At 71.4% G+C, this 57671-nt stretch carries 48 protein-coding genes (1 of these 48 running past the window's edge); 30 read left to right on the top strand and 18 right to left on the bottom strand.

Annotated features, from left to right (window positions below):
- On the bottom strand, positions 1-582 hold the start of the coding sequence (locus tag ACZ6MA_RS22655) for an aldehyde dehydrogenase family protein (protein WP_469435727.1). The gene continues 744 nt to the left of window position 1, outside the view; the window shows 582 of its 1326 coding nt (coding positions 1-582); the start codon lies at positions 580-582; its stop codon lies off the left edge, out of view.
- 261 nt (positions 583-843) lie between these two features.
- Between ACZ6MA_RS22655 and ACZ6MA_RS22650 the strand changes: the two genes are divergently transcribed.
- The 10 genes from ACZ6MA_RS22650 (at position 844) to ACZ6MA_RS22605 (ending at position 22553) form a co-directional block, all read left to right on the top strand.
- Complete coding sequence (locus ACZ6MA_RS22650) at positions 844-1791, top strand: ATP-grasp domain-containing protein (protein ID WP_469435726.1); 948 nt, start codon at positions 844-846, stop codon at positions 1789-1791.
- Positions 1788-2651: an ATP-grasp domain-containing protein gene (locus ACZ6MA_RS22645; RefSeq protein ID WP_469435725.1), complete on the top strand. Its 864-nt coding sequence runs from the start codon at positions 1788-1790 to the stop codon at positions 2649-2651. Before ACZ6MA_RS22650 ends, ACZ6MA_RS22645 begins: the two co-directional genes overlap by 4 nt.
- 304 nt (positions 2652-2955) lie before the next feature.
- On the top strand, positions 2956-7494 hold the full coding sequence (locus tag ACZ6MA_RS22640) for an acyltransferase domain-containing protein (protein ID WP_469435724.1): 4539 nt from the start codon (positions 2956-2958) through the stop codon (positions 7492-7494).
- Between the two features lies 1 nt (position 7495).
- On the top strand, positions 7496-10849 hold the full coding sequence (locus ACZ6MA_RS22635; protein ID WP_469435723.1) for a type I polyketide synthase: 3354 nt from the start codon (positions 7496-7498) through the stop codon (positions 10847-10849).
- The gene (locus ACZ6MA_RS22630; protein WP_469435722.1) at positions 10846-19188 is read left to right on the top strand and encodes a hybrid non-ribosomal peptide synthetase/type I polyketide synthase; all 8343 of its coding nucleotides are present in this window, start codon (positions 10846-10848) and stop codon (positions 19186-19188) included. Before ACZ6MA_RS22635 ends, ACZ6MA_RS22630 begins: the two co-directional genes overlap by 4 nt.
- Before the next feature lie 148 nt (positions 19189-19336).
- Positions 19337-19900, top strand: a complete 564-nt coding sequence (locus ACZ6MA_RS22625) for a carboxymuconolactone decarboxylase family protein (RefSeq protein WP_469435721.1) — start codon at positions 19337-19339, stop codon at positions 19898-19900.
- A 175-nt stretch (positions 19901-20075) separates the two neighbouring features.
- A complete protein-coding gene (locus tag ACZ6MA_RS22620; protein ID WP_469435720.1) occupies positions 20076-21140 on the top strand; it encodes a hypothetical protein in 1065 nt (354 codons plus the stop codon).
- Positions 21141-21301: 161 nt separating this feature from the next.
- Entirely contained in the window at positions 21302-21859 is a 558-nt protein-coding gene (locus ACZ6MA_RS22615) for a glycoside hydrolase family 25 protein (RefSeq protein ID WP_469435719.1), read from the top strand.
- Between the two features lie 100 nt (positions 21860-21959).
- Positions 21960-22136 carry a hypothetical protein gene (locus ACZ6MA_RS22610; protein WP_469435718.1) on the top strand — a complete coding sequence of 59 codons (177 nt, stop codon included), beginning with the start codon at positions 21960-21962 and terminating at the stop codon, positions 22134-22136.
- A 102-nt stretch (positions 22137-22238) separates the two neighbouring features.
- Positions 22239-22553: a hypothetical protein gene (locus ACZ6MA_RS22605; RefSeq protein ID WP_469435717.1), complete on the top strand. Its 315-nt coding sequence runs from the start codon at positions 22239-22241 to the stop codon at positions 22551-22553.
- A gap of 57 nt (positions 22554-22610) precedes the next feature.
- Here the strand turns inward: ACZ6MA_RS22605 and ACZ6MA_RS22600 are convergent, their stop codons facing one another.
- The gene (locus ACZ6MA_RS22600) at positions 22611-23483 is read right to left on the bottom strand and encodes an undecaprenyl-diphosphate phosphatase (protein WP_469435716.1); all 873 of its coding nucleotides are present in this window, start codon (positions 23481-23483) and stop codon (positions 22611-22613) included.
- Positions 23484-23752: 269 nt separating this feature from the next.
- Here ACZ6MA_RS22600 and ACZ6MA_RS22595 point away from each other — a divergent pair, with 269 nt between their 5' ends.
- The gene (locus ACZ6MA_RS22595; protein WP_469435715.1) at positions 23753-25051 is read left to right on the top strand and encodes a helix-turn-helix transcriptional regulator; all 1299 of its coding nucleotides are present in this window, start codon (positions 23753-23755) and stop codon (positions 25049-25051) included.
- A gap of 240 nt (positions 25052-25291) precedes the next feature.
- Here ACZ6MA_RS22595 and ACZ6MA_RS22590 read toward each other — a convergent pair whose 3' ends face one another.
- The 9 genes from ACZ6MA_RS22590 to ACZ6MA_RS22550 form a co-directional block, all read right to left on the bottom strand.
- Positions 25292-26224: an NADP-dependent oxidoreductase gene (locus ACZ6MA_RS22590; protein WP_469435714.1), complete on the bottom strand. Its 933-nt coding sequence runs from the start codon at positions 26222-26224 to the stop codon at positions 25292-25294.
- Between the two features lie 8 nt (positions 26225-26232).
- The gene (locus ACZ6MA_RS22585) at positions 26233-26628 is read right to left on the bottom strand and encodes a nuclear transport factor 2 family protein (protein WP_469435713.1); all 396 of its coding nucleotides are present in this window, start codon (positions 26626-26628) and stop codon (positions 26233-26235) included.
- A gap of 191 nt (positions 26629-26819) precedes the next feature.
- Positions 26820-27845, bottom strand: a complete 1026-nt coding sequence (locus tag ACZ6MA_RS22580; protein ID WP_469435712.1) for a methyltransferase — start codon at positions 27843-27845, stop codon at positions 26820-26822.
- A gap of 59 nt (positions 27846-27904) precedes the next feature.
- Positions 27905-29059, bottom strand: coding sequence for an acyl-CoA dehydrogenase family protein (locus ACZ6MA_RS22575; protein ID WP_469435711.1), 1155 nt, complete (start codon positions 29057-29059; stop codon positions 27905-27907).
- Between the two features lie 43 nt (positions 29060-29102).
- Positions 29103-31022: a flavin-containing monooxygenase gene (locus tag ACZ6MA_RS22570; protein WP_469435710.1), complete on the bottom strand. Its 1920-nt coding sequence runs from the start codon at positions 31020-31022 to the stop codon at positions 29103-29105.
- A gap of 22 nt (positions 31023-31044) precedes the next feature.
- A complete protein-coding gene (locus ACZ6MA_RS22565) occupies positions 31045-31539 on the bottom strand; it encodes a flavin reductase family protein (protein ID WP_469435709.1) in 495 nt (164 codons plus the stop codon).
- Between the two features lie 11 nt (positions 31540-31550).
- Positions 31551-31808 (bottom strand): acyl carrier protein, encoded by a 258-nt coding sequence (locus tag ACZ6MA_RS22560; RefSeq protein ID WP_469435708.1) that lies wholly within the window; start codon positions 31806-31808, stop codon positions 31551-31553.
- A gap of 2 nt (positions 31809-31810) precedes the next feature.
- Complete coding sequence (locus tag ACZ6MA_RS22555) at positions 31811-33076, bottom strand: ketosynthase chain-length factor (RefSeq protein WP_469435707.1); 1266 nt, start codon at positions 33074-33076, stop codon at positions 31811-31813.
- Positions 33073-34341 carry a beta-ketoacyl-[acyl-carrier-protein] synthase family protein gene (locus ACZ6MA_RS22550; RefSeq protein ID WP_469435706.1) on the bottom strand — a complete coding sequence of 423 codons (1269 nt, stop codon included), beginning with the start codon at positions 34339-34341 and terminating at the stop codon, positions 33073-33075. The genes ACZ6MA_RS22555 and ACZ6MA_RS22550 overlap by 4 nt, the downstream gene beginning before the upstream one ends.
- A gap of 395 nt (positions 34342-34736) precedes the next feature.
- On the opposite strand from ACZ6MA_RS22550, the gene ACZ6MA_RS22545 reads away from it, so the two are divergent.
- From ACZ6MA_RS22545 to ACZ6MA_RS22525, 5 genes are all read left to right on the top strand, one after another.
- The gene (locus ACZ6MA_RS22545) at positions 34737-35882 is read left to right on the top strand and encodes an acyl-CoA dehydrogenase family protein (protein WP_469435705.1); all 1146 of its coding nucleotides are present in this window, start codon (positions 34737-34739) and stop codon (positions 35880-35882) included.
- A gap of 55 nt (positions 35883-35937) precedes the next feature.
- On the top strand, positions 35938-37653 hold the full coding sequence (gene accD, locus ACZ6MA_RS22540; RefSeq protein WP_469435704.1) for an acetyl-CoA carboxylase, carboxyltransferase subunit beta: 1716 nt from the start codon (positions 35938-35940) through the stop codon (positions 37651-37653).
- A gap of 246 nt (positions 37654-37899) precedes the next feature.
- Positions 37900-38892 carry a DUF6081 family protein gene (locus tag ACZ6MA_RS22535; RefSeq protein WP_469435703.1) on the top strand — a complete coding sequence of 331 codons (993 nt, stop codon included), beginning with the start codon at positions 37900-37902 and terminating at the stop codon, positions 38890-38892.
- Complete coding sequence (locus tag ACZ6MA_RS22530; protein WP_469435702.1) at positions 38889-39323, top strand: lipocalin-like domain-containing protein; 435 nt, start codon at positions 38889-38891, stop codon at positions 39321-39323. Before ACZ6MA_RS22535 ends, ACZ6MA_RS22530 begins: the two co-directional genes overlap by 4 nt.
- Positions 39320-40246 carry an alpha/beta hydrolase gene (locus ACZ6MA_RS22525; RefSeq protein WP_469435701.1) on the top strand — a complete coding sequence of 309 codons (927 nt, stop codon included), beginning with the start codon at positions 39320-39322 and terminating at the stop codon, positions 40244-40246. Before ACZ6MA_RS22530 ends, ACZ6MA_RS22525 begins: the two co-directional genes overlap by 4 nt.
- 122 nt (positions 40247-40368) lie before the next feature.
- Here the strand turns inward: ACZ6MA_RS22525 and ACZ6MA_RS22520 are convergent, their stop codons facing one another.
- Positions 40369-40947 carry a flavodoxin family protein gene (locus ACZ6MA_RS22520; protein WP_469435700.1) on the bottom strand — a complete coding sequence of 193 codons (579 nt, stop codon included), beginning with the start codon at positions 40945-40947 and terminating at the stop codon, positions 40369-40371.
- A gap of 531 nt (positions 40948-41478) precedes the next feature.
- Between ACZ6MA_RS22520 and ACZ6MA_RS22515 the strand changes: the two genes are divergently transcribed.
- Positions 41479-42246 (top strand): AfsR/SARP family transcriptional regulator, encoded by a 768-nt coding sequence (locus tag ACZ6MA_RS22515; protein ID WP_469435699.1) that lies wholly within the window; start codon positions 41479-41481, stop codon positions 42244-42246.
- A gap of 114 nt (positions 42247-42360) precedes the next feature.
- Here ACZ6MA_RS22515 and ACZ6MA_RS22510 read toward each other — a convergent pair whose 3' ends face one another.
- Complete coding sequence (locus ACZ6MA_RS22510) at positions 42361-43155, bottom strand: cyclase family protein (RefSeq protein ID WP_469435698.1); 795 nt, start codon at positions 43153-43155, stop codon at positions 42361-42363.
- Between the two features lie 247 nt (positions 43156-43402).
- On the opposite strand from ACZ6MA_RS22510, the gene ACZ6MA_RS22505 reads away from it, so the two are divergent.
- Both ACZ6MA_RS22505 and ACZ6MA_RS22500 read left to right on the top strand, forming a co-directional pair.
- The gene (locus ACZ6MA_RS22505; RefSeq protein ID WP_469435697.1) at positions 43403-44956 is read left to right on the top strand and encodes an FAD-binding oxidoreductase; all 1554 of its coding nucleotides are present in this window, start codon (positions 43403-43405) and stop codon (positions 44954-44956) included.
- Positions 44957-45172: 216 nt separating this feature from the next.
- Positions 45173-46129, top strand: a complete 957-nt coding sequence (locus tag ACZ6MA_RS22500) for an aromatase/cyclase (protein WP_469435696.1) — start codon at positions 45173-45175, stop codon at positions 46127-46129.
- A gap of 94 nt (positions 46130-46223) precedes the next feature.
- Here the strand turns inward: ACZ6MA_RS22500 and ACZ6MA_RS22495 are convergent, their stop codons facing one another.
- Positions 46224-46688: a nuclear transport factor 2 family protein gene (locus ACZ6MA_RS22495; RefSeq protein ID WP_469435695.1), complete on the bottom strand. Its 465-nt coding sequence runs from the start codon at positions 46686-46688 to the stop codon at positions 46224-46226.
- 247 nt (positions 46689-46935) lie between these two features.
- On the opposite strand from ACZ6MA_RS22495, the gene ACZ6MA_RS22490 reads away from it, so the two are divergent.
- From ACZ6MA_RS22490 to ACZ6MA_RS22460, 7 genes are all read left to right on the top strand, one after another.
- Positions 46936-47721: an SDR family NAD(P)-dependent oxidoreductase gene (locus ACZ6MA_RS22490; RefSeq protein WP_469435694.1), complete on the top strand. Its 786-nt coding sequence runs from the start codon at positions 46936-46938 to the stop codon at positions 47719-47721.
- 48 nt (positions 47722-47769) lie between these two features.
- Positions 47770-48537 carry an SDR family oxidoreductase gene (locus tag ACZ6MA_RS22485; RefSeq protein WP_469435693.1) on the top strand — a complete coding sequence of 256 codons (768 nt, stop codon included), beginning with the start codon at positions 47770-47772 and terminating at the stop codon, positions 48535-48537.
- Positions 48538-48804: 267 nt separating this feature from the next.
- Positions 48805-49662: a metallophosphoesterase family protein gene (locus tag ACZ6MA_RS22480; RefSeq protein WP_469435692.1), complete on the top strand. Its 858-nt coding sequence runs from the start codon at positions 48805-48807 to the stop codon at positions 49660-49662.
- A complete protein-coding gene (locus ACZ6MA_RS22475; RefSeq protein WP_469435691.1) occupies positions 49659-50324 on the top strand; it encodes a 4'-phosphopantetheinyl transferase family protein in 666 nt (221 codons plus the stop codon). Before ACZ6MA_RS22480 ends, ACZ6MA_RS22475 begins: the two co-directional genes overlap by 4 nt.
- A gap of 86 nt (positions 50325-50410) precedes the next feature.
- Positions 50411-50740 (top strand): hypothetical protein, encoded by a 330-nt coding sequence (locus ACZ6MA_RS22470; RefSeq protein WP_469435690.1) that lies wholly within the window; start codon positions 50411-50413, stop codon positions 50738-50740.
- Positions 50737-51339 carry a hypothetical protein gene (locus ACZ6MA_RS22465; RefSeq protein ID WP_469435689.1) on the top strand — a complete coding sequence of 201 codons (603 nt, stop codon included), beginning with the start codon at positions 50737-50739 and terminating at the stop codon, positions 51337-51339. Before ACZ6MA_RS22470 ends, ACZ6MA_RS22465 begins: the two co-directional genes overlap by 4 nt.
- A gap of 152 nt (positions 51340-51491) precedes the next feature.
- Entirely contained in the window at positions 51492-51860 is a 369-nt protein-coding gene (locus ACZ6MA_RS22460) for a nuclear transport factor 2 family protein (RefSeq protein WP_469435688.1), read from the top strand.
- 100 nt (positions 51861-51960) lie between these two features.
- Here the strand turns inward: ACZ6MA_RS22460 and ACZ6MA_RS22455 are convergent, their stop codons facing one another.
- The 3 genes from ACZ6MA_RS22455 to ACZ6MA_RS22445 all read right to left on the bottom strand — a co-directional run bounded on the left by ACZ6MA_RS22455 (position 51961) and on the right by ACZ6MA_RS22445 (position 53437).
- A complete protein-coding gene (locus ACZ6MA_RS22455) occupies positions 51961-52305 on the bottom strand; it encodes a DUF1036 domain-containing protein (RefSeq protein WP_469435687.1) in 345 nt (114 codons plus the stop codon).
- 10 nt (positions 52306-52315) lie between these two features.
- The gene (locus tag ACZ6MA_RS22450; protein ID WP_469435686.1) at positions 52316-52543 is read right to left on the bottom strand and encodes a hypothetical protein; all 228 of its coding nucleotides are present in this window, start codon (positions 52541-52543) and stop codon (positions 52316-52318) included.
- A 174-nt stretch (positions 52544-52717) separates the two neighbouring features.
- Positions 52718-53437, bottom strand: a complete 720-nt coding sequence (locus ACZ6MA_RS22445) for a TVP38/TMEM64 family protein (protein ID WP_469435685.1) — start codon at positions 53435-53437, stop codon at positions 52718-52720.
- A 224-nt stretch (positions 53438-53661) separates the two neighbouring features.
- On the opposite strand from ACZ6MA_RS22445, the gene ACZ6MA_RS22440 reads away from it, so the two are divergent.
- Positions 53662-53877 carry a hypothetical protein gene (locus ACZ6MA_RS22440; RefSeq protein ID WP_469435684.1) on the top strand — a complete coding sequence of 72 codons (216 nt, stop codon included), beginning with the start codon at positions 53662-53664 and terminating at the stop codon, positions 53875-53877.
- A gap of 134 nt (positions 53878-54011) precedes the next feature.
- Positions 54012-54857 carry a spermidine synthase gene (locus ACZ6MA_RS22435; protein WP_469435683.1) on the top strand — a complete coding sequence of 282 codons (846 nt, stop codon included), beginning with the start codon at positions 54012-54014 and terminating at the stop codon, positions 54855-54857.
- Between the two features lie 78 nt (positions 54858-54935).
- Here ACZ6MA_RS22435 and ACZ6MA_RS22430 read toward each other — a convergent pair whose 3' ends face one another.
- Complete coding sequence (locus tag ACZ6MA_RS22430) at positions 54936-55964, bottom strand: DUF8017 domain-containing protein (RefSeq protein ID WP_469435682.1); 1029 nt, start codon at positions 55962-55964, stop codon at positions 54936-54938.
- An 83-nt stretch (positions 55965-56047) separates the two neighbouring features.
- On the opposite strand from ACZ6MA_RS22430, the gene ACZ6MA_RS22425 reads away from it, so the two are divergent.
- Both ACZ6MA_RS22425 and ACZ6MA_RS22420 read left to right on the top strand, forming a co-directional pair.
- The gene (locus ACZ6MA_RS22425; RefSeq protein WP_469435681.1) at positions 56048-56500 is read left to right on the top strand and encodes a DUF4442 domain-containing protein; all 453 of its coding nucleotides are present in this window, start codon (positions 56048-56050) and stop codon (positions 56498-56500) included.
- 287 nt (positions 56501-56787) lie between these two features.
- Positions 56788-57474 (top strand): DedA family protein, encoded by a 687-nt coding sequence (locus tag ACZ6MA_RS22420; RefSeq protein WP_469435680.1) that lies wholly within the window; start codon positions 56788-56790, stop codon positions 57472-57474.
- Positions 57475-57671 lie beyond the last annotated feature (197 nt).

Genomic DNA, 57671 nt, shown 5'->3' with positions numbered 1-57671 from the left:
GCCGGTGTAGAAGATGTGGTCGAAACGCTGCTCCAGCAGCGCCGTGGTCTCCGGCACGCCGCCTTCCACCACGGCCACCGCCCGGGCGTCGAGGTACTCCGGCAGATACCGGGCCAGGGCCGCCGACGTGGCGGGGGCCAGCTCGCTGGGCTTGGCCACCACGCAGTCGCCCGAGGCGAGCGCCCCCACGACGGGAGCCAGCAGCAACTGCGCCGGGTAGTTCCACGGCGCGATGACGAGGACGACGCCCAGCGGGTCGAGGACCGTCCACGCCGAGGCGTCCGCACCCAGGTGGTCCGGCACGGCGGCGGGCTCGGGGCGCAGCCAGTCCGCCAGGTGCTCCAGCGTGTGGTCGATCTCGCGCACGGTGAAGTCGATCTCGGTCCGGTATGCCTCGGCCCGGCCCTTGCCCAGGTCCGCGTGGAGCGCCGCGGCGAAGTCCGCACCCCGCTCGGTGAGCATGGTGCGCAGGGCGTGGAGCTGCCCGGTGCGCCAGGCCAGGGGCTTGGTGGCGCCGGTGCGGAAGAAGGCGCGCAGCCGGGTGACGGCCTCGGCGGGCTGCTCGGACTCGTGGGGGTGCATGGTGTCCTCGGTTTCCTTGCCGGTCGAATGTTTCAGCTGCTGAAGCAATAATACATGTAAATAGCAATGATTGAAGTTATCAAGCTTGTGGGGGGCGCGCGGGGCCTGTGGGGGTGCCGAGGCCGGTGCGAGAGGGCCCGGTGGGCGGCCCGGCGAAATACCGACAGCCCGGAAGCCGCCGTCCGTACGCCCATGACATCCTGAGCCGTCACAGTTCCGCCGGAACGAATCGGTGGACGCCCGGGATTCGAGGATGCACCAATGAGACTCTGCTTCCTGGTGGAGGAGCAGTACCGGCACGACGGCATGCCGGTGGACGTGATCCGCCAACTGACCGCGTGGGGTCACCGGGTGGACGTGGTGCGGCCCGGCGGCTCCCTGATGAGGCTCTCCGAGACCGTGCGGGCGGGCGACCACGACGCCTGGGTCCTCAAGACGGTGTCCGGCGGCCCGGGGCTGACCCTGCTGGAAGCCGCCGCCCACATCGGGCTGGCCACGGTGAACGACGCCCGGGCGATCCGCGGGGTGCGGGACAAGGCGATGGCCGCCGTCATCGCCGAACGCCACGGCCTGCCCGTCCCGGTGACCTACGCGGCCGCCCGGCCGGAGGAGTTCGCGGCGATACCCGCGGCCGCGTACCCGCTGGTGGTCAAGCCCGCCGACGGCAGCTCGGGCCGGGCGGTCCGGCTGGTGCCGACCCCGGCGGACCTGGTGGCCCCCGGCCGGGAGAGTGCCGGCGAGGGCATGCTGATAGCCCAGCCGTATGTGCCCAACACGGGCGTGGACCTCAAGGTGTACTGCGTCGACGGCGAGTTCTTCGCGACCGAGCGCCGCTCCCCGCTGCACCCCGACCGGCCGGCCCGTGAGCGCCGGGTGCCGCTGACCGCCGAGGTGGCGGCGATCGCCGCCGAGGTCGGGGCCGCCTTCGGCCTCTCCCTGTACGGGCTGGACATCGTCCTCGGCCCGGAGGGCCCGGTGGTCGTGGACGTCAATGACTTCCCGAGCTTCCGTCAGGTGCCGGACGCGGTGGCCCGGGTGGCGTGGGCCATCCTGCGGCTGGCCGGCGCCGGTGGGCAGGGGTCCGGGGAGGCCCTCGGCCCGTACGCCTCTTCGTACGCTTCCTCCCCTTACGGGCCGTCCGTCCCGGGCCTCCCCGCCGCTCCGGCCGCGTCGGCGCCGGCCTCCGCCCCGGCCGGTGGCACCGCGTGAAGATCTGTCTGCTGACGCCCGCTCCGGATCACCCGCTGCTGGCCGCGACCACCGCGCTCCTGACGCCCCGCCACCGGGTCGAGACCTGGGACCCCGGCGCGGACGGAGTCCCGTCCGCCCGGCCGGCCGGACCGCCCGCGCTCGCGGACGTCTACTTGATGAAGACACGCACACCCCGGGCCCTGGCCCTCGCCCGCGGTCTGGAGGCGAACGGGGCCCCCGTCCTGAACTCGGCGGCGGCGACCGAGCTGTGCCAGGACCGCACGGCCATGGCGGACCTGGCCCTGGGTGCGGGGCTGCCCTTCGTCCCCACCCGCACCGTGTCCTTTCTCGGGGAGCTGGCCGGGGCGGACGGCTGCCCGGACGCCCCCGTGGTGATCAAGAGCCGGCGCAGCCGGCGCCACGATCTGGTGGCCCGGGTCGACGACGCCGCGGGGCTGCGGTCGCTGGCCGCCGAGTGGTACGACGAGCCGGTGGTCATCCAGCGGTTCACCCCGAACGACGGCTGGGACCACAAGCTCTGGGTGATCGGGGACGAGGTGTTCGCCGAACTCCGCCGGTCGGAACTGGCCGCGCCCGTCGCCGCCCGCACCCGCCCGCTGCCGGTCCGCGACCTGCCCGCCGACTGGCTCGACGTGGTGCGGCGCGTCGGCGAGGTCTTCGCGCTGGACGTCTACGGCGTCGACCTCCTCGATGTGGCGGGAGCGCCGCTGATCGTCGACATCAACGCCTTTCCCGGCATCCGGGGGCAGGCCGGCGCGCCCGAGGCGCTGGCGGATCTGGCGCTGCGCACGGCGGCCGGCCGGCACCGCCCCCGCACCCTCGCCGTCACCGACACGGGAAGCCGCGTCGGCCCGTAGCCGCCGCATCCCGCTCCCGGATCCCGCCGTGGTCGGCGGGCCGGCCGTGGCCCTCGTCGTCGCGGGGGTAAGCGGGGGCAACCGGAATCGATGGCGCTGATTCGTATTCGGCACCTCCGGATGTGAAGTCGTCCCAGACGGAAGTACTCCGTATTTCCGGCTCCCTTTCCCAAGGGATGGCTTTGCCGCTGCTTTACTTTATTTACATGGCCTTCATGTTAGGTTGCCTGCGTCGGCGGAGTTGGTGTGCGCCGAAGTGCACGCATGGGGGATGCGAAATGATCATGATTCCGGTTCGGTGCCCGTGAGTGGCGCCACGGAGAGCGACTGTCGAGATATACGCTCGGTCGCAGGATTATGTGCTTGGTTACGCGAGGAATTATCCGTCCTGCTCGAATGCCCCGTCGAGGGCATTCGCGATCATGAGACGTTCGCGCGCTACGGCGTCGACTCGCTGCGGGCCACCGCGCTGGCCTCGAAACTCTCCGACGCCCTGGGCAGGAGCGTGCCGGTGGCGCTGCTGTGGGCCTACCCGTCCCTCGCCGCACTCGCGGCCCATCTCGTCGGGTCGCCCGCCGGGGGAGCGGGCGGCCGGCGCCGCGGCCCCGGGGGCCCCGGCGGCGGGCCGGGGGCCGTCGGGCACGAACCCATCGCGGTTGTCGGAATGGCCTGCCGGTTCCCGCTGGCCGACAGTCCGGCGGAATTCTGGGACCTCCTGCTTTCCGGCACGGACGCGGTGGCGGGCGTACCGCCCGGCCGCTGGAGCCCCGCCGATTTCGTGGCCGCGGATCCGTTGGCGCCCGCGAAAATGATGACCGATCGTGCGGGATACCTCCGGGGCCGCCTCGATGAATTCGACCCGCTTTTCTTCGGGATATCACCGCGCGAGGCCGCGGAAATGGATCCGCAGCAGCGTCTCTTCCTGGAAGTCGCCTGGGAAGCCCTCGAAGACGCGGGTATGGCACAGGAATCCCTGGCGGGCAGCCGTACCGGGGTGTTCGCCGGAGTGATCTGGCACGACTACGCCGATCTCGCCGCACCGGCGCTGCACGGCATCGTGTCCCACTCCGCCACCGGCCGCGCGCTCAACATGGTGGCGAATCGTCTCTCCTATGTGCTGGGCCTGCGCGGCCCCAGCGTCGCCGTCGACACCGCCTGCTCCGCCTCGCTCTACGCACTGCACCTCGCCTGCCAGAGCCTGTGGCTCGGCGAGTCGTCCGCGGCCCTGGCGGGCGGGGTGAACCTCCTGATCAGCCCGGGTACCAGTGTGGCGCTCAGCAAGTTCGGCGGGCTGTCCCCGGACGGCCGCTGCAAGTCCTTCGACGCCCGCGCCGACGGCTACGGCCGGGGCGAGGGATGCGGGGTCGTGGTCCTCAAGAGACTCTCCCGCGCGCTGGCCGACGGTGACGCCATCTGGTGCCTCGTCCCGGGCAGCGCGGCGAACAACGACGGCCTCAGCAATGGACTCACGGCTCCCAATCCCCTCGCCCAGGAGGAAGTGCTCCGGGACGCCTATCAGCGGGCCGGCGTGCGCCCCGGCGACGTGCAATTCATCGAAACCCACGGCACGGGCACCGCGCTCGGCGACCCGATCGAGGCCGCCGCGCTGAGCGCCGTACTGTCCGAAGGGCGGCCAGCGGACGCACCGTTGATTCTCGGGGCCGTGAAGACCAATATCGGCCATCTCGAAGGCGCCGCGGGGATCGCGGGATTCATCAAGACCGCGCTCGCCCTGCGCCACCGCCGCATTCCACGGAACCTGCATTTCGAACGGCCCAACCCGCACATCGACTTCGAGGGCCTGGGGCTGCGCGTGCCGGGCGACGCGGAGCCGTGGCCCGAGGGCCGCGCCCCGCTCGCGGGCGTCAGCTCCTTCGGCTGGGGCGGCACCAACGTCCACGTGGTCATGGAAGGCTGGCGGGAACCCGCGCCGATGCCCGCGACCGCGACCGGCCGGCCGCGGGACGCGGCGGCGGCCGCGTCGCCGCCCCGGACGGTCTTCGTCTGCTCTCCCCACGGCCAGCAGTGGGCCGGCATGGGCCGGCGGCTCTTCCGCACCGAACCCGTCTTCCGTGACGCCGTGGAGCGCTGCGACGCCGCGCTCCTGCCCCACACGGGCTGGTCGGTCGTCGACGTCCTCTTCCCCGGCGGAGGGGTGGGCCCCGACCGTACCGGGGACGAGGGCCCCACGGATTCCCTGGGCGGCTACGACGCGAGTGCCCGTACCGGTGCCACGGACCGCCTCGACCGGGTCGAGGTGGCCCAGCCCGTGCTGTTCGCCGTCCAGCTCGGCATCGCCGCCTGGCTCGAGGCCGCGGGAGTGCGCCCCGCCGCCGTGGTCGGCACCTGCTTCTCCGAGATCACCGCGGCCGTGATCGCCGGGATCCTCGACCTCGCCGACGGCGCGCGGCTCGTCCACCACTACAGCGCCGCCCAACGCCGGGTCGCGGGCCGGGGCGATGCGATGGCCGTCGTCGAACTGCCCGCCGAGGACCTCGCGGAGTACGCGGGGGCCCACGGGCTGAGCGTCGCCGGTCTGTACGGACCACGCTCGACCGCCCTCGCCGGCCCCGACGACGCCCTGCGCACCGCGCTGGCCGCGTGGAAGTCCCAGGGCGTCCTGTGCGGCATGGTGCGCATCGACGCGGCCGTGCACAGCCCGGCCATGGACCCCGTCCTCGCCGAACTGGAGAGCGGCACGGCGGGCATCACCCCGCGCCCCGGCAGGATTCCCCTGGTCTCCGCCGTCACCGGCGCGCCCGTCGAGTGGCGCGAGATCGGCCCCGGCTACTTCGCCCGCGGCCTGCGGCAGCCGGTACGGCTCACGGACGCCGTGGCACACCTCGCCGCCACGGGCCACGGCCCGTTCGTCGAGATCAGCGCCCACCCCGTCCTGCTGCACGCCCTGCGGCAGCACGTCACGGCCATCGGCACGATGCGCCGGGGGAACGACGACCGCGAGGGCCTCGACGACGCGCTGCGGGAACTGGCACGGGCGGGCGTGCCCGTGATGTCGCAGGACGCCACCGGGCGGCGCCCCGAGCTGTTCACGCTCTCCGCCGCGACACCGGAGGCACTGCGCGAACTGGCCCGCCGCACGGCCGCCCCGCCCGCCCCGGCCGCGCTGCGCGACCTCGCGCACACGGCCGCCCGCCGCACCCGGCACCCCTGGCGCCTCGCGGTCGTCGCCCACGACACCGACGAACTCACCACGGCGCTGAGCGCCTTCGCCGACGGCGAGGAGCCCGCCGCACTGCACGCCTCGCCCGCAGCCGTCGTCGACCCGCCCAAGGTGGCCTTCGTCTTCCCCGGCCAGGGCTCGCAGTGGCTCGGCATGGGCCGCGAACTCGCCGCCACCGAGGCTAAGTTCCACGCCGCCCTGCGGGAGTGCGACGAAGCCGTCGGCGCGTACGCCGGATGGTCCGTCCTGGAGGAACTCGCCGCCGACGAGCACACCTCGCGGCTGGCCCGCATCGACGTGGTGCAGCCGATGCTCTTCTCCGTCGAGGTCGCGCTCGCCGCGCTCTGGCGCTCCTGGGGCGTCGAGCCCGACGCCGTCATCGGGCACAGCATGGGCGAGATCGCGGCGGCCCACGTCGCCGGGGCGCTCGGCCTGGAGGACGCCGTACGGATCATCTGCGGCCGCAGCGCCCTGCTGCGCGGGGTCAGCGGGCAGGGCGCGATGCTCGCCGCCGAACTCACCATGGCGGAGGCGCTCCGCGCCATCGAGGGGCACGAGGACCTGGTCGCCGTCGCGGTGCACAACAGCCCGCGCTCCACGGTCCTGTCCGGCGACCGGCGAGCCCTCGAGGAGATCGACCGCGACCTCGGCCGCGCCGACGTCTTCCGGCGGTGGGTGAAGGTCGACGTGGCCTCGCACAGCCCCCAGATGGACCCGCTGCGCGAGGACCTCCTCACCACCCTCCGCGGCCTGGCACCGCGCCCCGGCACGGTGCCGCTCTACTCGACCGTCACCGGCGAGGTCGTCTCCGGCGAGCGCCTCGACGCGCACTACTGGGTGCGCAACCTGCGCGATCCGGTGCTCTTCTCGGACCAGATCGGGCGGCTGCTGCGCGACGACGTGGGCGCTTTCGTGGAGATGAGCCCCCACCCCATCCTCGTGCCGACCGTCGGCCAGTCCATCGCGCACGCCGGCGACGGCGGCCGGCCGGGCCGGGCCCAGGCCCTGCCCTCGCTCCGCCGCCACGAGGGGGAACGGGCCGTGCTGCTGGAGTCGCTGGGAAGGCTCCACGTCCTGGGCTGCCGCGCCGACCCGCGCCGGGCCAACAGCCCGGGGCGGCACGGCGCCCCGCTGCCCGCCTACCCCTGGCAGCGCGACCGCCACTGGCCGGACCACCTCACCTTCGGGGCACCCGCCGTACCGGCCCCGCCCGCCGGCGGACCCGGGCCGGAGGAGGGCCCCACGGCCGCCGCCCCGGCGGCGGCCGGCGGACCGGTGCCCTCGACGGAGACCGCCGAGGACCGGGTGCGCCGGCACGTGGCCCGGGTGGCGAAGATCCGGGCGGCCCGGATCGACACGGCCGTGCCCCTGCGCTCGTACGGCATCGACTCCGTCATGTCCCTCGAACTGCGCAACCGGCTCGAAGGCGAATTCGGGGTGAGCCTGTCCGCCACGGTCATCTGGAACCACCCCACCGTCGCCGGACTCGCGGACCACCTCGCCGAACTGACCGGGACACCCGCACCGGCGACACCCGCCGCCACCGAGGACGCGGCCCCCCGGGGCCGTACGCCCGACGGCGCGGGATCCGAGGACCCGAGCCCCGAGGAACTCCTCGACCGTGAACTCGCCGAACTCAACGCACGCTTGGAGACCCTCTGAGATGAGTACATTCCGCGAGCCGGGCGCGGGGGCGCCCGACCCGCGCCTGACCAAGGCGCTCACGGCAATCAAGGACCTGCGGGCGAAGGTCGACGCGCTGGAGGACGCCCGGCGCGCACCGCTGGCCGTCGTCGGCATCGGCTGCCGGCTCCCCGGCGGTGTCACCTCCGCTGCCTCCTTCTGGCACCTGCTCGAGAACGGCGTCGACGGGATCGGCGAAGTCCCCGCCTCCCGCTGGGACGTGGACGCCTTCTACGACCCCGACCCCGAGGTGCCCGGCCGGACGGCCGTGCGCTACGGCGGCTTCATCGACGACGTCGACGCCTTCGACCCGTACTTCTTCGGGATCTCGCCCCGCGAGGCGGAGCGCATGGACCCACAGCAGCGGCTCTTCCTCGAAGTGGCCTGGGAGGCCCTGGAGGACGCGGGACTGACCAAGAAGCGCCTGAGCGGCAGCGGCACCGGGGTGTTCGTGGGCACCAACTGCTCCGACTACCTCCAGATGCAGCTCGCCGACCCGGCCGACATCGACACCTACACCGTCCTCGGCGGCCTCGCCTTCGCCATCCCCAACCGGCTCTCCTACCTGCTGGACCTGCGCGGCCCGAGCATGGCCATCGACACCGCCTGCTCCTCCTCGCTCGTCGCCGTGCACACCGCGGCCACGAGCCTGCGCACCGGGGAGTGCGACACCGCGATCGTCGGCGGGATGAACCTGATCCTCTCGCCGCACGCCATGGTGGCCCACACCAAGGGCCTGCCCATCGCCGCCGACGGCCGGTGCAAGACCTTCGACGCGCGCGCCGACGGCTACGTCCGCGGCGAGGGCGTCTGCGCGGTCGTCCTCAAACGGCTCCCCGACGCGGTGGCCGCCGGGGACCGCGTCTGGGCCGTCATCCGCGGTACGGCGGTCAACCAGGACGGGCTGACCAACGGCCTCGCCGCGCCCAACGGCCGGGCCCAGCGCGACGTCATCGAGCGGGCCCTCGCCAACGCCCGGCTCGACCCCGCGCGGATCACCCTGCTCGAAGCGCACGGCACCGGCACCGCCCTCGGCGATCCCATCGAGGTCGAGGCCCTGGACTCGGTGTACGGGCGCCCGGAAGGGGGCGGGGAGGGCGGGGACGACGGCGACATGTGCGCGCTCGGCTCGGTCAAGACGAACGTGGGCCACGTCGAGGCGGGCGCCGGCATCGTCGGGCTGATCAAGACGGCGCTGTCCATCCACCACCGCCGCATCGTGCCCAACCTGCACTTCGACACCATCAACCCGCACCTCAGCCTCGACGACAGCCGCCTCTACGTCCCCACCGCGCCCCACGACTGGGACGTACCCGACGAGCGACGTCACGGCGCGGTGAGTTCCTTCGGGGCGGGCGGCACCAACGCCCACGTCATCCTCGGCCCCGCGCCCGCCGCGCGGCCCGTGCCCGCGGACACGGCCGGCCCCGGATCCTGGCTGATCACCGTCTCGGCCCCCACGCGCCGCGCCCTCGCCCCCATGGCGGCGGCCTACCGCGACTTCCTCCGCTCGGAGGCCGGCCGCGCCCTGCCCCTGCGGGACATCGCCTGGTCGGCGGCGCACCGCAGGACCCACCACGAACACCGCTGCGCCGTGGTCGCCGACACCCACGAGGAGGCGGCGGAACGGCTCACCCAGTGGCTCGCGGCCCGGGGCGGGGCGGGCACCGGCGGCACCGGCGTCGTGACCGGCTCCGCCACCGCCGTCGACCGCGGCGTGGTCTTCGTCTTCCCCGGCCAGGGCTCCCCGGCCACGGGGAGCGAGCTGATGGACACCTGCCCCGTCTTCCGCGACACCGTCACCGAGGTCGACGAGGCCGTGCGGCGGTGGACCGGCCGGTCCGTCGTGCCGGAGATCCACCGCGCCGGCGACGCGCCGGAGAACCGGACGGGGCCGGGGGACCTCGGCCAGGCCGCCCTGTTCGCCACCGCCGTGGGCCTCGCGGCCCGCTGGCGCTCCCTGGGCGTCGAACCCGACGCCGTCGCCGGCCACAGCATGGGCGAGGTCGCGGCGGCCTACGTCGCCGGGGCGCTGAGCCTGGACGACGCCACGCGCGTCGTCTGCCGGCGCGCCGCCCTGCTGGGCCGGGTCGCCGGCCGGGGCGCCATGCTGGCCGCCGCCCTGCCCCGCGCCGAGGCCGAGGCCCTGCTGGCCGGGCGCCACGAGCGGGTGTCGGTGGCGGTCTGCAACAGCGCGGTCTCGACGATGTTCTCGGGCGACCCCGGCACGCTGGAGGAGATCGCCCACGAACTGCGCGGGCGCGACGTCCTGTGCCGCCCGGTCGAGACGGACCTCGCCTGGCACAGCCCGCAGCTGGACCCGCTGTGCGCCGACCTGCTCGCCGGGCTGTCCGGCATCACCCCGAGGACGGCGAAGATCCCCGTCCTGTCGGGCGTGAGCGGTGAACTCTGCGACGGCACGGGCTTCGACGCCGCGTACTGGGCACGCCAGCTGCGCGCGCCCGTGCTGTTCGGGGACGGTATCGGCACGCTGCTGGCCCAGGGCCACGGCGTCTTCGTCGAGATGAGCCCGCGCCCCGTACTGCTGTCCGCTATCGAGCAGGTCCTCGAACCGGCCGGGAAGGAAGGGCTGCTGCTGCCCTTCCCCCGGGGTGACGCGGGGGAGCGCCGGGCCCTGGCCGAGGCGCTGGGGGCGCTGCACGCCCACGGCTTCGCCGTACCCGCCGATGTGGCGTTCCCGGCCGAGGGCAACGCGGTCGCGCTGCCGTCCTACGCCTGGCAGCGGGAGCGGTTCTGGTTCCGGAGCGCGCCCCGGCCCCAGAGGCCGGCTGCCGTGCCTCCTGTGTCTGCCGTGCCTGCCGTGTCTTCCGTGTCTTCCGTGTCTTCTGTGCCGGTCACGACCGCCGCGCCGGACACAGCGGCCCCGGCTCCCACCGGACCGAAGGCACCGGCCACCGCGCACGGCCGGGACGAGGTCTTCGCCGCCGTGCTCGACGCGGTCGGCGACCTCCTCCACATCGACCGCGAACGGGTCGACCCCGACAGCGGCTTCTTCCAGATGGGAATGGACTCCCTGCTCGCCACCCAGGTCCGCCGGCGGATCGAAGCACGCCTCGGACGCAAGCTGCCCGCGACGGTCATGTTCGAACACCCCACCGTCAACGGCCTCACCGACCACCTGGCCGCAGCGGCCGGCACCGCCGCCCCGGACGCCCCACGACCCGGGCCGGTGATGACGCCCGGGGAACCGGCGGCGCGGCGGCACCCGGTCCAACGGCGGCCCTACGCCGAGGAATCCGTCGAAGGACTCTCCGAGGAGCAACTCCTCGCGATCCTGGCCGACGAAATACGCGCGACGGGGAGCACACGATGACCACGATCACCGAGCCCGGTGACCTCACCGGCGCCAACGGCCGGCCCGACGGCCGCGAGACCGAACGCAACGCCCTGCTCGTCCAGAGCATCCAGGAGATCCGCCGGCTCCGCGCCGAGGTGACCGCGCGGGCCCGGGCCGCGACGGAACCCATCGCGATCGTCGGCATGGCCTGCCGGATGCCCGGCGGCGCCGACGGGCCCGAGGCCTTCTGGGAGTTCCTGCGCGACGGCGGGGACGGGATCCGTGAGATCCCCGACTCCCGCTGGGACACCGGACGCTTCCACGACCCGGACCCGCGCGCCCCGGGCAGGACCTACACCCGGCGGGCGGGCCTGCTGGCCGACGTGGACCGCTTCGACGCGTCCTTCTTCGGCATCGCCCCGCGCGAGGCCGCCACCCTCGACCCCCAGCAGCGCCTGCTCCTGGAGACCGGCTGGGAGGCGCTGGAACACGCGGGCCGGCGCCCCGACGGCCTCGCGGGCAGCGCCACCGGGGTCTTCCTCGGCATCACCAACAACGACTACGGCCAGCAGCAGCTGTACCGGGTGGCCCCCGAGCGGCTGGAGGCCCACGCCCTCACCACCAACGCCTCGACGTTCGCCGCGGGCCGGCTGTCGTACTGGCTCGGCCTCAACGGCCCCAGCCTCTCCGTCGACACCGCCTGTTCCTCCTCGCTCGTCGCGGTCCACCTGGCCGTGCAGAGCCTGCGCTCCGGCGAGTCCTCGACCGCCCTGGCCGGCGGGGTCAACGTCCTGCTCTCCCCGGAGTGGTTCGTCGTGCTGTCCAAGGCCCGCATGCTGGCCCCCGACGGCCGGTGCAAGACCTTCGACGCCGCCGCCGACGGCTATGTGCGCGGCGAGGGCTGCGGCATGGTCGTCCTGAAGCGGCTGTCCGACGCGGAGGCCGCCGGTGACCGCGTCTGGGCGGTGATCCGAGGCTCGGCGGTGAACCAGGACGGCCGCAGCAGCGGTGTCACGGTGCCCAACTCCACTGCCCAGCGGGACGTCATCCGGCAGGCGATGAGCGTCGCCGGGGTGCCCGCCCGCCGGATCGGCTACGTCGAGGCGCACGGTACGGGCACCCCGCTCGGCGACCCCATCGAGCTGCGGGCCCTGCGCGCCGCGCTCGGCGCGCCCGAGGGCCCCGAACCGCTCCTGGTCGGGTCGGTGAAGACCAACGTCGGCCACCTGGAGCCGGCCGCCGGGGTCGCGGGCCTCATCAAGCTCGTCATGTCCCTGCACCACCGGCAGATCCCGCCGCATCTGCACCTGCACGAGGTCAACCCCGAGATCCCGCTCGACGAACTCGGCCTGCGCGTGCCCACGGCCCTCACCCCGTGGCCCGCGCCGGACGACGGTGGTCCCCGGGCGGGATCGGTCAGCTCCTTCGGAGCCAGCGGCACCAACGCGCACCTCGTGCTGGAGGAGGCCCCGGCCCGCACCGCCGTACCCGCCGGGGCGGACGACGGCCGAGCGGACCGCACCACCCATGTGCTCACGCTCTCGGCGAAGAGCCCCGCCGCGCTGACGGCCCTCGCGGAGCGCTACCGCGACCGGCTGGACGCCCTGGAGGACACCGGCCCGGACGGCGCCGCCGACCTCTGCTTCACCGCCAACACCGCGCGGGCCCACTTCGCGCACCGCCTCGCCGTCACCGGTACCACCGCCGCCGAGCTGCGCGAACGGCTCGCGGACGACGGTGCCCGGGGCGCGGCGCGGCGGGGGTACGTGCCCGTCGGCAGCCGCACCCGGCCGGTGTTCCTCTTCACCGGCCAGGGCGCCCAGTACCCGGGCATGGGCCGTGAACTCGACACCACCGAACCGGCCTTCCGGGCCGCCTTGGACCGCTGTGACGAGGTGCTGCGGCCCCTGCTCGGCCGCCCGTTGCGCGAGGTGCTCCATCCGCGCCCGGAGGACGTTGGGCTCGTCCACGAGACCCGGTTCACCCAGCCCGCGCTGTTCGCGGTGGAGTTCGCGCTCGCCGAGCTGTGGCGCACCTGGGGGGTGACGCCGGCGGCCGTGCTCGGGCACAGCGTCGGCGAGCTGGTCGCGGCCACCGTCGCGGGCGTGCTGACCCACGAGGACGGGCTGCGGCTGGCCGCGCGGCGCGGCCAACTGATGCAGGACCTCGGCGGGGAGGGCGCCATGGCCGCGGTCCTCGCGGGCGAGGAGCGGGTCCGTGAAGCGCTCGCGCCGTACGCGGCCGAGGTGTCCCTCGCCGCGGTGAACGGCCCGGACAGCGTCGTGGTCTCGGGGGCCTCCGCCGCGGTCGGCCGGCTGCGCGAGGCGCTCGCCGGTCAGGGCGTCCGCACCAAGGAGATCAAGGTCACCCGGGCCTTCCACTCCCCGCTCATGGACCCCGTCCTCGACGCGTTCGAGGCGGAGGCCGCGCGGATCGCGTATGGCCCGGCGCGGATCCCACTGATCTCCAACCTCACCGGCGAAGCCCTGACCGGCGAGGGTGTCTACGACGCCGCCTATCTGCGCGCCCACATCCGCCGGCCGGTGGACTTCCACGCGGGCATGCGGACCCTGTACGCGGCCGGCCACCGGGTCTTCCTGGAGGTGGGCCCGAGCCCGACCCTGCTGGGCATGGCCGACTGTTTCGCACCGGAGGGACCCGAGGAGCCGCAGGGGGGCGGGTACCTCTTCCTGCCCTCGCTGCGCCCCCGCCATGACGACGGGCGGGTGCTGGCCGACAGCTTGGCCGCGCTGTACACGGCCGGGGCGGCCGTGGACTGGGAGGCCTTCGACAGCGGACGCGGCCGTCGGCGCGTCACCGCACCCCTGTACCCCTTCCAGCGCACCCGCCACTGGTCCGCACCGAGCCCGCCCGCTGCCGCGCCCGCGCCGACACCCCTCGCCCCGCCCCTCGGCACTCCCCTCGACCGGCCAGCCGACCAGGCCGGGAGTGACGCCGCCCGGACGCTCCTGGGACGCCGGGTGCCGTCGCCGCTCGACGTCGTCCAGTACGAGTCCCGGCTGAGCCCCCTCACCCACCGCTGCCTCGGTGACTGTGTCGTCGACGGCCTGCCCGTCGTCAACATCGGCGTCTACCTGGAAGCGGTCTTCGCGGCCGTGCACGACCTCAGCCACCCCGGCCCGGTGACGGTGCGGGACCTGCTCGTCCTGCAGAGCCTGGTCATCGACCAGGGGGAGACGCGCAACGCGCAACTCCTCGTCGAACCGGCCACCGACGGACGCCACCCCTTCGGCTACTACGCCGAACACCCCGGCGAGGAAGGCCCCCACTGGCTGCAGCACGCCCGTGGCACGGCCGCCCCCGGCCCCGACACCCCGCCCGGCGCCGTCGACACGGCCGCCATCCGCGCCCGCCTCGACGGTGTGACGTCCGGCGAGGACTTCTACCACCGCATGTGGCAGCGCCGTGTGTACCTGGGGACATCGGCCCAGTGGGTCCAGGAGGTACGGCACGCCCCCGGCGAGGCCCTCGCCCGGATGCGGGCGCCACGGCCCGAGGAGGCCGCGTCCTACCTGCTGCACCCCGGACTCACCGACGCCATGTTCCAGACCCTCTTCGCCTGCCCGCCCGAAGGGACCCCGCGCGACGCGGTGTTCATGCTCGTGGGAGTGGACCGGTTCGTGCTGCACGACTACGACCGGACCCGGCCGCTGCTGTGCCACGCGACGCTCCTGCCGCCTACGGACCCCACGGCCCCCGTCTCCACGATCGCCGCGACCGTCCGGCTGCTGACCGAGGACGGCCACCCGGTGGCCGAGGCCGAGGGCGTCTACCTCAAGCGGGCCGAACGCGCACGGCTGCTGCCCGCGGCCCAGGGCCGCCCCGCCGTGCCCGAGACCCGCGGCGCACCCGTGGCGGCGACACCCGCCCCGGCCGCCCGTACCACCGGCCAAGGCCCCGCCGCCGGGCCCGCCGAACCGGTACGGGACGTGCTCGCCCGCATCATCGGCCGGGCACTCGGCGCCGACCCGGCCGACCTCGACCCGCACGAGCCGCTGCCCAACCTCGGCCTCGACTCGCTCATGGCCCTGGAGGTCAAGGACGCGCTTTCCAAGGAACTCGGCATCTCCCTGCCCCTGGTCGCCTTCCTCGAAGGGCGCAGCATCACCCAACTCGGCGACGAGGCACGCGCCCTGCGCGGTGAGGAGGAGGACCCTGACCCGGACGCCGCCCGGGACCGGGCCACCGGGACGGGAACCGCGGCGGCCGCCACCCCGATCGCCGCGACGGGATCGGGGCCGGGGGCGGGGTCCGCGCTCCCCGTCCTGCTCCGCGACGAGGCCGGCCGGTACGAGCCCTTCGGGCTCACCGACCTCCAGCAGGCCTACCTGGTGGGCCGGACCAGTGCCTTCGAACTCGGGGCCGTCTCCACCTACTTCTTCCTCGAAGTCGACGTCGAGGCCGACGTGGACCGGCTCGCCGACGCCCTGCGGACCCTGATCGCACGGCACGACATGCTCCGCGCGGTGGTCAGCCCCGACGGCTACCAACGCGTCCTGGAGCACGTGCCGGACTACGAGCTGCGCACGCTCGACCTGCGCGACCGCACCCGGAGCGAGCGGGACGAGCGCCTCGCCGCCGTCCACGAGGAGATGCGGAACCAGGTTTTCGACACCTCCGTCTGGCCGCTCTTCGACATCCGGGCCACACGTCTGAACGAACGTGAAACCCGCTTGCACATCGGTCTCGACGCCCTCATCATCGACGCCTGGAGCACCTCCCTTCTCTTCGAGGAATGGGCGACCGTGTACCGCCAGGGGGCCGACGCGCTGGCTGAACTGTCCCTCACCTACCGGGACTACGTCCGCACGGCCCGGGCCGTCGAAGGCACGCCCCCGCACGCCGCGGCCGAGGCGTACTGGGAGGAGCGGCTGCCCACCCTGCCGCCCGCCCCGGAACTGCCCCTGGCCAAGAATCCGGCCACCGTCGAGCACCCCCGGTTCACCCACCGCTCCACCCGGCTCGACGCGGTGGCGTGGGCGGCCTTCAAGCGGCGCGCGACGGCCGCCGGCGTCACCCCGTCGGCGGCGCTGTGCACGGCGTACTCCCAAGTCCTCGCGGCCTGGAGCAAGTCGGACCGCTTCACCCTCAACGTCCTGTTCTTCAACCGGCTGCCGCTGCACCCCGACGTCGGCAAGGTCGTCGGCAACTTCAGCGCCACCACCCTGCTGGAGGTGGACGTCTCGGCCTCCGAAGGCTTCGCGGCCCGCGCCGGGCGGGTGCAGAAACAGCTGTGGACCGACCTCGAACACAGCCAGGTCTCCGGCGTCGAGGTGCTGCGCCGGCTGAACCGGCGGCGGGGCACGGCCGCCATGGCCACCATGCCGGTCGTCTTCGCGAGCATGGTGAACTTCGCCGCGGGCCAGGACTCCGCCGCCGCGACCGGCGTCGCCCAGCACCTCGTCGGACTCGGGGAGACGGGCCGGGAAGTCAGCAGCTCCATCCGCACCCCGCAGGTGTGGCTCGACCACCAGGTCGTGGAGGACGCGGGCGAACTGGTCGTCAACTGGGACGTCATCGAGGAGATCTTCCCACCGGGAATGATCGACGCGATGTTCGCCGCCTACGTCGCGACCCTGCGCGAACTGTGCGCGGACGACGAGCCGTGGCACCGGCCGGCCGCGGCCCTGGTGCCCGCCGCCGACCTCGACGTACGGGCCGGGGTCAACGCCACGGCCGGGCCGGTCCCCGACGGGCTGCTGCACGAGCCCTTCGTCGCCCGCGCGGCCCGCACCCCGGACGCCCCGGCGGTCCTCACGGCGGAACGGACCCTCACCTACGGGGAGCTGGACCGCCACGCCAACCGACTCGACCACGGGCTGCGCGCCCACGGGGTACGGCCCGGCGACCTCGTCGGCATCGTCATGGACAAGGGCTGGGAGCAGCTCGCCGCGGCCCTCGGCATCCTCAAATCGGGTGCGGCCTACGTCCCCATCGACGCGGCCGTACCCAAGGAACGCCTGCGGCGGCTGCTGGACATCGCCGGGATCTCCGTGGTCCTGACCCAGCCGTGGGTGGAAGTCGCCACGGACTGGCCGGCCGACACCGTACGGCTGACGGTCGACGAGACCCCCGATGCCGGTGCCCCGGACACCCCGCTGCCCGCCCCCGGTGTGACGCCCGGCGATCTGGCCTACGTCATCTTCACCTCGGGCTCGACCGGGCAGCCCAAGGGCGTGATGATCGAGCACGGTGCCGCGCTCAACACCGTCCGCGACGTCAACGACACCTACGGCATCACCGAGCAGGACCGGGTGCTCGCCCTGTCGGCACTCAACTTCGACCTGTCGGTCTACGACGTCTTCGGACTGCTGGCCGCGGGCGGCGCCGTCGTCCTGCCCGACCCCGGCGCCCATCGCGAACCCGCCCGCTGGGCGGAACTCATGGTCGCCCACGACGTCACCGTGTGGAACAGCGTCCCCACCCTGATGGAGATGTTCACCGAACACGCCCTCGCCGAGGACCTGGGCGAACTGCTCTCCCTGCGTGTGGTCATGATGAGCGGCGACTGGATCCCGGTCACCCTGCCCGACCGGATCCGCGCCCTCGTGCCCGACGCCGAGATCTGGAGCCTCGGCGGGGCCACGGAGGCCTCCATCTGGTCCATCCGCTACCGCGTCGAGGACGTCGACACGTCCTGGACGGCCATCCCGTACGGCAAGCCCATGCGCAACCAGCGCTTCCACGTCCTGGACGACGCCCTGCGGCCCTGCCCGGTCTGGGTGCCCGGACACCTCTACATCGCGGGCACCGGACTGGCCCGCGGCTATCTCGGCGACGAGACGAAGACCCGGGCGAGCTTCCCGCGCCACCCGGTGACCGGCGAGCGGCTCTACCGGACCGGTGACCTGGGCCGCTGGCTGCCCGACGGGAACATCGAGTTCCTGGGCCGCGAGGACTTCCAGGTCAAGGTCAACGGCTACCGCGTCGAGCTGGGCGAGGTGGAGGCCGCGCTGCTCCGGCGGCCCGAGGTGCGCGCGGCGGTCGCGGCCGCCGTGGGCGAGCGGCATGAGGCGAAGCGCCTCGTCGCCTACGTCGTCCTCGACGACGAGCGGGGCGAGGCCGGCACGGCCGCGACGACCGCCCTGGACCGGGCCCTGCGCGAGGAACTGCCCGACTACCTCGTGCCCCACCGCATCGTGGTCCTCGACCGCCTGCCGCTGAGTTCCAACGGCAAGGTCGACCGGGCGGCACTGCCCGCACCCGACGCGCTCACCCGCGCCACGGAAGGCGTCGTCGGGCCCCGGGACGCGATGGAGCGGGAACTGGCTGACATCTGGGGCGAGTTCTTCGACGAACGGCCGGTCGGCGTCACCGCGAGCTTCTTCGACCTCGGAGGCAACTCGCTGCTCGCCGTCCGTCTGATGGGCCGCATCCACGCCCGCACGGGCCGCTCCCTGCCCCTGTCGACGCTCTTCGCCCGGCCCACCATCGAACTGCTGGCCCAGGCCCTGCGCGAAACCGGCGGCGACGGCTCGCTCGACCGGCGCACGGCACTGGTGCCGATCCGGCCGGACGGCACGGCCGTACCGCTCGTCTTCGTCCACCCCGTGGGCGGTGACGTCCTGTGCTACTCCGCACTCGCCTCCCTGCTGGGCGAGGACCAGCCCTTCTACGGGCTCCAGGTCCCCGACCTCGACCAGCCCCCGAAGACCGTCCCCGAGATGGCCGCCCACTACGCGCGGGCCCTCACCGAACGGTTCCCCGACGGGCCGTACCGCATCGGCGGCTGGTCGATGGGCGGCGTGCTGGCCCTGGAGATGTCGGCCCTGCTCACCGAGGCGGGCAAGGACGTCGAACTGGTCGCCCTCATCGACCTCCTGGAGCCCCCGGGGCAGGCGGCCCCGGGCGGACGCGCCCCCGAGGACGTCGACGACGCGGCACTGCTGGCGTGGTTCGCCCGCGACCTCGCCGGACTGGCGGGACGGAGCTGGGAGCCCGACGCCGGGCTGTTCCGCACGCCCGACGGCGCGGCCTCGGTCGAGGCGCTGCACGATCATGCCCGCCGTGAGGGCGTCCTGCCCGACGACATCGCCCTGGACACCCTGGAACGGATCGTCGAACGCTTCACCCGCAACTCCCGCGCCCTGATGGAGCACCGCCCGCGCAACCACCCCGCCTTTACCGGCAAGGTCCTGCTGTGCCGGGCCAAGGACGGCGGCGCCACCCGGGAGACGACGGCGGCGTGGGCGGCCCTGCTTCCCGGCGACCACGAGATCACCGAGGTGCCGGGCGACCACTACACCGCGATGGCCCCGCCGCACCTCACCGCGCTCGCGGACGAGCTGCGCACCGCACTGGCCGCCGCCGGGCAGGGAGAGGGGGTGGTCGCCGGAGCGGACACCAGGCCCTGAACCGGCCGCATCCCACCTCGCGCCCGTGGCCGCGACCCGACCGGGCGGGCCCGCGCGAGCACACGACACACACCGAACCGAACGCACGCGGCGGACGCCGAACCGCTGTCCGCCGCATCCCGCGCCGAACGCTCGAAGGAGACACACCATGACCGACTCCCCCTTCACGCTCCACACCCCCGAGACCGCTCCGGAGGCCTCGCGCCCGATGGTCGAGGGTGCCCAGAAGAACTTCGGATTCGTGCCCGGGCCGGTGGCCGCGATGGCGGAGTCGCCCGAACTGCTCGGCACGTTCATGAAGGCCGTGGGCACCTTCGACCAGACCTCGCTCGAGCTGCTGGAGCGTGAGGTCGTCGTGCTGACCGTGGCGACCTACGTCGAGTGTCACTACTGCGTGGCCATGCACTCGGCCACGCTCACCCGCCAGCAGGCCCCGGCCGAGCTGCTGTCCGCCCTGCGCGACAAGGCGCCGCTCGCCGATGCCCGTCTGGAGGCCATCCGGCAGTTCACCCTGGCCGTGCTCACCAAGCACGGGCAGGTCGGCAAGGAGGCGTTCGACGCCTTCTTCGCCGCCGGCTACACCCGGCGCAACGCGCTCGAGGTGGTCATGGGCGTCGGCACGTACACGATGTCCACCTTCGCGAACCGTATGACGGCCGTCGAGCTCGACCCGCCGTTCGTGCCGTTCGCCTGGGAGGCCCCGGCCGAGTAAGGCCCGGCGAGCACGGAGCGCCACCCGGAACGAGGAGCGGCCGGCAGCCCCGAACTGGCGCTGACGGCCGCTTTTCCGTTACCGCACCCACCGACACCGCACACCGACACCGCACCTCCACAACCGACTGTGAGCCACGAAGAACTCTGACTGCGCACCACGAACGGGGAAGCACGTGAACGGAACGAAGAGGAACCGGACCACCAGAAGGCCACGCAGGTCCCTGCTGATCGTCATGGCCCTGCTGTTGACGGCACTCGGCGCCTCCGCGCTGGCCGTCGGGAACATCACCGCGAGCAGTGCCTCGGCGGTACCGGCCGGCCCCGACGGCCCGAGGCCGGACAGCGCCGACGAAACATCCGACCCGGGCCCCGACAAGGCCGGTGATCTCATCGTGGAGAACCGGACCTCCCTGGGCAAGGGCCACGTAGAGACGGTCTATTCCCGCAAGCCCGACGGCTCACCGAAGGTGATCGGCGTCGCCGTCAGCGAGACGGCCGCGAATTCGCTGCCGACGACCCCCCGGCACGACGGGAACACCTGCTTCGACAAGAACAACGACGGCAATGTCGACCCGAACACCGAATGCGGCGGCGGCCACGAGCGGGTGCTGTGGTTCCCCCAGCTCAAGGGGCTGCCCTTCAAGTGGATGATGTTCAACTGGCAGTCGGTGGGGCACGGTCCGGAGCACGTCTTCGACAAACCGCACTTCGACGTCCACTACTTCATGATGGACTACGAGGCCCGTAACGCCATACGCACCGGCCCCTGCGGTGCCATCTTCGTCAACTGCGCGGACAACGAGAAGGCGGCCAAGCCCGTGCCCGCCCCGTACCACCCGGACGGCTTCGGGCTGCCCGGCGCGGCCGGCCGCATGGGCAACCACATCGTCGACCTCAGCGCCGCCCCCGCCAACGGCGGGCCGTTCACCCAGGCGTTCGTGTACGGGACGTACGACTCCCACATCACCTTCTGGGAGAACGTCCTGTCCACCGACTGGCTCAAGAGCACCAAGCCGAAGCGCGATTGCCTGACCCTGAAGTGGGCTCCCGAGGTCGAGATCAGCGGCTTTTACCCGAAGAAGTCGTGCACCAGTTACCGGGCCAAGCAGAAGGACTATCTGATGACCTTCGAGGACTTCGCCTACCGCAAGGCCCCGGCCGGTGCGAAGCCGCCGAACTGGACCCAGCCGCCCGCCTCCGCGGGCACCCCGGCGGCCGGTGGCGGACACGGCCACTGACTGAGCGGGAAACGCGCCGCGCGGGCCGGTATTTCCGGCCCGCGCGGTTCCACCGTGCCACGGGGGAATTCCCCCCGGGGACACCCTCGCCAGCGCGCCGTTCCGGATCGATACTGCGGACACGCTCCCAGTCGAGATTTCCGCGTTCCGGAGGCGGCGGCATGATTCACGGCATCGATGTCAGCAGTTATCAGAGCGAGAAGTACCCGGTGGACGGGTTCGACTTCGTCTTCGTCAAGGTCACCGAAGGTGTCTCCTACACCAACCCGAAATGGGTGGCCCAGCGCGACCGGGCCCGGGCGGCGGGGCTCGTGGTCGGCTACTACCACTACGTCACGGCCGGGTCGATGTCCGCGCAGGGCGACTACTTCCTCGGCAAAATCAATTTGCGGCCGGGGGATGTCCTGGCCCTCGACTGGGAGGAACCGAGGGTCCCTTGTTCGGACAAGGACCGCTGGCTGGGCCATGTGAGATCCAGAGCGGCCGGCCATCGAGTGGTCCTCTACTGCAACCGCGACTACTGGCTCAACCGCGATACGACCAGCGAGGCGGGCGACGGATTATGGATCGCGGATCCCGACCACCCGGCCGGCCGCCCGGCCGTCAAGCACCCCTGGACGTTCCACCAGTACAGCTCGGCGGGCAATCTGGACCGCGACGCCGCCCGGTTCGGCGACCGCGCGGCCCTGCGGGCCTGGGCGCTCGGCAAGGCGGGGTAGAGCGTCGGGAGCGAAAGTAAGTTCGCCAAACAGGTGTCCCACTCATCGGGACCGGCGCGATACCGGCTCCTTTGTCGGTGGCCTCCCTTAATCTGTTGCCATGTCAACTACCTTCGCTCCTTCGCATCCGGACGCCTCCGCCTTGAACGCCGCGATACGGGCGTTCCTGTCGGCGCGGCGCGGCCGGGCCCTGTCGGGGCCCGAGCGGTCCGAGTACGAGGCGCTGCGGGCGCGGTGGGTGGCGGCCGTACGGGCGGATTTCGAGACGGCGGCGTGACGGGGTCCGCGAGGGGCGCCCGGGCCGGGTGAGTTTCGTTCGGTGGAGAAGATCGTTGTCCCTGGGGGACAACCCGATTTCCACCGATCTCCAGGAGCTCTCATGCACCTGTTCCGCACCGGAGCCGCCACCTTCGGGGGGCTGTTGCTCTCCGTTTCCCTGGCCACCGCCCCGGCATTCGCCGCGGTCGGCCACTTCATCTGGGAAGGGCCCAAGGGGAAGATCTACTCGGTCCAGAACCCGCCGGACCGCAGGTGCCTCGACATGGGGCAGGAGGCCCGGGCCCCGCACAACGAGACGAAGAAGCCCCTCGTCGTCTACGCGAACAAGAAGTGCGAGGGCGCGGCGACCCGCATCGAACCGGGCCGGCACGCCGGCCGGGGTCTGACGTTCGCCAGTGTGATCTTCAACCCGTGATGTGACGCCGCGGCGCGTCGTGCGAGGCGCGGGCCGAACCTGTCGATACCGCCCGGCTCAGCCCGCGTTCTCTCCCGCGTGCGGGCTCAGTACCCCCGCCCCCACCAGGGCGAACAGCAGCAGACCGAGCAGGACGCGGTAGATCACGAAGGGCATGAAGCTGCGGGACGAGATGAAGCGCATGAACCATGCGATGACCGCGTAACCGACCACGAACGCGATCACCGTGGCGAAGACCGTCGGCCCCCACGCCGTGTGCCCTTCGCCCGCGTCCTTCAGTTCGAAGAGGCCCGAGGCCAGGACGGCGGGGATGGCCAGCAGGAAGGAATAGCGGGCGGCGGACTCGCGGGTGTAGCCGATGAGCAGCCCGCCGCTGATCGTCGCTCCCGACCGCGAGACGCCCGGGACCAGTGCCATCGCCTGGCAGACGCCGAAGACGAGCCCGTCCCGCGTGGTGAGCTGTTCGAGGCTCTTGCGCTCCCTGACGGCCCGGTGGCGCCCGCCCTGCTCGTCACGGGCCGCGAGCCGGTCGGCGACGCCCAGCACGACGCCCATGACGACGAGCGTGGTGGCGATCAGCCGCAGATCGCGGAACGGCCCCTCGATGGCGTCCTTGAGCAGCAGGCCCAGCACTCCGATGGGGATCGAACCGACGATCACCAGCCAGCCCGTCTTGGCGTCGTGGTCATGACGCATCCGACGGTCGAACAGCGACCGGAACCAGGCGGAGACGATCCGCGCGATGTCCTTGCGGAAATAGATGATGACGGCGGTCTCGGTACCGATCTGGGTGATCGCGGTGAACGCCGCGCCGGGGTCCTGCCAGTCCGCGAAGGCGGCGGTCAGCCGCAGATGGGCGCTGGACGAGATCGGCAGGAACTCCGTCAAGCCCTGGACGAGCCCGAGGATGAAAGATTCGAACCAGGTCATGAAGTCAGCGCCGTCCCCAAAATGATCGTGGCCCGACCGGTACGGACGGGTCAGGCGGGCTCTACGGGTTTCCGAGGGAGCCAGTCGATGCGGATCATCCACCGGGCAGGAGGCAGATTAGCGTCATCGAAGTGAACGATTACCGAAGTCGCGGCCGTCGGGGGCGAGGAGTTTTCTCATTGTCCTGAACCCGCTCTCTAGCCTTCCGGCTAGGCAGGACTAGCCGGAAGGCCGGTAGGCGGAGGCGGGGTGTCCACTACCATCGACATATGGTGTATGCGGACTGGGGGGACCCGCAGCGCACGCTGGCTGTGGCGAAGGCTTTGATGCGGGCGCCCCTCAAGGAGATTCTGTCCACGCTGTCGGCCGCCCTGACCGATCTCATAGAGCACAACGCCCTGGTCATGCTCACCGGCGACTGTCCCAAGTCGGCGACGTGGAATCACGGTGACGCCGAGCTGACGCAGGACGTCACCAGCTCCGAGCTGGCGGCCCTCGCCACGCACGTCGACGTCGGCAAGCCATGGTTCGGCGAGGCCCGCCTCGCGGGCTCGTCCCGCCCGGTCCTCGCCGTGGCCTCCGCGCCACCGGGCTCGGCCGGGGCCATGCTGGCGGTACTGCCGGTCACCGGCACCGCCCCCGAGCCACGGGCGCTCGCGGTGATCCAGCAGCTGTGGGACCTCGCGACCGTGCGGGTGATCGACCTGATGCCGCAGGCGGTGCCGGTCGACATGGCCGGCCCCTGGATCGCCAACAGCGAGCGGGCCCGGGTCGTCGCCAATCTGACCGACGCCCACGCCACCACGCTCACCACCCTGCTCGGTGTGCTGCGCACCCGCACCCTCGACGCCGAGGCGGCCCGCAGGACCGCCACCGATATCGCGGTCTCGGCGCTGGTCGAACTGCGGGCGACCGGGGAGGACGAGGAACTGCCGCCCGAGGAGACGGTCGGCGGTGCCTTCGGCAGGCTCTCCGACATGCTGGGACTGCTGTCCCGGTACAGCAATGTGGAGCTGGAGTTCTCCCCGCCCGACTGCCGGCAGCGGCTGCTGCCCGCGGACATCGCCCGGGCCGCGCTCACCACGGCACGCGGCACCGTACTGACCATGCTCGAACAGGGCGGGGTCAGCCGGATCCGGGTGAGCTGGCAGATCGAGGACACCGAACTCCGGACGACCATCCGGGACGACGGGCCGGGAACACTCGCCGCCGAGGCGCTCGCCGTGCACCGGCTGACCGACCGGGTCGCCGCGCTGAATGGTGCCCTACACGTCGACGCCGTCCCGGAATGGGGCACGATCGTCACCGCCCGACTGCCGCTGACGGCACCGGACCGCCCGCACAGCGATCCGCTGGGCGTCCTCAACCCCCGTGAGCTGGACGTCCTCGAACGGCTGGTGCACGGCCACCGCAACCGGACGATCGCCCAGCAGCTCCAGATCAGTGAACACACCGTCAAATTCCATGTGGCCAAGATCCTCAAGAAGCTCGGCGTCAACTCCCGCGGCGAAGCGGCGGCGCTGGCCCGTGCCTCGGGGTTCCCCACGGCGCTTTCGCTGGTGACTTAAGGCCGTGTCCGGCGGGTCGGGTGGACGGGCCGCCGCGGCCCGTGTCGCCCCGCACCACCGCTGCGCGGCGGTGTCCTCAATCGCCGGACGGGTGTTTCGGCTGGCCTCCGCCGAAACAGCCCGTCCGGCGATTGAGGACGCGCCCGCAGGGCGCTCGCCGCCGCAGGCGGCAACGACGGCCCGCAGCCAAGGATCCGCCGGACAGGTTGGCGGGGGTGCGCTGCGCCCCCTGATCCGGTGTCACGGAGTGAGCACCACCTTGCCCGTAGTGGAGCCGGAGTCGATCAGCCGATGCGCCTCCACTGCCTCGGCGAGCGGCAGTACCCGGTCGATGCGGGGCCGCAGTCTGCCCGCGTCGACCAGCTCGGCGAGTGCCGTCAACCCCACCTGGTCGGGCTCGGCGGTCACCCCGACGACCCGCAGACCGCGCTCCGCCGCCCGGCCGGCGAGGCCGGCATCGCGCATGTCGACGATGGTGACCAAGGAACCACCCGGCTTGAGCACGTCCAGTGACCGGATCGCGGTGTCACCGCCCACACCGTCGAGCACGACATCCACCTTCCCGACCGCGGCCGCGAAGTCCACCGCGCGGTAGTCCACGACCTCGTCGGCACCCAACCCGCGGACGAAGTCGTGCTTGGCCGCGCTCGCGGTCGTCACCACCTCCGCCCCCCGGGCCTTGGCGATCTGGATCGCCAGATGCCCCACGCCACCACCACCGGCGTGGATGAGGACCCGCTGACCGCTGCCCACCCCCGCCGCGTCCACCAGCGCCTGCCAGGCCGTCAGCCCGGCCAGTGGCAGCCCGGCCGCCGACGCATGGTCGAGGGCGGCCGGCTTGCGGGCCAACTGCCGGGAGGGGGCCGTGAGGTACTCGGCGTACCCGCCCGCGGCGCGCGGAATGAGCGGCATGCCGTACACCTCGTCGCCGACGGCGAAGCGGGTGACCCCCGCGGCCACCTCCTCGACCACACCGGAGACGTCCCAGCCCAGGATGAACGGCGGCGGGCCGAGAAAGGGGACGGCACCGGAGCGGACGTGCGCGTCGATCGGATTCACCCCGGCCGCGCGGACCCGGACGAGCACCTCGTTCAGCGACGGACGCGGACGGTCCACCTCGGTCAGCTCCAGCACCTCCGGCCCGCCGAAGGACCGCTGGGTGATCGCTCGCATCCTGGCCGTCATCGGGCGTCCGACACCATCTCGTCCAAGGTGGTGCCCTCGGGGACGGCCTGCCCCACGTCCCAGTGCTCGGCCAGCTTGCCGTCCGCCACGCGCCAGATGTCCACCACGACCGCCGGCGGCGCGTCCGGGGCGATCCTGGCCACGCTGTGGGTCCAGACGAATTCCCCCTCGGCGACCATGCGCAGGACCGTCAGCGAGAACGCCGGAAACGGCCGGGCGGCCTGCTCCCGGAAGGTCTCGACCGTCCGGTCCCGGCCCACGCCGACCCCCGGGTGGTGATTGGCGAAATCCTCGGTGAGCAGCGAACTCGCGCGAGCGAAGTCCTTGTCGTTGTAGAACGCCTCGATGTACTCGGAGACGAGGTCCTTGTTCGCCTTCAGGGAATCGGACATCCGGTGCTCCTCTTTCGGAAGGTCTGCGCGTGGGCGGGCGGTGCGTGTGCGGGGCGGTGCATGTGCGCGAGGCACGTGTGCGGGAGGTAGGCGTGCGAGGAAGTACGCGTGCAAGGAGGTACGTGTCCAGGCGCCGGGCCGGATACACCTGGGGGAGGTGGCCACGGGGTGACGTCGCCGCCCCGCCCGGGTCACTCCTTGATGCCCACCACGATCGCATCGGGCCCGACGAGGTGCTCCGTCCGGGTACGGGTGAACCCGGCCTCGGTCATCCAGCCCACGCACTCGGCCGCGGTGTAACCGAAACCACCGTCGGTCACCGCCCGCATGGTCAGGCTCATCAGCAGGGCGAACGCGTTCGTCGAGCGGTCGTCGTCGATGAGCGCGTCGTAGACGATCACGGCTCCCCCCTTGGGCAGCGCGTGCCACGCCTTCTCCAGGAGGAGCTTCTTCTTCTCCAGATCCCAGTTGTGCAGGATGTGGCCGAAGGTGATGACGTCGGCCGACGGCAGATCGTCGGCGAAGAAGTCACCGCCGACGAACCGCAGCCGGTCCCGCAGACCGTTGTCCCCGACGTACTCCTCGAAGACGGGGGCGGCGGCCGGCAGGTCGAAGCCGACCCCGGTCAGATGCGGATTGGCCAGCAGGACCTGCACCGCCAGGTCGCCCTGGGCGGTGCCCATGTCGGCCAGCGTCCGGTAGTCCTGCCACGGCACCTGGTCGGCGATCTTGAGGTTGGCCGCGTGGCTGATGCTCGTCATCGACGCGAGGAACTGCTTCAGACGCACGGGGTCGGCGTAGAGCGCGTCGTAGGTGTCCAGGTCACTGGACTTCGACTCGTCCTGTGACTCACCCGTGCGCAAGGTGTCGGTCAACCGGTTCCAGATGCCGAACAACCGCCCGTTGGCCATCTCCAGCATGCCGCCGACGTGCGCGTAGGACGGCTTGGCCCGGTCCAGGAAGGCATCGGTGTCCTCCGTGTTGCGGTAGACGCCGTCGGTACGCCGGAGGAAGCCCAATGCCACCAGCGTGTCGAAGAAGTCCCCCGCGGCACGCGGGTGCAGGCCCAGCCGGTCGCGCAGGGTCGGGGCGTCCGCCGGGCTCTTGGCCAGCTCGGTGAAGACGCCCACCTCGACGGCGCTCAGAAGCGTCTTCGACGCCTCGAAGCCGAGGCCGATCTCCATGATGCGGTCCGGGGAGGGCTGGTGTCGGGTCACGATGTACTCCTTCACGTTCCGGTGGTCTTCCAGGTGCGGATCGGGTGGGCGGGGCGGGTTCACGCCCCGGCGAACAGCGACCGCGCGTAGTTCCGTGCCGTCGGCTCGAACTGGAGCGCCTGATGGGTGGACATGGAGTTGACGTCACGCCAGAGCCGCTGCAGGGGACCGTCGGCCGCCTGCCCGTTCGTCCCCGCGGTGCGGAAGATCCGGTTGACCGCGGTGACCAGCACCTCGATGGCGAAGGCGCTGTCCCGCGCGTTCCTGGCGACCTCCCCGGGGGTGATCACCTCCTGACGGTCGGCCAGGTCCGCGATGCGCTCCAGCAACAGCTGCACGGCGTCGATCTCGGCGGCGGAGCGGGCCAGCACGGTCTCATAGGTCGTCAGATTGCCGGCCACTCCCGGCATGCCCGGCAGCGGGGGCGTGTCCCGGATCTTCTTCCCCAGGTAGTCGGCCAGCAGGGCCAGCGCACCCCGGGCCGCGCCGAGGGCGGGGACCACGAACGTCAGACCGTTCACGGCGGCCAACGGGGCCAGCGGCGCGGCCGGGGGCTCGGCACCCGGGTCCGCCGGGCGGCCGGCGAACACCGCCGCCCGGTCGCCGATCCGGTGGGCCGGGACGAAGACGTCGTCGAGCACCACGGTATTGCTGCCGGTCGCCCGCATCCCCACGCTGAACCAGGTGTCCTCCACCCGGCACTCGGCCCGGGGAACGACGACCAGGGGCAGCTCCGGCTCACCCTCGCCGAACACCTTCGGGCACACGATCACCCAGTCGGCGAACTCCACGGCGCTGATGTACGGCCACCGTCCGGACACCCGCAGGCCGTCCTTCCCTTCGGCGACGGCCTCGCCGAAGGGAAGGACCGAGCAGACGACTCCGGCGTCCGGCCCTTCGGCCCACACCTCCCGACGGCCCTCCGGCGGGAAGAACGACACCAGCCGGGGCGTGCTCGCGAACAGTGAGGCACACCACGCGGAGGCCGCGCACTTCTCGCCGATCGTGCTCACGGCGCCCAGCAACTCCCGGAACGTACCGGCCCGCCCGCCGAACTCCGCCGGCACGAAATGCCGCATGAACCCGGCATCGGCCATGGCCTTGATCACGTCGGCGCTCAGCTGCCGGTCACCGTCCATACCGTCGGCGAGGCCGTCGGCGATCTTGGCGATGTCCCGTGCGGCCGCCGTCAGCGATCCGCTGGATTCGTTCATCTCTCGTCACCCTCGCTTGCCTCGAAGCGGCTTGTGGAGCGATTCACCGCAGCTCGTATTCGGTGGGATCGACCGCGTGCGTCAGCCGCCAGTACTCGCCTGCCGCATAAGGCCAGTTGGTGGCCGAACGGCCGCCCTCGTTGTACCAACCGCCGACCTTCGACCAGCCCCACGCGCGGTCGCGGTTGCCCGCGTCCACCCAGGCGTTGTAGGTGTCGTGCACCTCCGGGCGGACGGACAGGGAGCGGCTGCCGCTCGCCAGCAGGAGCCGGATCGCATCGAGTATGTACGTGGCCGCGCACTCGGAGAAGTAGACGATGCTGCCGCCCTGGCCCACGAGATTGGTGTTCGGCCCGTACATGCAGAACAGATTGGGGAATTCCGGGACGGTGATCCCGAGATAGGCCCGGGGTGCGCCCTGCCAGGCGTCGTGCAGATCGACACCGCCCCGGCCGGTGACCCTCATCGGGGTGAGGAAGCGGGAGGCCTGGAAACCGGTGGCGTAGACGATCACGTCCACGTCGAACACCGCACCGCCGGCGAGGGGCCCGGTCGGGGTCATCCGCTCGATCGGGGCGGTCACCACCCGGACGTCGTCCCGTTTGAGGGTGGCGAGCCAGCGGCCGTCGTCCCGCAGGACCCGCTTGGCGCCGACCGGGTACGCCGGGATCACCAGCTCGCGCAGCTCGGGGGCGTCGGTCAGCTGGGCCTCCATCGCCTGGAGCAGCGTGGCGCGCAGTCGGTCGTTGAGCGCGGACACCGCCCGTTCGGTGGGCGGGTGGCCGTGGTCGACGACCCAGCCTTCGAGGATGCCCCGCAGGCCGGGTGCGAACAGCCAGAACCGGTACCACTGCGCGTAGTAGGGCACGTGCTCGAACAGCCAGCGGGCGCTGTCCGGCACGGGCTGGTGGTAGTGCGGCGTGGGCCGCAGCCATGGCGGATTGCGCTGGAAGACGACGACCTCGGACGCGGTCCCGGCGATCTCCGGGATGATCTGGTAGGCGCTGGCACCGGTGCCGATGACGGCGACGCGCTTGCCCGCCAGATCGGCCCCGTGCTCCCAGGCGGCGGAGTGGAAGGCCCGGCCGGTGAAGGAGTCCCGGCCGGGGATGTCCGGCAGCCGGGGCCGGTTCAGCTGCCCGACCGCGCTGATGACGGCGTTGTGGGTGACCGTCCGCCCACCGTCCGGTCCGTCCAGCGTCAGGTGCCAGAGCGACCGCTCGTCGTCCCACCGCATGGCGGACACCTCGGTGCCGAAGCGGATCCGGTCGCCGACGCCGGAGTCCTTGGCGAACGCGCGCAGGTATTCCAGGACGACGTCCTGACCGCAGAAGTGATCGGGCCAGTCGTATTTCGGGGCGAAGGAGTAGTTGTAGAGGTGGCTGGCCACATCGGTCCGGCAGCCCGGGTAGGTGTTCTCGAACCAGGTGCCCCCGACGTCGGGGTTCTTCTCGTAGATGACGAAGGGCACGCCGGCCTGGGCGAGGCGGTAGCCGGCCAGCAGGCCGCTGAACCCGGCACCGATGACGGCGACCTGGAAATCGCTGCCGGGACTCAGCGCCGCCCTGGTCCAGCCGGGTGCCTTCGGGTCGTCACCGGGGCCCACCAGCTCCTCGGCGAGCAGCGGCAGCAGTTCCTCGGTGTCCGAGCCCATGGCCCAGGTCGTGATCGCGTGCAGCAGCTCACGGCCCGGCGGCGGAGGGAACGGCGCCGGCCCCCGGCCGCCCGGCCGCAGAAGCACCTCCAGCGCCCTCTCGCGGACCTCGGCCTGCTGCTCGGCGGTCAGCCCGCCCTGCGGTGCGAACAACCAGCCCGGCGCCCGCAGATCCTCGCGAAGCACCGATACATCGCCGGTCAGATGGGCGATCGTCATCAGCAAGGCGGGAATCTCCGCGTCCGACAGATGGCGGCGCAGTGTTTCCTCGTCGACGGCGACCGGCCGGGTCGGGGGGCTGAACCCCATGGACAACAACCACCTTCCGGATTCATTGCGCCGAGCTGAGCGCAGCGAACTTCCGATTGAAATAGACGGCGGGGCCTCCGGCGTCGGACAGGAACTGATCGACGACCTCGCCGACGAGAATGACGTGGTCACCGGCGTCGTGCCGCCGGTGCACCGTGCATTCGACCGTCGCCAGCGCGTTGTCGACGACCACACCTCCCCGGGAGGTGCGGACGAAGCCGCCGTCACCGAACTTCCTGGCCTTGCTGTTGGCGAACCTCAGCGCCAGCTCCACATGGCGCTCGCGGAGAATGCTGACCGCGAACTCACCGGTCCGCGCGAACACCGGAAAGCACTTGGCGGACCTGGCCACACAGATCAGCACCAGCGGTGGTGCCAGGGACACCGAGCAGAAGGAGCTGACCGTCAGCCCGTGAGGATCACCGTCCTCGTCGCAGGTCGTGGCGATGGCCACCCCGGTCGGAAACCGGGCCATCACTTCCTTGAAGTCGTCACCCATGGGGTTCCGTCCCGTCACCTCGCGCTCCGTCAACTCGGCTGTGTGAGCGCGTTGTTGACCAGGTCGAGCACCTCGCGCGGCGTACGCAGCTCGGCGATGCGTTCGTCCGGGATGTGCACCCCGAATTCCGCGGTGATGCGCGCGGCGGTCTCCATGAGCGCCAGCGAGTCATAGCCGAGGGACGCGAAGTCCTGGTCCTGGATGTCGCCGGAGAGGCTGCCGTCATCCGTCTCGCCCGCGCATTCGATCAGCACGCGACGGAGGTCGTCGATGGTCATCTCGCTCATGGTCAACTCCTCGGAGGTGATGTGTTCACGGAAGGGGAGACGGGTTCGGCGGGCACCGCCCGGACGACGATCGCGGAGTTGAACCCCCACTTGCCCCGGGCCAGCACCAGCGCGGAGCCCACCCGGCCCGGACGTGGCGCGCCGCGCACGAGATCGATCCCGTACTCCGCGGGCACGTCCGTCGTCCCGCCGGTCGGCGGGACGATCCCGTCCCGGATGGCGAGCAGCGCGGCCGCGACATCCACCGGACCGCCTCCGGAATAGAGCCGCCCGGTCAGTGCCTTGGGTGCGGTGACCGGCACGGCACCCGGCCCGAACAGCCCGCTGATCGCCGCCGCCTCGGCCTGGTCCAGCTCCCGCACCCCGGAGGCGTCGGCGAACACCACGTCGATCTCCGCCGGGGCGAGCCCGGCGTCGGCGAGGGCCAGCTCCGCGGCCCGGCGCAGCCCGGGCGGCCGCGCCGAGCCCGCCGGCGGGTCGAAGGTGGTCGCGTATCCGGCGATCTCGCCGTAGATGTGCTGGGCGGCGCGGGAGCGGGCCGCCCCGGCGGCCTCCAGAACGAGGACGGCGCCGCCCTCCCCGGGCACATAACCGCATGCCCGGGCGTCGAAGGGCAGATAGGCACGGCGCGGGTCCGTCGCCGGGCTCAGCCGCCCGCTGGACATCTGCGCCACCCACCCCCAGGGGTCGAGTGCCGAGTCGACGCCACCGGTGACGACCATCGGCGTCCCGCGCAGTACGGTCCGGCGCGCGTGGCCGATGGCGTCCAGACCGCCGGCCTGTTCGGCGACCAGCGCGCTGCTCGGCCCCCGCAACTGGTGGCGGATGGAGATCTGCCCGGTGTTCACGGCGTAGAACCAGGCGAAGGACTCATAGACGCTGACCGAACCCGGCCCCTGCGACCAGAGCTTCTTGAACTCCCGGTGGGTGAAGGCGAAGCCGCCCGACGCGTTGGACGTCACCACGCCCATCTCGTAATCGGCGAAGGTGCCCTGCTCGATCTTGGCGTCGGCCAGTGCCCAGTCCGCCGCCACCAGGGCGATTCGGGTGGACGCGTCGGTCTGCGGCAGGAGCCTGCTGGGCAGATGGCCGGCCGTGTCGAAGTCGTCGATCTGCCCGGCCAGCTTGATTGGATAGCCCGAGACGTCGAAGCGGGTGAGCGTGCCGATTCCCGTGCGGCCTTCGAGTACCGCCTCCCAGTACCGCTCGAGGCCCACACCGTTCGGAGCGAGCAGACCGATGCCGGTGACGTAGGTCTTCTCCGTCATGCCGCCACACCTCCGGCGTCGCGCAGGATCATCGCGCTCTGGAATCCGCCGAACCCGCTGCCGACCGTCAGGACACTGCGCAGCCGCTTCTCCCGGGCCGTCAGCGGGACGTAGTCGAGGTCGCATTCCGGGTCCGCCTGACGCAGATTGGCCGTCGGCGGGATGACCCCGTTCTCGATCGCCAACGCGCAGGCGGCGATCTCGATCGACCCGATCGCGCCGAGGGAATGCCCGACCATCGACTTGATGGAGCTGATGGGTACCCGGTAGGCGTGCTCGCCGAGGCTGCGCTTGTACGCGGCGGTCTCGTGCCGGTCGTTCTGCTTGGTCCCCGAGCCGTGCGCGTTGATGTAGTCGATGCCCGTGCCGTCGATCCGGGCCTCGTCCAGCGCCACCCGGATGGCCTCCGCCATTTCGCGGCCGTCCGGCTTCAACCCCGTCATGTGGTAGGCGTTGCACCGTGTGGCGTAGCCCGAGATCTCCGCGTAGATGTGCGCGCCCCGCCGCCTGGCGTGCTCGTATTCCTCGAGTACGAACATGGCGGCCCCCTCGGCGAGGACGAATCCGTTACGGGAGCCGTCGAACGGCCGCGAGGCGTGCTCGGGGTCGTCGTTGCGTGTGCTCGTCGCCTTGATGGCGTCGAAGCAGGCGACGACGATCGGGGTGACGGGGGTGTCCGACGCGCCGGCCAGCATCACGTCCGCGGAGCCCTCGCGGACCAACTGGCAGGCGTGCCCCACCGAGTCGATTCCCGAGGTGCACCCGTTGGAGACCATGGCGACCGGCCCCTCCGCCGCCACGGTCCAGGCCACCTCCGCCGCCATCACGCTCGGCACCAGGTAGTCGAACATGTGCGGCGACAGACTGGTGTGGTCGACCAGCCAGTTCCGCCCGCTGTCGGACAGGACGAGATATTCCTGTTCGAGGCTGGTCGCGGCGGCCACCGCGCTGCCCAGGCTGACCCCGACCCGGCCCGGATCGAAATCCTCGAATTCCAGACCGCTGTCGGAGATCGCGTCGCGTGCACAGATGACGGCGAATTGCGCGGCGCGGTCCATACGACGGATCTCCCGTGGGGAGAGCCCCTCGTGCACCGGGTCGAAATCGGCCTCCGCGGCGACCTGGGAGCGGTAGGGCGACGGATCGAAATGGGAAATACGGCGGGTGGCGGACCGCCCGGAAGTCAGCAGCTCCCAGAACGCCTTGACCCCGTTTCCCCCCGGCGTTCGCACGCCGATTCCGGTGATCACCACTCGACGGTTCATCGCCTACCGCCTATTGCCGTCACATCTGCTGAGCCGGTCATGGTGTTGTTCCTTTCGCCAGAAGCGCACGACATCAGCGCGGGAGAGAAGTGCGGGAACGCCCTGCGCACCACCTGCTGCCGCGCGCCGCAACGAAGACGATCGTCAGCGTCCGGGGCGCTGCTCGAGCGTCACTCGAAGCGTGGTCGTACGGGCTTCCTCCGCGCCCCGGCGCCCCGCCGACGGTCGGTGTGAGCGGCGGCGGACCCGCTCGTGGGCTCAAGCGAGGATCGAGCGATCTGCGAACCGGGGCGACGAGATTTGGCTGTCGTGGTCGACCGGCCGTACAGCGGTTGCCGGGTTCCCACGAGCCGATTCACCCGAGTCGATTCACCCGAGCCGAGGAGCGAATCAGGATGGACCTGACGTCAACCACGCTGTCGTCGGCGGCACGCGAGGTCGCGGAGGCCGCGGCCCGGAGCGCGGCCGCCGCGGAGGCCAACCGTCGGCTCGATCCCGATGTGGTCAAGTCCGTCGTCGCCGCGGGCTTTCCCCGCCACTTCGTTCCGGCCGACTGCGGGGGGAGCGTCGGCACCTTCCTGGAGCTGAACCGCGCGGTGAGTGCCGTCGGGGAGGGGTGCACCGCCACCGCCTGGTGCGCGTCGCTGGCCGCGCACGTCTCCCGGATGGCCGCGCACCTGCCCGCCGAGGGGTACCGGGAGGTCTGGGCCGACGGCCCGGACGCCTTCCTGGTGGCGGCCCTGACCCCGATCGGCAGGGCCGAGCCCGTTCCCGGCGGTTACCGCCTCACCGGCACCTGGCCGTTCGTCAGCGCGATCGACTACGCGGACTGGGCTCTGCTGGCCGCGATGACCGACCGGGACGGCCGGCCGGAGCCCCGGATGTTCGCCGTGCCGCGGACGGCCTGGCGGACCGTCGACACCTGGGAGAACGTGGGCATGGCCGCCACCGGCAGCAATACGGTGATCGTCGAGGACGTCATGGTCCCCGCGGCCCGCACGGTCAGCCGCGAGGACCTGTTCACCGGCCGGGCGCCCGACTCGGCCGAGCCGTGCCACGCGATCCCGATGCAGGCCACCACGATGATGTTCGCCACGCCCGCGCTGGGCGCCGCCAAGGGAGCCCTCAAGGCCTGGACCGGTTACGTCACTCCGAAGATCCGGGCGGCCGCGAAGCAGCCCAAGCCCGCACTGGCCGGGATGCCGACGTTCCACCGCACCTCCTACGACGTCGTCCTCACCCGCGGCGCCACCGAGATCGACGCCGCGGAGATGCTCCTCGAACGCGCGGCGGCCACCGCCGACTCCGGGCCCGGCATCACCACCTTGGACACCATGCGGAGCTGGCGGGACTGCGCGATGGCCACCGACATCCTGGTGGGCGTCGTCAACCGGCTGTTCCGCAGCGTGGGCACCACCGGCCAGGCCACCAGCAACCCCGTCCAGCGCTTCTGGCGCGACGCCAACTCCATCGCCGGACACCAGGGGCTGCAGGTCGAGTCCGCCGCGACCGCCTACGCCCATCAAGTCATCGAGATCTGACCGGGCCCCGCACCCCGACACCCCCGTGCACCAGACGGTGATCAGGAGACCAAGGATGACTGAGACGACCGAAGAGACCGCCGAGGTCGGATGGGTGCCGTGTCACGGCTGCCGGGTGCCGGTCCACGGCGAGCGGTTGATCCGCAACCTCCACGTCTGCCCGGAGTGCGGTCTGCATCTCCCCGTGACCGCCCGGGAGCGCCTGACCCAGCTCGCCGACGACGGCCGCTTCGAACCGCTGCCCTTCACCGTGAGCAACTCCGATCCGCTCCACTTCGTGGACACCGTCGCCTACACCGACCGGCTCTCCCGCGCCCAGCGGCACACCGGCATGCGCGAGGCGGTCCTCTGCGTCAGGACGACCATCGAGGGCCACCCCGCGATCGTCGCCGTGATGGACTTCCGATTCCTCGGCGGCAGCCTGGGCACCGCGGTTGGCGAGCTGATCACGCTCGCCATCGAGACCGCCCAGGAGGAGCGCGTCCCCTTGATCATGGTGACCGCCTCCGGCGGCGCCCGGATACAGGAGGGCGTGCTGTCGCTGATGCAGATGGCCAAGACCAGCGCGGCGCTCGGCGAGCTGGACAAGGCCGGCATCCTGTCGATCTCCGTGATCACGGATCCCACCTACGGCGGTGTCGCGGCCTCCTTCGCCACCCTGGGCGACGTCATCATCGCCGAGCCGCGCGCCCGTCTCGGCTTCGCCGGGCGGCGGGTGATCGAACAGACCACCCGCCGGCGGCTGCCGGAGGACTTCCAGACCGCGGAGTTCCTCCTCGAGCGCGGCTTCGTCGACATGATCGTGGAGCGGTCCGCGCTCCGGGCCGAGCTGGGCAAGCTGCTGCGGATCGGCGGGGCCAAGGTCTGCGGGCGGTACGCCAGCACGGCGCGACCGTCCGCGCCCGTGGTCACCGACCCGAACACGCTCCCGGACGCCGACCCCTGGGACCAGGTGGGCAGGGCCCGGTCCCTCGACCGCCCCACCGCGCTCGACTACCTCGGTCTCGCCTTCGACGATTTCCAGGAACTGCACGGTGACCGGGCCTCCGGCGAATGCCCGGCCCTCATCGGCGGCACCGCCTGGATCGACGCCATACCCGTGATGGTTCTCGCCCATCAGAAGGGGCACACCACCGCCGAACTCGACCGGCACCGTCACGGCATGGCCTCACCGGCCGGATACCGCAAGGCGGCCCGGCTGATGCGCCTCGCCGACAAGCTCGGGCTGCCCGTCGTCACCCTCGTCGACACCCCCGGTGCCCACCCCGGCGCCGACGCGGAAGAACAAGGCCAGTCCATGGCCATCGCGGAGAACCTCCGGCTCATGGCCACCCTGTCCGTGCCGGTCGTGAGTGTGATCATCGGCGAGGGCGGCAGCGGTGGCGCACTGGCCCTGGCCGTGGCCAACCGGGTGCTCATGTACGCGAACAGCATCTATTCGGTGATCAGCCCCGAGGGATGCGCCGAGATCATCTGGAAGGACCCCTCCGCCGCGCCCACCGCGGCGCGGGCCCTCGGGCTGAACGCCCGGGAGCTCCTCCGCCTCGGCGTGGTCGACGCCGTGCTGCCCGAGCCGGACGGGGGCACGGGTGCCGCGCCCTGGGCGGCGGCCGAACGGCTCCGCGCCGCCCTGAGCGGTGAACTCCATGAACTGGCCGGGCTCGGGGAAGCCGCCCTGCGGGTGGGAAGGCGAGCCCGCTTCCGGCAGTTCGGATCGGCGATCACGGTCGAGGCGGAGCTACTGCGGATCAACGACGGCAGGCTCACCTGACATAAATGCCCCGATGAGCGTCATCGTCGACCGATCGACGCCAGGCCCGATAGGGCGATGGGCACGCGGCACGATATGGCAATCGCCCGGATGCGCCGCGCACTCGGCGAATTCGAGGTGCCCGGGTCGGGTATCAAGACGACTCGGACATTTTCGCCGAGGTGCTCGCCCCTTCACTGCCGGAAAACTCTGAAAATCGGTTCGCGCGCAAAAAAGGGTTCGCTTTTTTCCAGGAAAGGCAAACATATGACCACGCAGCACATCGTCTGGGACGACGACTTCTCCGACGGCTTCAGCACCGAGGGCCCCGACGCCCGCTACGCGTTCCTGCCGTTCGGCACCCAGGTGGGCCACGACGGCGTGGCCGTCGCCTCCCGGGAGGGGCTGCGGGTCGTCGCCGCCGGGACGAACCCGAAGACCGGCGAGCCCGCCTTCACCATGTCCCTGGGCCAGAACGACCCCAGCGGGCTGCCGGGCACCCTCGACCACGTCAAATGGCTCGTCTACGCGAACAAGCAGTCCTCCGGCGGCATCCTCGGCTTCGACACCGACCCGGGGCACGAACTGACCTGCGAGGCACGGATGTCGGGCGCGGCCTACGGCGTGGCCGCCCACCCCTTCGGCCCCGGCGTGCCCGATCCCGGCGCCGACCCCCGGCTCGCCTCGGCCTGCCTGGCCCTCCAGGATCCCGAATCCGACGTCGCCTTCGAGTTCTCCCTCACCAACGAGGCGGTCTACGTCTACTACGAGCGGCTGCCGAACGCACGCGCCCAGCTGGGCGACTACGCCTCCTTCCTGCACACCGTCCCGGTCGCCCGCCGCACCCCCCACGACGAGCATCACCTCAAGATCTCCTACAACGGCTCCCGGGGCGTGGTCACCTGGTTCCTGGACGGCCGGGAGGTCTTCCGGCTCGACCGGATCGGCCATCGGCTGGCATCGCGCGACCATCTGGTGGTCGACCACGGCGGAGTCGAGGAACAGGTGGCGCCGCGCCAGCTGGCCTGCGGAATGGGGCTGTTCAACTTCCTCGACGGAGGGCTGCCCGGCCGGCCCGGCTCCGGTCTGGTCCGGCTGACCACCACACCGAAGTACTACTACGACCCGACGACGGGCGAGCCCACCCCGCAGCGTTTCCTCGACGACGCGAGCCTGGCGTCCAACCGTCTGTTCGGCCAGGGCGCGGGCTTCCGCATGCGCAGGTTCACGGTGTCGAGCAAACCCGTCCGGTCCGCATGACGAACACGGCGAGCAACGCGGTCTCCCCGGCCGACCTGATCGGAGCATGGCAGCTCGAGTCCTACGTCGGCGTCGACGAGGACGGAGGCGTCAGCGAAGGCCCCTTGGGCCCTGCCCCCGAGGGGCTGCTGATCTACAGCGCCGACCGGCGCATGACGGTGAGCATGATGCGCGCCGACGACGAGCCCGGCCCGGGCGCCGGCCCGGTCACCCGCTTCATGGGCTACGCCGGTACCTGGCAGCTGTCCGAACGGCAGATCGTCCACGAGGTCACCGTCAGCTCACACCGTCATATGGTCGGCACCCGGCAGATCCGCGACCTCCTCCTCAAAGGAGACCTGCTCATCCTGTCCGGCTCGGCCCGGATCGCGGACGGGCGACAGGAGCAGCGCGTTCTGAACTGGCGGCGGGTATCCGGAGGCCGACCATGAGCTACGACTTCGACGCCGAGCTGAAACCCTTCGTCCCCCGGATGAGGCCGCTCGACTACACCGAGCCCGAGGCCGCGCGCGCCACGATGCGGGAGGTCATGGCCCGCCAGCCCGCCTATGAACCGATATCGCGGGTCCTGGTGGAGGACCGGGGCATTCCCGTGCCCGACGGCTCCGAGCGGACCGTGCGGCTCTACCGGCCCCTGGACCGGTCAGGTCCGCGTCCGGCCCTGGTCTTCCCGCACTGGGGCGGCTTCGTCACGGGCGACCTGGACACCTCATTGACGGCCGCCACCCGCATAGCCGACCTGGTGGGCGCGGTGGTGATCTCACCGGACTACCGCCTCGCGCCGGAACACCCCTTCCCCGCCGGGCTCCAGGACTGCTACGCCGCCCTGGAGTGGACCGTCGCCCACGCCGCGGAGCTGGGGATCGACACCGACCGGATCGGCGTGGGCGGCTTCAGCGCCGGCGGCGGGCTGGCCACGGGGCTCGCCCTGCTCGCCCGCGACCGGCAGGGACCGCCGTTGCGCTGTCTCTATCTGCTCTTTCCGCAACTGGACGATCGGCTCGAGACCCTCTCCGCCCGCACCTTCGTGGACACGCCCATGCTCGACCGGGCCAATCTGACGGTGAGCTGGCAGCACTACCTCGGTGGCGGCGAGGCCACACACTACGCCGCGCCCGCCCGTACCGAGGACCTGTCCGGTCTGCCGCCGGCCTTCGTCGGTGTGTGCGAGTTCGACCCGCTCCGGGACGAGGGCATCACCTTCGCCCATCGGTTGATCCAAGCGGGAGTGAAGACCGAACTGCGGCACTACCAGGGGGCGTTCCACGCGTCGATCGGCCTGGCCCACGCGGCCGTCTCCCAGCGGATGGTGACCGACCAGGTCGACGCGCTGCGCCACGCCCTGTCGGCCTGACGCCGTGATGAGGGGGCCCTGCCTGACGGCAGGGCCCCCTCATCACGGCGTCAGGGCCCGTGGGAGGGGGAGGCCCCCGAGCCCCCCGTGCTCGGGGGCCTCCCCCTCGCCGCGTACCACTGTCAGGCGGCCGATCTGGCCACCTGGAGCAGTCGCGCGTGCTGGGCGACGCGCTGGCCCAGATGGGCCGCGGTGAGCAGGTCGGACTTCTTCATGGCATCCGGTCCCTCGTCGCCGGCGCACTGCCCCATCGCGCCCAGCCAGCCGCCGAGCCGGTTGAGTTCGTCCTCGGAGGTACCGGGCAGCAGGTCGAGGTTCACCCAGTGCATGCCGTGCTGAGCCGCCAGCACGGTGAAGTACTGCAGCGTGTTCACCTTGTCGCCGCTCATCGACCCCGATGTGGTGAAGCCCGCGGCGACCTTGTCCTTCCAGGTCTGGGCGTACCAGCGACCGCTGGAGTCGTGCGCGAAGGTGTGGAACGCCGGGCTGGCCGAGCCCATGTAGGTGGGTGAGCCGAAGATGATCGCGTCCGCTGAGTCCAGCGCGGCCCACTGCTCGTCGGTGAGTGCTTCGACGGAGATCATCTGGACGACGGCACCCTCGACCGAGGCCGCGCCGTCGCGGGCCGCCTCGGCCATCCTGGTCGTATGTCCGTAGCCGCTGTGGTACGCGATGACGACGGACACCGAACGATCGGACATGTGCATCCCCTTTGTGATCTCAAGTACAGGTCCTGCGGACCAGACTGACAATCATTCCGGCGGAGGTGTACTGACCTTTCGGGCTGTCGGGCCTACCCGAAGGGAGGGGTGGCGGCCCCCGGCCGTCTGCTGCCAAGATCACCCCTGAGACAACAGCGGTCCGTGGAGATCAAAACCACCCCGTCGGGTGGTGTGAATACGAAAATCCGACCTTCATGCTTGGGTAAATTTTTCGGGCAGTCTCTCAACCATCAATTGGAGCAGCTGGATTCGCCGTTCCCCAGCAATTCGATCAGTGTGATGCGGCGCACAGATAAACATGTGGCGGGGCGGGTTCGCGTCGGATATCTTGCGAGTGGCACCATAAGCGCATCGCCGTACCCACTTGGGGGTGAATGGGTCTCGGCGACGGGGGTTGTAGCGCTTGGCGGATCCGACAACGTCGTTGATCCACTTTCGAAATGAATGAATTTCGAACGATGCTGGATCACTCTCTTGCCGGAGTTCGCTGATCAACTACGGGGGAGTACGGTGAAATTCAAGCTGCTCGGACAATTCGAGATCGTGGTCACCGATGACCGTTCGTTCTTCCTGAGCCGGTCGAAGGTCAGTCAGCTCATCGGCCTGCTGCTGGTTCAGAACGGCGAAACGGTCAGTGTGGACACCCTGATCGAGGAACTATGGGGAGAGAACGCGCCGCGCAGCGCGCTCACCACTCTCCAGACGTACATCTACCACGCGCGGAAGATCTTCGCGGGCATGCCCGGCGGGGAGCATGTGCTGGTCACCAGGCCGGCCGGCTATGTCATCCAGGTACCCGACGACGCGATCGACGTCGCGGTCTTCGAGCGGCTCGTCCAGCGTGCCAGGCGACTGCTGGACGACGACCGGCCCGAGGAGGCCATGGGCTGTCTCGACGAGGCGCGGGCGCTCTGGCGGGGGCCCGTCCTGGTCGGCATGATGATCGGGAGCGTCCTCGAGGCACACCTGACGTACATCAACGAACTCCGGTTCGCGGCCACGCATCTCCATATCGAGGCCAGTCAGCGCCTGGGGCGGCACCAGGAGATCATCCCGCAGCTCCGGCTGCTGGTGGCGGAGAATCCGCTCAACGAAAGCCTGCACGCGCAACTGATCAAGGCGCTCGACAAGTGCGGGCGGCGGGCGGAGGCCCTGCAGGCCTACCGGAGTCTCTGGCGCATCCTCGACGCGGAGCTGGGCGTCGAACCTGCCCCTGAACTGCAGCTGCTGCAACATGAGCTGCTGTCCAGGGGCAGTGTCGTCCACGGCCGGAGCTGACAGCCCGTCCGGCGTGAGCCGGCCCAGTCGAACCGGATCGGATCGGTTCGACGCGGCGGCTGCCGGGCCCGACCGAAGTCGGCCGGGCCCGGCAGCCGCGTGCGCACCGGCAGTTCACCCGAGGAGGCCGACGACACGGGTCCACCCGGCCCCCGCGCCGGCCACGGATACGGGGAAGCAGGCGACGGTGAATCCCGTAGCCGAGGGCAGCTCGCCCAGCCGGGCGAGCTTTTCGAGTTGGAGGTACTCCCGGGTGCGGCCATAGAGGTGGGCGGGCCACAGATATCCCCGGTCACCGGTGCGGCGGTAGTCCTCGATCATCGATCGCATCGGCCGGTCGAGCCCCCATGCGTCGATACCGATGACCCGTACGCCGCTCTCCACCAGGAACGCCGTGCCCTCGCCGGTCAGACCGGCGTATTCGGTGAGGTATTTCGCCGATCCCCACAGTGCGTCGGCGCCCGTCCACAGCAGGACGATGTCACCGGGACACAGCTCGTGCCGTGCTTCGGCCAGGGCGCCGCGGAGGTGTTCGACCGTGATGCCCTCGCCGGCGGGCACCTGCCGCACATCGAGTCGGACGCCGGGGCCGAAACACCAGTCGAGCGGCACCTGGTCGATGCTTTTCGCCGGAAGGCCACCGCTGAGCGGGCCGTAGTGCAAGGGGGCGTCCATATGGGTGCCGGTGTGCGTGGTGAGCGTGACGGTTTCATTGGAAATGGCCATCCCGTCCGGGAAGTCGTCCGGCGCGAGTCCGAGGACGGTCGCCGCCGCCTCGTGACCGAGCACTTCCACCGTCACCGGCGTGGCTTCGCTGGCGGTGTCGCGGGTGGCCACACTGAGGTCCACGAAACGAGCCACTCCGCTTGCCTTCCCGTCAGCGGACAACGCGCGTTCGATGTTTCCCATGACGTGTCTCCTCTCCATGCCGCCGCTCGGCCGCCCAGTCATCGTCGACGGAGGGGATCGAATAACGCTCGAGAACGACCCGGATCGCGGGAAGTGGAACGCGGTGAACTATTCGTCGAGACTGCTTGGAAAGCATCTGGGCGTATGGAAGGATGCGTGCCGTTCGCACGCGACACGGGGTTCGGGGCGGCGAGCGCCGCCCGTGCCCGGTCTCAGGGGAAAGTGAACTACGGGGGGACGTATCAGCATGCCGGTCGAACGAGAAGACGTTTCGGCGACAGCGCCGGAATTCGGTCCGGTGTCCATCGGCCCGGACGACCACCGCTATCCGGAGCTTGTTTCCGGATTCAATCGCCGGTGGTCCGCAGCGCCTGAATCCGTACGCATGGCCGGAAAATCCGAACATGTGTCGAAGGCGGTCCAGGCGGCGGTCAGCAGCGGAAAACGGCTTTCCATCCGCAGTGGTGGGCATTCGTACGCCGACTTCACCTACAACAAGGACGTCGAAGTCATCGTCGACCTGTCGATGATGAACGACATCTACTACGACCCGCGCCGCAAGGCCTTCGCCATCGAGAGCGGTGCGCAGCTCGGGCACATCTACGAAACGCTTTTCCGCGGTTGGGGCGTGACGCTGCCCGGTGGGGTCTGTCCCGCGGTCGGGATCGGCGGCCATGCCACCGGCGGCGGCCACGGCCTGCTGTCGCGGCAGTTCGGGAACGTCTGCGACCTCATCGAGGCCGTGGAGATCGTGGTCGCCGACCGCCCGAACAAGGTCCGTACCGTGATCGCGTCGCGGGAGGACACGGGCGACCTCAAGGACCTCTGGTGGGCCTGCTGCGGAGGAGGCGGCGGTAATTTCGGCGTCATCACGAAGTTCTGGTTCCGCAGCCGCGGGGCGACGGGCAGCCGCCCGGCCGAGCAACTCCCGCAGCCGCCGCGCGAGGTGCTGATCAGCACGGCGTTCGCGCCGTGGCAGCAGATGAACGAGAGGACCTTCACCCATCTGCTGCGCAACCAGTGCCAGTGGTACGTGGAGAACAGCGATCCGGCCTCACCGACCTCGGCCTTGTGCGGTCTGCTGTTCGTCCAGCACGCGTCGAGCGGCGGGATCGGCATGCTCACCCAGGTCGACGCGGCCGCGCCGAACGCGGAGAAGCTGCTCGAGGACTACCTCGGCGCGGTCACCGCCAACACGGGCATCTCCGGGCCGTTTCCGCACCGGCGGCTGCCCTGGATGGCTTCGACCGTGACGATCGACACCAGCAACCCCACGGTGATGACCAACGCGACCTTGCGCGGCGCCGTCAAGCACGCCTATTTGCGGCAGTCGTTCACCGAGGAGCAGTGCGCGGCCATCTACCGCCACATGACGCGCACGGACTACGCGAACACCAGCCCCGGCACCGCGATGATCCAGCTCGGGGCGATGGCCGGCGGCAGGATGAACGCGCTCGCCCCCGGGGACACCGCACTGCCCCAGCGCAGGTCGGCGCTCGTCGCGATGTTCGAGAACTTCTGGGTCGAGGCGGCCGAGGACGCCCGGCACCTGGGCTGGGTACGGGACATCTACGGCCAAGTCTTCGAGTCGACCGGCGGCTACCCCGTGCCCGGCGACCGCTACGAGGGCTGCAACATCAACGCGCCCGACCTGGACATCACGAATCCGAAGTTCAACAAGTCCGGAGTGCCCTGGCACGCGTTCTACTTCGGCGACAACTACCGCCGGCTGCAGCGGACGAAGGCCCGCTGGGACCCGAAGAACGTCTTCCGGCACTCGCTGTCGGTGACCGCCCACTAGGGCCTGTCCGGCGGACCATGTGGGCGGGCGCTGCGGCCCGTGGCGCCCGCACCACGGCTGCACGGCGGCGTCCTCAATCGCCGGACGGGGCTCGAATAGAGCCCGCTGGGGGAGATTGAGGACGCGCCCGCAGGGCGCCCGCCGCCACAGGCGGTTACGACGGGCCCCTACGCGACCTCGAGCGGTCTTCGAGCCGGTTGCAGCAGCTTGGGGGCCATGGAAACCACCCATGAGCATCACACCGAGCACACCCGGGTCGTCGCAGCGCCGCCCCGGGTGCTGTACGGCCTGGTCGCCGACGTGACCGTGTGGCCGGCTCTCTTCGGCCCCAGCGTTCACGTCCGTCATCTGGAGCGCTCCGAACGCGCGGAGCGCTTCGAGCTGTGGGCGACCGTGAACGGCGAGGTCAGCAGTTGGGTGTCCCGGCGGACGCTGGACCCGGACGGGCTGCGGGTGATCTTCGCTCAAGAGGCGAGCCGGCCGCCGATCGCGTCGATCGGCGGCGGATGGCTCTTCCGCGAGCTGCCGGGCGGGCGCACCGAGGTGGTGCTGCGGCACTCCTTCTCGGCCGTCGACGACAGCCCCGAAACGGTGGCGTGGGTCACCGCGGCACTCGACCGCAACAGCCCGGAGGAGCTGGCCGCGCTGGCGCGCGCGGCGGAGTGCGGCCATGCCCCCGAGGACATCGTCCTCACGTTCACCGACACCGTCGAGCTGTCCGGTGCGGCCGCCGACGCCTACACCTTCGTGGCGCGGGCCGATCTCTGGGCCGACCGGCTGCCCCATGTCGACCGTGTCCGGCTCGCCGAGCCCGCCCCGGGCGTCCAGGACCTGGAGATGGAAACGGTGACGGCGGACGGGGCCCGCCACACCACCCGGTCGGTGCGGGTGTGCCGGGCGCCGGAATGGATCGCCTACAAGCAGACGCTGCCGCCGAAGCTGCTCCTCGGCCACAGCGGGCTGTGGACCTTCACCGAGGGGGCCGAGGCGGGTGCGGGGGCGGTCCTGTCCTCCCGGCACACGGTCGTGATCGACCCGGGCGCGGTGGAGGCGGTGCTCGGCACGGGCCGCGACCTGGCCGACGCGCGGAAGTTCATCCGCGAGGCGCTCGGCCGTAACAGCGCGACGACGATGGCGTACGCCGCCGAGTATGCGGCCCGTGCTGAACGATAGGGCCAAGACCGGCAGGTCGCCTGGCCGCGGGCGGCCCGTGCCGTCCGCGGGCGGCCTGTGCCGCCCGCGGCGGCGGGTGCCCCGCGGCGCGTCCTCAGTCGCCGGACGGGCTTGACGCGGGCTCCAGGAGCAGCCGGTCCTGCCTGACCCGACGGGAGCGGTTCACCAGTGCGTCGCCGACGCGCACCAAAACATCGGTGACCACACAGACGGGGCCCTGCTGCGGTTCACTGCCGGGCCGGGTGTTGATCACATAGGCGTAGTAGGTCGCGCGCAGCGAACCGTCCTCCTGCGGATCGAGGACGATCATGTTGAACCAGTGCCTGCGGACGACGGGGTCGGCGTCGAACCGCCGGTGGAACTCCACCAGCTCGGCCACGATGCCCGCGCGGCCCCGAGCCAGCTGGCCCGGGGAGTGGCTGAACTCGCCGTCCTCGGTGAACGTGTCCGCGAACGCCTCGAAGTCGCGACGGTCCATCAGCTGCATCTGCCGGGCGTAGAAATGCTGGACCTCGGCGTAGAGCGAGGTGCTGGCGGTACGGGTGTCGATCGCTGTCATGGGGATCCTCCGGGAGGCGGCGGCAACTGTCGTCACCGTGGCCGCGTCGGATCGCGGTTGGCTCGAGGATCGGCCGGATCGGCGGGACCGGCAGCAGGGCCGGTGGGAGCGCAGGGCGTACGGACCCGTGCGGCCGTGGGCCCACGGAGGGGGTCCCGGATCAAGGAGTGTCCGAGCGAGCTTCGAGTGGGGCGGGCCACGCTGAGCCCCATTGCGAGTGCTGCGGCGTGAGTGGGAGGAACGGGATATGGCACGAACCGGCAGGCCGGTCGCGATCGTCACCGGTGCCACCAGCGGAATGGGCCTTGTCATCACCGAGCGGCTGGCCCAGCAGGGCCTTCGCGTCTATGTGTGCGCGCGAGGGGAGGAGGTCCTCGCGGAGAGCGTCAAGTCGCTCCAGGACAGGGGCTTCGATGTGGACGGAAGCCCCTGTGACGTTTCCTCGCCCGATCAGGTGCGGCAGTTCGTCCAGGCGGCCGTCGACCGGTTCGGCCCAGTCGACATCCTGGTCAACAACGCCGGGCGCAGCGGCGGCGGCGCCACGGCCGAGATCCCCGACGAGCTGTGGTTCGACGTCATCAACACCAATCTCAACAGTGTGTTCCTGATGACCAAGGCCGTGCTCACCACCGGCGGGCTCGGGGAGAAGGACTGGGGACGCATCATCAACATCGCCTCGACGGGCGGAAAGCAGGGCGTGATCCACGCCGCCCCCTATTCGGCGTCCAAGCACGGTGTCGTGGGCTTCACCAAGGCGCTCGGACTGGAGCTGGCGCCGACGGGCATCACGGTGAACGCCGTGTGCCCCGGCTTCGTCGAGACCCCGATGGCGGAGCGGGTCCGCGCGCACTACGCCGAGATCTGGGGCGTGTCCACCGACGAGGCGTTCGACCGGATCACGACCCGGGTGCCGATCCACCGGTACGTGGAGTCGGACGAGGTCGCGGCCATGGTGGAGTACTTGATCAGCGACCGGGCCGGCGCGGTGACGGCACAGGCGCTGAACGTGTGCGGAGGCCTCGGAAATTACTAGGCTGACCACCAGAACCGACCCGGACCACCCACTGCGGAAGGCTTCACGATGACCGATGGACAGCACCACGGCGAGGTAGCGCTGGTGACCGGCGCCAACAAGGGCATCGGCAAGCACATCGCCCGACGCCTGGCCGGAGAGGGAATGACCGTCTACCTCGGCGCCCGTGATGAACGGCGCGGTCGTGAGACGGCCCGTGAACTCACCGAAGAGGGACTGGATGTTCGATTCCTTCAGCTCGATGTGACCGACCAGGCCCAGGTCGACGCCGCGGCCCAGCGGATCGAGGCGGAATCCGGACGGCTCGACGTCCTCGTCAACAACGCCGGTGTGGTCGTCGAATGGGGGGTCACGGTGCCGGAGGTCACCAGGGAGCACATGCGTACGGCCTTCGAGGTCAACGTCTTCGGCACCGTCGCCGTGACCCAGGCCTGTATCCCGCTGCTGCGCAAGTCCGGTGCGGCCCGAGTGGTGAACATGTCCAGCCCGCTCGGGTCGCTCAGCCTGCTCAGCGACCCGGACAACCCTATCTCCACCCGCAATCTGCTGCCCTACAGCTCCTCCAAGGCCGCGCTCAACGCCATCACCATCGTCTACGCCAACGCGCTGCGCGAGGCCGGCATCCGGGTCAATGTGGCCAACCCCGGGCTGGTGGCCACCGATCTCAACGCGGGCTCGCCCTTCAGCCGGGGGACCCGCACCCCCGAGGAGGGCGCCGAAGTGCCCGTACGCCTCGCCCTCATGGGCGTGGACGGTCCGACGGGAAGCTTCCGCGGCAGCATGGACGGCTCGGTCGACGAGACGGTGCCGTGGTGAGCGTCGCCGCGTAGCGCCTCGTAACGGCCCTTCGGGCACGCCCACGGAGGTCACAGGCCGCCGCGTCGGCCTGTGACATGGGCAACAGGCCACACAACATCATCAGGGCGATATGGCAGTATCTGGTCCACACGTGCCGGAAAATGTCTGTGGATGAACGAGCGGGGCCAACACCGCAGTTGAGGGACCGGATCGGCCGGCCGCGAGCCCGGCCTGCCGCCGGCCGCGAGGCAGTGGGGCGGGGGCTCCGTCGAGAAGGATGCCACTGTGCCCCAGAGGAAATTGCTCGCTGTCAGTGATCTGCATGTGGCGTACGAGGAGAACCGCGCCATCATCGAGTCGCTGCGCCCGGAGTCCGAGGACGACTGGCTCATCCTGGCCGGAGACGTCGCCGAGCTGTACGCGGACATCGAATGGGCACTGCGCCTGCTCAGCGGCCGCTTCGCCAAAGTGATCTGGGCGCCGGGCAATCACGAGCTGTGGACCCACCCCAAGGACCCCGTCGACCTGCGGGGCGAGCAGCGCTATCTGCACCTGGTGGAGCTGTGCCGCTCCCTCGGGATCTCCACCCCTGAGGACCCCTACCCGGTGTGGCAGGGCGAGGACGGGCCGGTGACGGTCGCCCCGCTCTTCTTGCTCTACGACTACACGTTCCGGGCCCCCGGGGCGACGACGAAGGAGGAGTCGCTGCGCGTCGCCTACGAGTCGGGCGTGGTCTGCACGGACGAGCACTTCCTGCACCCGGACCCCTACCCCGGGCGGGACGCCTGGTGCCGCGCCCGGGTGGCCGCGACCGAGCGCCGCCTCGCGGCCGTGGACCCCGGGCACCGCACCGTCCTCGTCAATCACTTCCCGCTGACCCGCGAGCCCACCAGGATCCTGCGCTACCCCGAATTCGCCCAGTGGTGCGGCACGGAGCTGACAGCGAACTGGCATGTGCGGTTCCGCGCCACCGCCGTCGTCTACGGACATCTCCACATCCCGAGGGTGACCTGGAGCGACGGGGTGCGGTTCGAGGAGGTCTCGATCGGCTATCCGCGTGAATGGCGCACCCGCACCCCGCGCGACCCGCTGCGGCAGATCCTGCCCCAGCGCCCCGCGGCCGGCCCGGGGGGAGCGCGGTGATCGAGGAGATACTGCCCACGGCCGTGGTCGGCGTGGAGACCTTCGCCGATCTGCCGGACGACGCGGACGACGGCCTCTTCCCGGAGGAGAAGGCGGTCGTGGCCCGAGCGGTGCCGAAGCGGCAGCGTGAGTTCGCCGCCGTACGGTCGTGTGCCCGGCGTGCGCTCGGCCGGTTCGGGCTGGCACCCGTGCCTCTGATCCCCACCCCGCGCGGTGCGCCGCAGTGGCCCGAGGGGATGGTCGGCAGCATGACGCACTGCGACGGCTACCGGGCGGCGGTCGTGGCCAGGGCGGGGGATGCGGCCTCGATCGGCATCGACGCCGAGCCCGATGGGCCGCTGCCGGACGGTGTGCTCGACCTCATCGCGCTGCCGAGCGAACTCCGGTGGGTGCACGCGCGTACCGCCGCCGGCTCCGGGCCGCACTGGGACCGGCTGCTGTTCAGCATGAAGGAGAGCGTGTTCAAGACCTGGTATCCGCTGACCGGCCGTGAGCTGGACTTCTCGGAGGCGGAGATCGACGTCGACCCCGGCGCGCGCACCTTCTCGGCCCGCTTGCTGGTGCCCGGCCCCGTGGTGGACGGGCACCGCCTGGACGGCTTCTCCGGCCGGTGGACGGCCGGTGCCGGGCTGATCGTGACGGCCATCGTGCTGCCGGGCTGAACCGGGCGGCGGGCCGCGGCGGACCGCGCGGGACGAGTGTCAAGAAAATATTGACAAGATCATGGCGTCAAGGAAACATTGACGCCATGATCACCCCGATGCGGTCCGCGTCCGCCGCCAAGCCCGCCCTTCTCTCCGCCGTCCTCGGCATGCTGACCGTTGCGACCTCCCTCATCGCCGTGGGCGTGACGTCCGTAGACCACCTGGGCAACGGCGCCTTCGCCGCCCTCGTCGGCGCCCAGCTTCTCCTTGTCGCCGCCATGGGGGCGCTCTTCGGCGCGATGCGCCTGCAGTCGGCCGCCGACGCGGCGGGGACCGAGGAGGCGCGCCTGCGGCGGGACCTGGAGGCCCTGGACGCCCTCGAACCGCTGCGCCCGGCCGACCACGCGGAGCCCGCCGCGGGTGAGCGCCGATGAGCGCCGCGGAAGCACTCAGCGCCCACGAGACCGCCCGCATCCGGGAAGGCATCGCCGGGGCCGTCCTCGGAGCGCCCGACGGGCTGGCCGAATCCCTGGAGCACGACCCCGACGGGTATCTGCGCCTGGTCGCCGCCACCCGGGTCGGCGCCGAGGAGTCCAGCCGGCTCCTGCGCGAGGCGGTCCGGGGCGCGCGGGCGGCGGGTCACAGCTGGGACACCGTGGGCCGCATCCTGGGAGTGAGCCGGCAGGCCGCCCAGCAGCGGTTCGCCGTCAAGGGCGACGCGGCCCCCGCCGCGAGCGGCGACGGACTCGGCGAGCGCCGGGTGCTGACCCCGCTGACGGCCTTCGACGAGATGCAGGCCCTCGCCGAAGCGGGCCTGGAACGCTGGCAACTGGTCGACTACGGACCGCTGTACCACGTGGTGGAGGCCTCCGATCGGCCCTGGGAGCACCGCCGCGTACCCTTCGCGGTCGGCGGCCGGCACCGGCGCATGGAGACCGAAGGCTGGACCCAGGTCGGCACCGGCTCCTTCCCCTGGCGCTACTACAAGCGCCCGCTGAAAGACACCAAGCGCGAAGAGCGGCGGCCGCGCTGACCGGGCGGGTTTCCCTTACCTGCGAGGTAATCGCGCGTTTCGCGCCCTCTCGGCATGCTGAGGGCAGCGGATTTCGGGCCGGCGCCCTCCGGCTCGAAATCCGTGTTCCAGCCCCTTACTCCGCTAGTCAGCATCGAACGAGGAGAACCACCATGTCGCAGTACGAGACCGCCGTCGCCCGGTACTTCGAGGCCTGGAACGCCACCGACCCCGCCGTTCTCGCCGAGGCGGTCGCCGCCGCGTGGACGGAGGACGGGTCCTACACCGACCCGCTTGCCGAGGTCAGCGGGCACGAGCAGCTCGCCGCGGTCATCACGGGTGCGCATGGGCAGTTTCCCGGCTTCGAGTTCCGGCACACCGGCACGGTCGACGGGCACCACGACACCGCGCGGTTCGGCTGGGAGCTGGTTTCCACCACCGACGGGTCCGCGCCCGTCGCGGGGTTCGACGTGATCACGCTTGCCGCGGACGGCCGGATCCGCAGCGTTCTCGGATTTCTCGACCGGGTGCCCACGGCGTGACGTCCTGACTCGACGAAGGCCACGGCTCGTTCGGAGGGGGGAGTCGGAGGGGAGGAGGCTTTTCCCTTCGGCTTTCCCCCTCCGAAAGGCCGTCAGGGCGTCAAGGCGTCAGATTGATCGTGTAGTTCGTGAACCCATTGACGTCGAACTCGCGGAAGCCCTCGTTTCGGGTCGGCGGGTCACATCGGTTGAGGCACCATTCGAAGGCGTTGTTCGTGACGCACGTGACGATCGGCCCCGCCCACACCGCGCCGTCGGTGGCCTCGGCGTGGAAGTACCAGAAGCGGTTGACGGCCGATACGTTCGCACCGTCCACCGTGACCGTCGCGCCCGGCTGGATGTTCCACCAGCCGCGCTTCAGCCAGCCCTCCGGGCAGTTCGGGAAGCGCTTGATGTAGGCCACCGAGACGAGGGTGCGATAGCTGTTGCGGAAGGACAGCGACATCGGATTCCCCTCAGCTCTCGGACGGCGTGAGTCGGAAGCTCGGGCCCGCGCCGCTCTCCGGTGCGTGCTCCTCGGTGACCAACATGCCCGGCCGGTGGCGGACGACGCCCTCGGCTTCGACCTCCACGGCGTCCTCGGCGGTTACGGGGGTGGCGGCCGTCCGGTCGGCGTTCGCCACCTCTGGATCCAGGTCCGAACGGGCGTCCGCGCCCGCGTCGTCTGCTGATTGCTCCGTCATGCGGCCCCTCCTGCCGTGCGTGCCCGGCTCGGCCACCGAGCTTCGAACGCTGAGGGTAATCGGATGGCTTCATAGTGTGACAGGGCGTGTGGTGGTGTGACCGCCTTGTCGTTCTGCGGTGGTCATGCGCCGGGCGCGCGGGCGGTCCCCGAGCCCCTCGTCAACCGGCCAAGGTCATGACGAGGGGTGCTGGGCGGACGCGCGCATCCGGTCCCGCTTGCGCCAGGCCACGACGACCGCCGCGAGTCCGGTGAGCGCGATGAAGGCCATGGCGGCGAGGAAGGCCGGCGAGGTGGGGGACGACGCGTGGCTGCCCGCGATCACATAGGCCGCGGTGTTGGGCACGCTCCCGAGGCCCGTCGCCAGCAGGAAGGGCAGCCAGCCTATCCGGGAGACGGCCGCGCAGTAATTGGCGGCCGCGAACGGCACACCCGGGAAGAGGCGGATCGCCAGCATCGAGCGGAAGCCGTGCCGGCTGAGCTGCCGGTCCGCGGCCCGCAGCCACCGCCCGCGCACCAGGGGACGCAACGCCTCCTGCCCCAGCAGTCGTCCCAGGCCGAAGGCGATGCCCGAACCGAGGACCGTGCCCGCCAGCGCGGCGGCGGTACCGAACTGCGCGCCGAAGAGCGCGCCCGCGGCGAGATTCAGGATCGGGCGCGGCACGAACGCCGCGGTGCACAGTCCGTACGCCACCGCGAACAGCACGACGGCGGCGCCACCGGACAACTGGGGCGGCCAGCCGTCGGCGAGCAGCCGCTCCGGGCGGCACACCAGCACGGTCGCCGCGGCGGCGGCGAGCAGCCCGGCGAGCAGACCCAGCCGGGACCACGGGGACAGCAGCACGCGCGTGCAACGCGTGGCGAGACCGGGGGAGGGCGCGGCGGAATCGAGCATCGATGGAGCGTAACCGACGCGGGCGTAAAGCGGACGTGATGTCGCGGAGACGGGGCGGGACGGGACGGGACCGGCACGGCCGCTCACCCGCCGCCCGCCCCCGGCAACGTCGGGCACCCGGGCCCTCCGGGTCGCCCGCGCCCGTACGCACCCGGCGCCCACCCGCCCGGGGGGCGGAACCATAATCGCGTGCCCCCGAGCGGAGCCGCGCCTAGGGTGCAGTCATGGAAGAACGACAGGGAGGGGCGGTCGCGAGGGCCGAGCAGATGGTGCTGTTCCTGGCGGCCGAGCGGCGCGCCAGGCTGGCGCTGCGACAAGGGCAGTTGGAGAAAGTACTCACCGCCCTGCAGCTCAAGATGGTGGCCCGGCAGATGACACAGATGTGGATGGACGGATTCGTCGTCGGCACGGCGCACGGCGCCCGGGCCGGGCGCACCTAGCCGCACCGCGTGTGGCGGTGAGCGCCCCTCGGATTGCGATCGAGGACACCCCGCAGCCGAAAATCCGCCGGAATGGGGAAGGTTTCGCGGGGGTGGCCGAGCGGACGAGCCGGGCGCATCGGCACAATGGGGGAGTGGACGAACCGATACCCGTGACCCGGGACGTGGACTGGGGCACCGCCAAGCTGATGCCCGACGTGGACCGGGCCCGGGCCTGGCTGCTGACGGTGAACGGCTCGCCCCAGTCCTATGTGGATCTGGACGATCCCACCTACCTCGAATTCGAGTACGCGCGACGGCTCGCCCACGTCGTGGACGCCGCCACCGAACCGCGCCGGGCCCTGGACGTCCTGCACCTGGGCGGTGGCGCGCTCAGCCTGCCGCGCTACGTCGCGGCCACCCGGCCCGGCTCGCGCCAGCGGGTCGTCGAGGCGGACCGCGGCCTGATCGCCCTCGTCGCCGAACACCTGCCGCTGCGGGACGGATCGGGCATCGAGGTGCACGCGGCGGACGCCCGTACAGCGCTGGAGGCCGAGCCCGACGCCTCCGCCGACGTGATCATCGCGGATGTCTACGGCGGCTCACGGGTGCCCGCGCACCTCACCTCGGTGGAATACGCCCGCTGCGCGGCCCGCGTGCTGCGCCCCCGGGGCCGGTACGCGGCGAACCTCGCCGACGGCGCGCCCTTCGCCTTTCTGCGCTCGCAGGTGGCGACGTTCGCGACGGCCTTCGCCCATGTGTGTCTGATCGCCGAGCCCCCGATGCTGCGGGGCCGCCGCTTCGGCAACGCCGTCCTCGTCGCCTCACACACCGAACTGCCGGTCACGGCGCTCGCCCGCCGTGCCGCCGGTGACGCCTTCCCGGCGCGGGTCGAGCACGGACCGATGCTGGAGCGCTTCACCGCCGGGGCGGCCGCCGTGTACGACGCGGACGCCGAGCCGTCCCCCGAACCGCCGGGCGGTGCGTTCGGTATCGGCTGACACCGGGCCAAGGCCCCGGGCCGCCGTCACGGCGGCCCGGGGCCCGCACGGCCAGGTGCGGTCGGGCCCGGGGGGCGGTCAGGAAGACGTGAGCGGCCGGAGCGAACTCATGATCTTCTTGATGGTGTCGTCGGAGAGTTCGCCGTCGAAGCCGGTGCCCGCGTAGAGGATCCAGGTCGCGAGATCGCCCGAGGTGTCCTTGTACGTCACGGCGAACGCCTTGCCGTCCGTCACGCACTTGTCGGTCTTCTTCACGCCCGTCACCGTCGCCGAGGCGGTGTAGCCGGTGATGCCGTGGTCGCTCTTGAAGGGCTTGGCCTTGGTGGTGTCGAAGCGGCCCGTCTTCTTGCGGTCGAACGCGGCGAAGACCCAGTTGAGCGATTCGATCTCGGCGGCCGATCCCTCACTCTTGGCGCCCTGCGCGCCCTTGGTGCCGGCGCCGGCCCGGTGGTCGTTCTTCGCGCATTCCCCTTCCTTGTAGACGGCGGTGCCCGACATCGTGACCAGGGGCTGGCCGTCCTCGTCCTCGAAGCCGGTGGACATCGTGGGGGAGCGGACCGTCCAGTCCGCCGGGACGTCGAAGGCGTTGTGCCGCTTGCCGTTGACGACGGGCTTCCAGCCGGCGATCACCGGCTTGACCTCCCCGCCGTTGCGCGGGTTGTCCTCGGGTGCCGCCGTGCTCGGCGACGCCGGGGACGCGGGCGCGGAGGCCGTCGGCTTCGCGTCGCCGCCCTTCGCGGCGGGCTTCTCGTCGTCGTCCTTCAGCACGACGACCCCGGTGACCACGGCGGCGGCCACGACCGCCACCGCCGCCCCGATCGCGATCATCGTGGTGCGCTTGCGGTGGTCACCCGGCGGCCGCGGGCCACCGGGGGCGCCCGGCGGGTTCCACTGCGGGACGCCCGGCTGCCCGGGATGGCCCGGCGCCGCGGGCTGCCCGACGGACTGTCCGACGGGCTGCTGGTAGGGATTGGGCTGCTGGTAGCCCGGCTGCTGGTACGGGTTGGGCTGTTGGTACCCCGGCTGCTGGTACGGGTTCTGGTTCGGCTTCTGATTCGGGTCCTGCGGGTTCTGCTCGCCCCCGGGCGGCTGCTGTCCTGGCCACATGGCCGATAACCATAGAGGGCGTGGGTGACGACGATGACCGTCGCCCCTTCCCGACCCTTGCTACTGGCTGGTAACTTTCGGGTATGTCTCAGACCACGCCCTCGATCGGCGACATGCTCGCGGCCACCGTGCCCATGGCCCGTACGCTCAACCTCGTCTTCGACGAGACGACCGCCGAGCGTGCCGTCGTCCGGCTGCCCGACCAGCCCGACTACCACAACCACGTCGGGGGCCCGCACGCCGGCGCGATGTTCACCCTGGCCGAGTCCGCCAGTGGCGCGATCGTGCTCGCCGCCTTCGGTGACCAGCTCTCCCGGGCCGTGCCGCTCGCCGTGCGCGCCGAGATCGGTTACAAGAAGCTCGCCATGGGCGAGGTCACGGCCACCGCCGAGCTGGGCCGTCCGGCCGCCGACGTCGTCGCGGAGCTGGACGCGGGTGAGCGCCCGGAGTTCCCCGTCACGGTCACGATCACGCGCGCGGACGGCTCGACGACGGGTGAGATGACGGTGGTGTGGACCCTGCGGCCGAAGGCCTAGGCCTGGCCGGGCGGGACGGGTAGGTGGGCGCCGCGGCCCGTGGCGCCCACACCTTTCCGCTGCGCGGCGCCGCACCTTTTCCGCTGGGCGGCGGTGTCCTCAATCGCCGGACGGGCTGGTTTTGGCTGGGGCCGAGTTCGGCCCGATCGGGCGCCTTGTCCCACTCGTGACCGTCGTCCGAGCAACCGGCGACCCCGCGAATGAGTCCTCTCCTCCAGTAGGCTGCCCGGCGTGTGCCCTCGTGGCGCACGCCGGGTATTTGATCACCAACCGGGGAGGAACCGGCGTTGCACATCCAGGAGTGGCTCGAAACAGTACCGGCGGTAGCCGTCTACCTGCTGGTGGGCGGGGTCATCGGACTGGAGAGCCTGGGCATCCCGCTTCCCGGCGAGATCGTCCTGGTCAGCGCCACGTTGCTGGCCGCCACGCAGGATCACATCAACCCGTACGTGCTGGGCGCGTGCGCCATCGCGGGCGCGATCGTCGGTGACTCCATCGGCTACTTGATCGGCCGCAAGGGCGGCCAGCCGCTGCTGGACTGGCTCGGCCGCAAGTTCCCCAAGCACTTCGGGCCCGACCACGTGGCCACCGCCGAGCGGTCCTTCCACAAGTGGGGCATGTGGGCGGTCTTCTTCGGTCGCTTCATCGCGTTCCTGCGGATCTTCGCCGGTCCGCTCGCGGGCGTGCTGAGGATGCCCTACTGGAAGTTCCTCATCGCCAACGTGCTGGGCGGCATCGTCTGGGCCGGTGGCACCGTCGCGGTGATCTACACCGTCGGCAAGGTCGCCGAGGACTGGATCAAGCGCTTCTCCTACGTCGGCCTGGCCGCCGCCGTGGTGTTCGGTCTCGGTTCCCTGCTGGTGATGCGCCTGCGGGCCAAGAAGGCCGCCGCCAAGCGTGCCGAGGCCGAGGCGGCCGTGGAGCCGGGCGCCGAGCGGCCCGCCGGGGCCGAGCCCGTCGCGGCGGGCGACTGACGACGGCGACGGGGGCCACGCCCCCACCTCTCTGCGGCCCGTCCGGGTGTATGCCGGGCGGGCTGTTGCAGTTCGACTGCGGGCCGTCGTTGCCGCCTGCGGCGGCGGGCGCCCTGCGGGCGCGGGGTCCACCGCCGGAAGGGGGGGTTTTCTGTTTAGTCCCCCCCAACACACCCACCCCTCGGACTACGCAAAGA

It is taken from the genome of Streptomyces sp. NPDC042259 (assembly GCF_055582085.1).
Note: the sequence above shows the minus strand (reverse complement) of the source record. Positions and strands in the feature narration are given on the sequence as shown.

Excerpts from the sequence above, each read along its gene's own strand:
- ACZ6MA_RS22650 (WP_469435726.1), top strand. The coding sequence starts at position 844 with ATGAGACTCTGCTTCCTGGTGGAGGAGCAGTACCGGCACGACGGCATG.
- ACZ6MA_RS22635 (WP_469435723.1), top strand. The coding sequence starts at position 7,496 with ATGAGTACATTCCGCGAGCCGGGCGCGGGGGCGCCCGACCCGCGCCTG.
- ACZ6MA_RS22630 (WP_469435722.1), top strand. The coding sequence starts at position 10,846 with ATGACCACGATCACCGAGCCCGGTGACCTCACCGGCGCCAACGGCCGG.
- ACZ6MA_RS22625 (WP_469435721.1), top strand. The coding sequence starts at position 19,337 with ATGACCGACTCCCCCTTCACGCTCCACACCCCCGAGACCGCTCCGGAG.
- ACZ6MA_RS22615 (WP_469435719.1), top strand. The coding sequence starts at position 21,302 with ATGATTCACGGCATCGATGTCAGCAGTTATCAGAGCGAGAAGTACCCG.
- ACZ6MA_RS22610 (WP_469435718.1), top strand. The coding sequence starts at position 21,960 with ATGTCAACTACCTTCGCTCCTTCGCATCCGGACGCCTCCGCCTTGAAC.
- ACZ6MA_RS22605 (WP_469435717.1), top strand. The coding sequence starts at position 22,239 with ATGCACCTGTTCCGCACCGGAGCCGCCACCTTCGGGGGGCTGTTGCTC.
- ACZ6MA_RS22600 (WP_469435716.1), bottom strand. The coding sequence starts at position 23,483 with ATGACCTGGTTCGAATCTTTCATCCTCGGGCTCGTCCAGGGCTTGACG.
- ACZ6MA_RS22595 (WP_469435715.1), top strand. The coding sequence starts at position 23,753 with ATGGTGTATGCGGACTGGGGGGACCCGCAGCGCACGCTGGCTGTGGCG.
- ACZ6MA_RS22590 (WP_469435714.1), bottom strand. The coding sequence starts at position 26,224 with ATGCGAGCGATCACCCAGCGGTCCTTCGGCGGGCCGGAGGTGCTGGAG.
- ACZ6MA_RS22585 (WP_469435713.1), bottom strand. The coding sequence starts at position 26,628 with ATGTCCGATTCCCTGAAGGCGAACAAGGACCTCGTCTCCGAGTACATC.
- ACZ6MA_RS22575 (WP_469435711.1), bottom strand. The coding sequence starts at position 29,059 with ATGAACGAATCCAGCGGATCGCTGACGGCGGCCGCACGGGACATCGCC.
- ACZ6MA_RS22570 (WP_469435710.1), bottom strand. The coding sequence starts at position 31,022 with ATGGGGTTCAGCCCCCCGACCCGGCCGGTCGCCGTCGACGAGGAAACA.
- ACZ6MA_RS22560 (WP_469435708.1), bottom strand. The coding sequence starts at position 31,808 with ATGAGCGAGATGACCATCGACGACCTCCGTCGCGTGCTGATCGAATGC.
- ACZ6MA_RS22555 (WP_469435707.1), bottom strand. The coding sequence starts at position 33,076 with ATGACGGAGAAGACCTACGTCACCGGCATCGGTCTGCTCGCTCCGAAC.
- ACZ6MA_RS22550 (WP_469435706.1), bottom strand. The coding sequence starts at position 34,341 with ATGAACCGTCGAGTGGTGATCACCGGAATCGGCGTGCGAACGCCGGGG.
- ACZ6MA_RS22545 (WP_469435705.1), top strand. The coding sequence starts at position 34,737 with ATGGACCTGACGTCAACCACGCTGTCGTCGGCGGCACGCGAGGTCGCG.
- accD (WP_469435704.1), top strand. The coding sequence starts at position 35,938 with ATGACTGAGACGACCGAAGAGACCGCCGAGGTCGGATGGGTGCCGTGT.
- ACZ6MA_RS22535 (WP_469435703.1), top strand. The coding sequence starts at position 37,900 with ATGACCACGCAGCACATCGTCTGGGACGACGACTTCTCCGACGGCTTC.
- ACZ6MA_RS22530 (WP_469435702.1), top strand. The coding sequence starts at position 38,889 with ATGACGAACACGGCGAGCAACGCGGTCTCCCCGGCCGACCTGATCGGA.
- ACZ6MA_RS22525 (WP_469435701.1), top strand. The coding sequence starts at position 39,320 with ATGAGCTACGACTTCGACGCCGAGCTGAAACCCTTCGTCCCCCGGATG.
- ACZ6MA_RS22520 (WP_469435700.1), bottom strand. The coding sequence starts at position 40,947 with ATGTCCGATCGTTCGGTGTCCGTCGTCATCGCGTACCACAGCGGCTAC.
- ACZ6MA_RS22510 (WP_469435698.1), bottom strand. The coding sequence starts at position 43,155 with ATGGGAAACATCGAACGCGCGTTGTCCGCTGACGGGAAGGCAAGCGGA.
- ACZ6MA_RS22505 (WP_469435697.1), top strand. The coding sequence starts at position 43,403 with ATGCCGGTCGAACGAGAAGACGTTTCGGCGACAGCGCCGGAATTCGGT.
- ACZ6MA_RS22500 (WP_469435696.1), top strand. The coding sequence starts at position 45,173 with ATGGAAACCACCCATGAGCATCACACCGAGCACACCCGGGTCGTCGCA.
- ACZ6MA_RS22495 (WP_469435695.1), bottom strand. The coding sequence starts at position 46,688 with ATGACAGCGATCGACACCCGTACCGCCAGCACCTCGCTCTACGCCGAG.
- ACZ6MA_RS22490 (WP_469435694.1), top strand. The coding sequence starts at position 46,936 with ATGGCACGAACCGGCAGGCCGGTCGCGATCGTCACCGGTGCCACCAGC.
- ACZ6MA_RS22485 (WP_469435693.1), top strand. The coding sequence starts at position 47,770 with ATGACCGATGGACAGCACCACGGCGAGGTAGCGCTGGTGACCGGCGCC.
- ACZ6MA_RS22470 (WP_469435690.1), top strand. The coding sequence starts at position 50,411 with ATGATCACCCCGATGCGGTCCGCGTCCGCCGCCAAGCCCGCCCTTCTC.
- ACZ6MA_RS22465 (WP_469435689.1), top strand. The coding sequence starts at position 50,737 with ATGAGCGCCGCGGAAGCACTCAGCGCCCACGAGACCGCCCGCATCCGG.
- ACZ6MA_RS22460 (WP_469435688.1), top strand. The coding sequence starts at position 51,492 with ATGTCGCAGTACGAGACCGCCGTCGCCCGGTACTTCGAGGCCTGGAAC.
- ACZ6MA_RS22455 (WP_469435687.1), bottom strand. The coding sequence starts at position 52,305 with ATGTCGCTGTCCTTCCGCAACAGCTATCGCACCCTCGTCTCGGTGGCC.
- ACZ6MA_RS22450 (WP_469435686.1), bottom strand. The coding sequence starts at position 52,543 with ATGACGGAGCAATCAGCAGACGACGCGGGCGCGGACGCCCGTTCGGAC.
- ACZ6MA_RS22445 (WP_469435685.1), bottom strand. The coding sequence starts at position 53,437 with ATGCTCGATTCCGCCGCGCCCTCCCCCGGTCTCGCCACGCGTTGCACG.
- ACZ6MA_RS22440 (WP_469435684.1), top strand. The coding sequence starts at position 53,662 with ATGGAAGAACGACAGGGAGGGGCGGTCGCGAGGGCCGAGCAGATGGTG.
- ACZ6MA_RS22430 (WP_469435682.1), bottom strand. The coding sequence starts at position 55,964 with ATGTGGCCAGGACAGCAGCCGCCCGGGGGCGAGCAGAACCCGCAGGAC.
- ACZ6MA_RS22425 (WP_469435681.1), top strand. The coding sequence starts at position 56,048 with ATGTCTCAGACCACGCCCTCGATCGGCGACATGCTCGCGGCCACCGTG.